This window comes from Litchfieldella xinjiangensis, assembly GCF_000759345.1.
Taxonomy (GTDB): domain Bacteria; phylum Pseudomonadota; class Gammaproteobacteria; order Pseudomonadales; family Halomonadaceae; genus Litchfieldella_A; species Litchfieldella_A xinjiangensis.
In genome coordinates, this window is record NZ_JPZL01000002.1 from 54,048 (window position 1) to 111,180 (window position 57,133).

The 57,133-nt window shown below is 62.5% G+C and carries 54 protein-coding genes and 1 tRNA gene (2 of these 55 only partly in view); 39 read left to right on the forward strand and 16 right to left on the reverse strand.

Annotated features, from left to right (window positions below; genetic code table 11):
• Window positions 1-656, forward strand: the 3' portion of a protein-coding gene (locus JH15_RS07810; protein ID WP_043529189.1) for a DUF3750 domain-containing protein. The gene continues 100 nt to the left of window position 1, outside the view; only the last 656 of its 756 coding nucleotides appear in the window; its start codon lies off the left edge, out of view; it ends in the stop codon at window positions 654-656.
• 376 nt (window positions 657-1,032) lie between these two features.
• Here JH15_RS07810 and JH15_RS07815 read toward each other — a convergent pair.
• Window positions 1,033-1,109: transfer RNA gene (locus JH15_RS07815), tRNA-Met, on the reverse strand.
• 178 nt (window positions 1,110-1,287) lie between these two features.
• Between JH15_RS07815 and phbB the strand changes: the two genes are divergently transcribed.
• A complete protein-coding gene (phbB, locus tag JH15_RS07820; RefSeq protein ID WP_043529191.1) occupies window positions 1,288-2,034 on the forward strand; it encodes an acetoacetyl-CoA reductase in 747 nt (248 codons plus the stop codon).
• 58 nt (window positions 2,035-2,092) lie between these two features.
• Here phbB and JH15_RS07825 read toward each other — a convergent pair whose 3' ends face one another.
• Window positions 2,093-4,870 (reverse strand): DUF349 domain-containing protein, encoded by a 2,778-nt coding sequence (locus JH15_RS07825; RefSeq protein ID WP_043529193.1) that lies wholly within the window; start codon window positions 4,868-4,870, stop codon window positions 2,093-2,095.
• A 268-nt stretch (window positions 4,871-5,138) separates the two neighbouring features.
• On the opposite strand from JH15_RS07825, the gene minC reads away from it, so the two are divergent.
• The 4 genes from minC (at window position 5,139) to sbcB (ending at window position 8,528) form a co-directional block, all read left to right on the forward strand.
• The gene (gene minC / locus JH15_RS07830; protein ID WP_043529195.1) at window positions 5,139-5,873 is read left to right on the forward strand and encodes a septum site-determining protein MinC; all 735 of its coding nucleotides are present in this window, start codon (window positions 5,139-5,141) and stop codon (window positions 5,871-5,873) included.
• A 42-nt stretch (window positions 5,874-5,915) separates the two neighbouring features.
• Entirely contained in the window at window positions 5,916-6,734 is an 819-nt protein-coding gene (minD, locus tag JH15_RS07835; protein WP_043529197.1) for a septum site-determining protein MinD, read from the forward strand.
• A complete protein-coding gene (gene minE / locus JH15_RS07840; protein ID WP_043529199.1) occupies window positions 6,731-6,982 on the forward strand; it encodes a cell division topological specificity factor MinE in 252 nt (83 codons plus the stop codon). The genes minD and minE overlap by 4 nt, the downstream gene beginning before the upstream one ends.
• Window positions 6,983-7,067: 85 nt before the next feature.
• Entirely contained in the window at window positions 7,068-8,528 is a 1,461-nt protein-coding gene (sbcB, locus tag JH15_RS07845; protein ID WP_043529201.1) for an exodeoxyribonuclease I, read from the forward strand.
• 98 nt (window positions 8,529-8,626) lie between these two features.
• On the opposite strand, the gene JH15_RS07850 is transcribed toward sbcB, so the two are convergent.
• Together JH15_RS07850 and JH15_RS07855 are read right to left on the reverse strand one after the other, a co-directional pair.
• A complete protein-coding gene (locus tag JH15_RS07850) occupies window positions 8,627-11,512 on the reverse strand; it encodes an insulinase family protein (RefSeq protein WP_043529204.1) in 2,886 nt (961 codons plus the stop codon).
• Window positions 11,512-12,195: an SOS response-associated peptidase gene (locus tag JH15_RS07855; protein WP_043529206.1), complete on the reverse strand. Its 684-nt coding sequence runs from the start codon at window positions 12,193-12,195 to the stop codon at window positions 11,512-11,514. Before JH15_RS07855 ends, JH15_RS07850 begins: the two co-directional genes overlap by 1 nt.
• A gap of 148 nt (window positions 12,196-12,343) precedes the next feature.
• Here JH15_RS07855 and JH15_RS07860 point away from each other — a divergent pair, with 148 nt between their 5' ends.
• On the forward strand, window positions 12,344-12,958 hold the full coding sequence (locus JH15_RS07860) for a TetR/AcrR family transcriptional regulator (RefSeq protein ID WP_043529208.1): 615 nt from the start codon (window positions 12,344-12,346) through the stop codon (window positions 12,956-12,958).
• A complete protein-coding gene (locus JH15_RS17755; RefSeq protein ID WP_081948947.1) occupies window positions 12,955-14,862 on the forward strand; it encodes an MFS transporter in 1,908 nt (635 codons plus the stop codon). The genes JH15_RS07860 and JH15_RS17755 overlap by 4 nt, the downstream gene beginning before the upstream one ends.
• 9 nt (window positions 14,863-14,871) lie before the next feature.
• Here the strand turns inward: JH15_RS17755 and JH15_RS07870 are convergent, their stop codons facing one another.
• Complete coding sequence (locus tag JH15_RS07870; RefSeq protein ID WP_043529210.1) at window positions 14,872-16,155, reverse strand: HlyC/CorC family transporter; 1,284 nt, start codon at window positions 16,153-16,155, stop codon at window positions 14,872-14,874.
• 100 nt (window positions 16,156-16,255) lie between these two features.
• Window positions 16,256-17,056, reverse strand: coding sequence for a cytochrome C assembly family protein (locus tag JH15_RS07875; protein WP_043530525.1), 801 nt, complete (start codon window positions 17,054-17,056; stop codon window positions 16,256-16,258).
• Window positions 17,057-17,344: 288 nt separating this feature from the next.
• On the opposite strand from JH15_RS07875, the gene ffh reads away from it, so the two are divergent.
• From ffh to JH15_RS07930, 11 genes are all read left to right on the forward strand, one after another.
• Window positions 17,345-18,748, forward strand: a complete 1,404-nt coding sequence (gene ffh, locus JH15_RS07880) for a signal recognition particle protein (protein WP_043529212.1) — start codon at window positions 17,345-17,347, stop codon at window positions 18,746-18,748.
• Between the two features lie 241 nt (window positions 18,749-18,989).
• Complete coding sequence (gene rpsP, locus JH15_RS07885) at window positions 18,990-19,238, forward strand: 30S ribosomal protein S16 (protein ID WP_043529213.1); 249 nt, start codon at window positions 18,990-18,992, stop codon at window positions 19,236-19,238.
• A 46-nt stretch (window positions 19,239-19,284) separates the two neighbouring features.
• A complete protein-coding gene (rimM, locus tag JH15_RS07890; protein WP_043529215.1) occupies window positions 19,285-19,836 on the forward strand; it encodes a ribosome maturation factor RimM in 552 nt (183 codons plus the stop codon).
• A gap of 67 nt (window positions 19,837-19,903) precedes the next feature.
• Window positions 19,904-20,689: a tRNA (guanosine(37)-N1)-methyltransferase TrmD gene (gene trmD / locus JH15_RS07895; protein ID WP_043529217.1), complete on the forward strand. Its 786-nt coding sequence runs from the start codon at window positions 19,904-19,906 to the stop codon at window positions 20,687-20,689.
• Window positions 20,690-20,799: 110 nt separating this feature from the next.
• Entirely contained in the window at window positions 20,800-21,156 is a 357-nt protein-coding gene (rplS, locus tag JH15_RS07900) for a 50S ribosomal protein L19 (RefSeq protein WP_043529218.1), read from the forward strand.
• Between the two features lie 96 nt (window positions 21,157-21,252).
• Window positions 21,253-22,152: a site-specific tyrosine recombinase XerD gene (gene xerD / locus JH15_RS07905; RefSeq protein WP_043529219.1), complete on the forward strand. Its 900-nt coding sequence runs from the start codon at window positions 21,253-21,255 to the stop codon at window positions 22,150-22,152.
• 3 nt (window positions 22,153-22,155) lie between these two features.
• Window positions 22,156-22,905 carry a DsbC family protein gene (locus JH15_RS07910; protein WP_052383973.1) on the forward strand — a complete coding sequence of 250 codons (750 nt, stop codon included), beginning with the start codon at window positions 22,156-22,158 and terminating at the stop codon, window positions 22,903-22,905.
• Window positions 22,906-22,993: 88 nt separating this feature from the next.
• Window positions 22,994-24,310: a homoserine dehydrogenase gene (locus tag JH15_RS07915; RefSeq protein WP_043529221.1), complete on the forward strand. Its 1,317-nt coding sequence runs from the start codon at window positions 22,994-22,996 to the stop codon at window positions 24,308-24,310.
• Between the two features lie 169 nt (window positions 24,311-24,479).
• Window positions 24,480-25,868, forward strand: a complete 1,389-nt coding sequence (thrC, locus tag JH15_RS07920; RefSeq protein ID WP_043529223.1) for a threonine synthase — start codon at window positions 24,480-24,482, stop codon at window positions 25,866-25,868.
• A 2-nt stretch (window positions 25,869-25,870) separates the two neighbouring features.
• The gene (locus JH15_RS07925) at window positions 25,871-27,682 is read left to right on the forward strand and encodes a single-stranded-DNA-specific exonuclease RecJ (RefSeq protein ID WP_052383974.1); all 1,812 of its coding nucleotides are present in this window, start codon (window positions 25,871-25,873) and stop codon (window positions 27,680-27,682) included.
• Window positions 27,683-27,699: 17 nt separating this feature from the next.
• Window positions 27,700-28,311, forward strand: coding sequence for a YitT family protein (locus tag JH15_RS07930; protein ID WP_043529224.1), 612 nt, complete (start codon window positions 27,700-27,702; stop codon window positions 28,309-28,311).
• A gap of 15 nt (window positions 28,312-28,326) precedes the next feature.
• Here JH15_RS07930 and JH15_RS07935 read toward each other — a convergent pair whose 3' ends face one another.
• The 3 genes from JH15_RS07935 to JH15_RS07945 form a co-directional block, all read right to left on the reverse strand.
• Window positions 28,327-28,746 (reverse strand): VOC family protein, encoded by a 420-nt coding sequence (locus JH15_RS07935; RefSeq protein ID WP_043529227.1) that lies wholly within the window; start codon window positions 28,744-28,746, stop codon window positions 28,327-28,329.
• A gap of 138 nt (window positions 28,747-28,884) precedes the next feature.
• Window positions 28,885-31,473 (reverse strand): heavy metal translocating P-type ATPase, encoded by a 2,589-nt coding sequence (locus tag JH15_RS07940; RefSeq protein WP_052384080.1) that lies wholly within the window; start codon window positions 31,471-31,473, stop codon window positions 28,885-28,887.
• A gap of 281 nt (window positions 31,474-31,754) precedes the next feature.
• Window positions 31,755-32,195 carry a MerR family transcriptional regulator gene (locus JH15_RS07945; RefSeq protein ID WP_043529229.1) on the reverse strand — a complete coding sequence of 147 codons (441 nt, stop codon included), beginning with the start codon at window positions 32,193-32,195 and terminating at the stop codon, window positions 31,755-31,757.
• Between the two features lie 302 nt (window positions 32,196-32,497).
• On the opposite strand from JH15_RS07945, the gene JH15_RS07950 reads away from it, so the two are divergent.
• The 8 genes from JH15_RS07950 (at window position 32,498) to rimI (ending at window position 40,341) form a co-directional block, all read left to right on the forward strand.
• Window positions 32,498-33,844: an OmpP1/FadL family transporter gene (locus JH15_RS07950; RefSeq protein ID WP_043529231.1), complete on the forward strand. Its 1,347-nt coding sequence runs from the start codon at window positions 32,498-32,500 to the stop codon at window positions 33,842-33,844.
• Window positions 33,845-34,046: 202 nt separating this feature from the next.
• Window positions 34,047-35,145, forward strand: a protein-coding gene (gene prfB / locus JH15_RS07955) for a peptide chain release factor 2 (RefSeq protein WP_156105281.1) whose coding sequence is annotated in 2 segments (ribosomal slippage) — window positions 34,047-34,121 and window positions 34,123-35,145 — 1,098 coding nt in all. Because the reading frame shifts where the segments join, the coding sequence is not laid out codon by codon here.
• A gap of 53 nt (window positions 35,146-35,198) precedes the next feature.
• Window positions 35,199-36,713: a lysine--tRNA ligase gene (gene lysS / locus JH15_RS07960; RefSeq protein WP_043529233.1), complete on the forward strand. Its 1,515-nt coding sequence runs from the start codon at window positions 35,199-35,201 to the stop codon at window positions 36,711-36,713.
• Between the two features lie 81 nt (window positions 36,714-36,794).
• Window positions 36,795-37,181, forward strand: a complete 387-nt coding sequence (locus JH15_RS07965; protein ID WP_043529235.1) for a hypothetical protein — start codon at window positions 36,795-36,797, stop codon at window positions 37,179-37,181.
• 95 nt (window positions 37,182-37,276) lie between these two features.
• Window positions 37,277-38,698 carry an MFS transporter gene (locus tag JH15_RS07970; protein WP_197053292.1) on the forward strand — a complete coding sequence of 474 codons (1,422 nt, stop codon included), beginning with the start codon at window positions 37,277-37,279 and terminating at the stop codon, window positions 38,696-38,698.
• A 59-nt stretch (window positions 38,699-38,757) separates the two neighbouring features.
• The gene (locus JH15_RS07975) at window positions 38,758-39,069 is read left to right on the forward strand and encodes a BolA family protein (RefSeq protein ID WP_043530538.1); all 312 of its coding nucleotides are present in this window, start codon (window positions 38,758-38,760) and stop codon (window positions 39,067-39,069) included.
• Window positions 39,066-39,890 carry a hypothetical protein gene (locus tag JH15_RS07980; protein WP_043529237.1) on the forward strand — a complete coding sequence of 275 codons (825 nt, stop codon included), beginning with the start codon at window positions 39,066-39,068 and terminating at the stop codon, window positions 39,888-39,890. Before JH15_RS07975 ends, JH15_RS07980 begins: the two co-directional genes overlap by 4 nt.
• On the forward strand, window positions 39,883-40,341 hold the full coding sequence (rimI, locus tag JH15_RS07985; RefSeq protein ID WP_043529239.1) for a ribosomal protein S18-alanine N-acetyltransferase: 459 nt from the start codon (window positions 39,883-39,885) through the stop codon (window positions 40,339-40,341). Before JH15_RS07980 ends, rimI begins: the two co-directional genes overlap by 8 nt.
• 67 nt (window positions 40,342-40,408) lie before the next feature.
• Here rimI and JH15_RS07990 read toward each other — a convergent pair whose 3' ends face one another.
• Together JH15_RS07990 and rsmD are read right to left on the reverse strand one after the other, a co-directional pair.
• A complete protein-coding gene (locus JH15_RS07990) occupies window positions 40,409-40,615 on the reverse strand; it encodes a cell division protein ZapB (protein ID WP_043529241.1) in 207 nt (68 codons plus the stop codon).
• A 101-nt stretch (window positions 40,616-40,716) separates the two neighbouring features.
• The gene (rsmD, locus tag JH15_RS07995) at window positions 40,717-41,361 is read right to left on the reverse strand and encodes a 16S rRNA (guanine(966)-N(2))-methyltransferase RsmD (protein ID WP_043529243.1); all 645 of its coding nucleotides are present in this window, start codon (window positions 41,359-41,361) and stop codon (window positions 40,717-40,719) included.
• Between the two features lie 90 nt (window positions 41,362-41,451).
• Between rsmD and ftsY the strand changes: the two genes are divergently transcribed.
• The 4 genes from ftsY to rpoH all read left to right on the forward strand — a co-directional run bounded on the left by ftsY (window position 41,452) and on the right by rpoH (window position 45,571).
• Window positions 41,452-42,906, forward strand: a complete 1,455-nt coding sequence (ftsY, locus tag JH15_RS08000; protein ID WP_043529245.1) for a signal recognition particle-docking protein FtsY — start codon at window positions 41,452-41,454, stop codon at window positions 42,904-42,906.
• A gap of 19 nt (window positions 42,907-42,925) precedes the next feature.
• On the forward strand, window positions 42,926-43,594 hold the full coding sequence (gene ftsE, locus JH15_RS08005) for a cell division ATP-binding protein FtsE (protein ID WP_043529247.1): 669 nt from the start codon (window positions 42,926-42,928) through the stop codon (window positions 43,592-43,594).
• The gene (ftsX, locus tag JH15_RS08010) at window positions 43,591-44,568 is read left to right on the forward strand and encodes a permease-like cell division protein FtsX (protein WP_043529248.1); all 978 of its coding nucleotides are present in this window, start codon (window positions 43,591-43,593) and stop codon (window positions 44,566-44,568) included. Before ftsE ends, ftsX begins: the two co-directional genes overlap by 4 nt.
• A 136-nt stretch (window positions 44,569-44,704) precedes the next feature.
• Entirely contained in the window at window positions 44,705-45,571 is an 867-nt protein-coding gene (rpoH, locus tag JH15_RS08015) for an RNA polymerase sigma factor RpoH (protein ID WP_043529250.1), read from the forward strand.
• A gap of 77 nt (window positions 45,572-45,648) precedes the next feature.
• Here rpoH and slmA read toward each other — a convergent pair whose 3' ends face one another.
• The 5 genes from slmA to coaBC form a co-directional block, all read right to left on the reverse strand.
• Window positions 45,649-46,266 (reverse strand): nucleoid occlusion factor SlmA, encoded by a 618-nt coding sequence (slmA, locus tag JH15_RS08020; protein WP_043529253.1) that lies wholly within the window; start codon window positions 46,264-46,266, stop codon window positions 45,649-45,651.
• A 92-nt stretch (window positions 46,267-46,358) separates the two neighbouring features.
• Window positions 46,359-47,273: an acetylglutamate kinase gene (argB, locus tag JH15_RS08025; RefSeq protein ID WP_043529254.1), complete on the reverse strand. Its 915-nt coding sequence runs from the start codon at window positions 47,271-47,273 to the stop codon at window positions 46,359-46,361.
• Window positions 47,274-47,331: 58 nt separating this feature from the next.
• A complete protein-coding gene (locus tag JH15_RS08030; RefSeq protein WP_043529256.1) occupies window positions 47,332-48,723 on the reverse strand; it encodes a phosphomannomutase/phosphoglucomutase in 1,392 nt (463 codons plus the stop codon).
• 134 nt (window positions 48,724-48,857) lie between these two features.
• The gene (gene dut / locus JH15_RS08035) at window positions 48,858-49,358 is read right to left on the reverse strand and encodes a dUTP diphosphatase (protein ID WP_231566403.1); all 501 of its coding nucleotides are present in this window, start codon (window positions 49,356-49,358) and stop codon (window positions 48,858-48,860) included.
• Window positions 49,355-50,638 carry a bifunctional phosphopantothenoylcysteine decarboxylase/phosphopantothenate--cysteine ligase CoaBC gene (gene coaBC / locus JH15_RS08040; RefSeq protein WP_043529258.1) on the reverse strand — a complete coding sequence of 428 codons (1,284 nt, stop codon included), beginning with the start codon at window positions 50,636-50,638 and terminating at the stop codon, window positions 49,355-49,357. The genes dut and coaBC overlap by 4 nt, the downstream gene beginning before the upstream one ends.
• A gap of 127 nt (window positions 50,639-50,765) precedes the next feature.
• Between coaBC and radC the strand changes: the two genes are divergently transcribed.
• The 8 genes from radC to trpS form a co-directional block, all read left to right on the forward strand.
• Window positions 50,766-51,440, forward strand: a complete 675-nt coding sequence (radC, locus tag JH15_RS08045; protein WP_043529260.1) for a RadC family protein — start codon at window positions 50,766-50,768, stop codon at window positions 51,438-51,440.
• 320 nt (window positions 51,441-51,760) lie between these two features.
• Window positions 51,761-51,997, forward strand: coding sequence for a 50S ribosomal protein L28 (gene rpmB, locus JH15_RS08050; RefSeq protein ID WP_043529261.1), 237 nt, complete (start codon window positions 51,761-51,763; stop codon window positions 51,995-51,997).
• A gap of 45 nt (window positions 51,998-52,042) precedes the next feature.
• Window positions 52,043-52,198 (forward strand): 50S ribosomal protein L33, encoded by a 156-nt coding sequence (rpmG, locus tag JH15_RS08055; protein ID WP_021819788.1) that lies wholly within the window; start codon window positions 52,043-52,045, stop codon window positions 52,196-52,198.
• Window positions 52,199-52,302: 104 nt separating this feature from the next.
• Complete coding sequence (gene mutM / locus JH15_RS08060) at window positions 52,303-53,130, forward strand: bifunctional DNA-formamidopyrimidine glycosylase/DNA-(apurinic or apyrimidinic site) lyase (RefSeq protein WP_043529264.1); 828 nt, start codon at window positions 52,303-52,305, stop codon at window positions 53,128-53,130.
• A gap of 75 nt (window positions 53,131-53,205) precedes the next feature.
• The gene (locus JH15_RS08065; RefSeq protein ID WP_043530540.1) at window positions 53,206-54,396 is read left to right on the forward strand and encodes a class I SAM-dependent rRNA methyltransferase; all 1,191 of its coding nucleotides are present in this window, start codon (window positions 53,206-53,208) and stop codon (window positions 54,394-54,396) included.
• Between the two features lie 35 nt (window positions 54,397-54,431).
• Window positions 54,432-54,869, forward strand: a complete 438-nt coding sequence (locus tag JH15_RS08070; protein WP_043529266.1) for an acyl-CoA thioesterase — start codon at window positions 54,432-54,434, stop codon at window positions 54,867-54,869.
• 153 nt (window positions 54,870-55,022) lie between these two features.
• Window positions 55,023-56,138 carry an alanine dehydrogenase gene (gene ald / locus JH15_RS08075; RefSeq protein ID WP_043529268.1) on the forward strand — a complete coding sequence of 372 codons (1,116 nt, stop codon included), beginning with the start codon at window positions 55,023-55,025 and terminating at the stop codon, window positions 56,136-56,138.
• A gap of 78 nt (window positions 56,139-56,216) precedes the next feature.
• On the forward strand, window positions 56,217-57,133 hold the 5' portion of the coding sequence (gene trpS, locus JH15_RS08080) for a tryptophan--tRNA ligase (RefSeq protein WP_043529270.1). Its footprint extends 97 nt past the window's final position; only the first 917 of its 1,014 coding nucleotides appear in the window; the start codon lies at window positions 56,217-56,219; its stop codon lies beyond the right edge, outside the window.

A 57,133-nucleotide genomic window follows, 5' to 3' on the forward strand; every position in this document is an offset into this window, starting at 1 on the left:
AAAGCCAGTGGCATTCGGCCTCACGCACATCAATCGGTCTGGCAGCACCCGCACTGGATACGCCCGAAGCGGTGGTTCAGGTCTATGCCGCCCGCGCATTCAACTGGCGTGGTGCGTTCGGGGTGCATACATGGATCGCCGTCAAGCAGCCCCAGGCCACACGATATCGCACCTATCAGGTACTGAGCTGGCGCCGACCGACGGTCGTGGTTCGTGACGACATGCCCGATCGGGCATGGTTCGGCAATGCGCCACAGATGCTGGCCGACTACCGGGGAGAGACAGCCGAGCGCATGATCCCGCGCATCGAAGCGGCGGTAGCGGCGTACCCTGAGTCGGCCCGCTATCGCGTGTGGCCGGGCCCCAATAGCAACTCCTTCGTGGCCTGGGTGATACGCGAGGTGCCGGGGCTTGACGTTGCGCTGCCGAATACCGCCATAGGCAAGGATTACCTATTCGATGAGATGCTGGCGCCCGTTCCAAGTGGCAGTGGTTACCAGATCGGGCTGGGTGGTTTGTTCGGGGTGCTGTTGGCTTGGGAAGAGGGCGTCGAAATCAATCTTCTGGGCCTGAGCCTTGGAATCGACCTCCAGCGTCCCGCCCTCAAGCTGCCCGGCATCGGGCGGCTTGGTATGGCACCAGTCGTGGTGGAGTGAGGAAGCAAAAAGGCCACCTCCTTTAGCCCCGGGAGTGGCTAACCCGAGCGGAGACGCCGCAAAAGAAAAGGCGTCTTCCTCTCGGAAAGCGCCTTCTCAATATTGGGTAGCGGGGACCGCCGACGTTGAAACGAGAGGGAACCGATGACCTTCGGGTTATGGTCCTAAGTGGCTCTAACCTGAGCAGTGACTGCACAAAAGAAAAGGCGCCTTCCTTTCGGAAAGCGCCTTCTCAATGTTGGGTAGCGGGGACCGCCGACATTGAAACGAGAGGGAACCGATGACCTTCGGATTATGGTCCTAAGTGGCTCTAACCTGAGCAGTGACTGCGCAAAAGAAAAGGCGCCTTCCTTTCGGAAAGCGCCTTCTCAATGTTTGGTAGCGGGGACCGGATTTGAACCGATGACCTTCGGGTTATGAGCCCGACGAGCTACCAGACTGCTCCACCCCGCATCAACGTGAGGCGTATTCTACGGATTTTTTGCTCTGCGTCAAGCCATTTACAAGGTTCGTCCAGTTGATACAAAGCAACCATACTATGCTAGGAGTGGCACCGTGGGGTGCCGATCGCCAACTCGCGGCCGGCCAAGGGGCTGGTCGATGTGTATGAATGAATCAGGGAGATAACAACATGGCCAATACAGCACCCGTAGCGTGGGTAACCGGCGGGACAGGGGGCATCGGTTCAGCGATCTGTCGGGCGCTGGCCGTGGAGGGCTATCTGGTGGTGGCGGGATACCGCAATCCGGACAAGGCTAAATCATGGCTCGAGCAACAGCGCAGTGATGGATACGAGAATATCGTGCTGTCGGGGGTCGATCTGACCGACTACGCCGATTGCGAGAAGGGGGTCACCGAAATTCGCGACCAGTACGGGCCGATCAGTGTGCTGGTCAACTGTGCTGGTATTACACGCGATGGCACGCTCAAGAAGATGAGCCCCGAGCAGTGGTCCGAGGTGATCGATACCAACCTCAACAGTGTATTCAATACCTGCCGTAGCGTGATTACCGACATGCTCGAGGCGGGGTACGGCCGTATCGTCAACATTTCCTCGATCAATGGCCGCAAGGGCCAGTTCGGGCAGGTCAACTATTCGGCTGCCAAGGCGGGGATGCATGGCCTGACGATGGCGCTGGCCCAGGAAACGGCAACCAAGGGGATTACCGTGAATACCCTGTCGCCGGGCTACATCGCGACCGACATGATCATGAGCATTCCCGAGAAGGTGCGGGAATCCATCCGCGAGATGATTCCTATCAAGCGCTTTGGCACGCCCGAGGAAATTGCGCGCGCCGTGGTATTCCTCGCCGACGAGGAATCGGGGTTCATCACCGGGGCCAACCTCGACATCAATGGCGGCCAGTTCATGGGTTGAGAAAAACTGCCACACCGTATCAATGCTGGAAAGGCGCGAGGTCGAACCTCGCGCCTTTTTAATGGCCTGGCGCTTGCAACAGCCGAGTCAGCAGCGGGTCCAGTTCGACGGCTTCTCGCTCCCACAGCGGCTGGCTCACCGGGCCGGTAGCGAAAATTTCCCTCAGCACCTCGTGCAACTCCTCGCTCCGGGACAGCTCACGCCCGACCCGCTCGTTGAGTCGCTCGACCTGGATGGCCAGGCGCAGGGGGTCGTCACGTGGGCTGACCTGGCTACCGGCCAGTAGCGCAAGATAGACCCGCAAGCGCACCAGGCTCTCCTCGACCTGGGTGGGCTCGGATGGGTGTCGCCTTGCCGCGTTACGCCGCTGATGCGCCTCGTGCATGTCTCCCGTCACGCTGGCGTCTGCGGTGACATCCTCGGCGGGTTCACCATTGAGCATGGCCTCGTCAGCCGCCAAGTGGGCATCGAGGAGCGGCTGAAACGCTTTCCATCGCATGACCTCTTCGCTGACTGCCAGGCGATTGAGCTGCTCACGTCGGGCACGAACGATGCCATGCCAACGGCGACGCATCCCATCGCTGCGTCGACCCGGTGGCAAGGGCTCCATCGCCTCCGCTTCGGCCACGGCCTGCTCGAGTCGGGTGTGCTCGTGACTGGCCTCGGGCTGCCAGGCATCGAGCTGATCGATCAGGGCCTGCATGTCGTCCAGGCGCGATTTGGCACGCTGGGCGCGATTATCTCGCTCGGCTTCACGGTTGGCGAAGATGGCATCGCAGACCCCGCGGAATTCCCGCCAAAGGACCTGCTCCTCGCCCTTCGGGGCGCGACCCAGCGTCCGCCATTGTTGCTGCAGTCGCTTGGCCTGTTCGGCGACCTGGCTAGCGGATTGGGGGCTTTCCTGCAGTGCACGTGCCTCCTCGATCAGGTCGCGCTTGGCATTGGCAATCTCTTGAGCACGGCGGTCGATCAAGGCCTGCAAACCATTGCGTATGCGGCCGAAACGATGGCCAATGGCTTCGGCGTGATCGCGCGGTACCGGCGAATGCCGGCGCCATTGCTCGCGGGCACGATCGCGAATATCGCGCAAGGCATCAGGATCGGATGACGGATCGGGTTGATCGAGCAGGGCCTCGAGCTGCTCGCATAGCGCCTGGCGTGCCTCGAGGTTGCGCTCGCGCTGTTGATTACGTGCCTCGTGCCAGGCGGCCAGTCGCTCATGCAGTCGATCGGATGCGGCACGAAAACGGGCTGAGAGATCGCGGTCAGCGGCGGCATCGCCCAGCGATTTCCACTCCTTGACCAGTTGACGGTGCCGCCGGTCGAGCTCGGCGTCATTCAACGTCTCGTCGTCGGCCAGCTCGGTGATTGCCTGGCAGAGCTGGTCGCGCTTCGGCCCGGCGACGAAACCGCGCCAGTCACGTAATTCCGCCAATTGTGCCCCGAGGCGCTTGAGCGCAGCACGGTGCGGCTTGAGTTGGGCCTCGGATAGCTGGTCGGCGCGATGGCGCAGGCTCTGGTGCAACCGGCTGGCACTCTTGAAGGCGCCACGCTGCACCAACGTCTCCAGTTCCTCCAGATCGGTGACGAAGGCCTCCATGCGTACCGATAGGTCGGCGGTCTCGGCACTCTCTTGATGTGCCAGGTAATGTCTTGCCTCTGCGACCAAGCCTGGCGGGGGAAGATCCTCGGGCCAGTCGCAGCGGGCCAGCGCATCGCGCAGCGGTTCCCGGTTGTCTTTGTCGAGTGCGGCCCGCAGGGCCTCGGCCTGCTGTGTATAGCGCTCCCAGGCACGACCGACCCGCTCATAGGACTCCAGCGCGTGATCGTAGCGTCGGCGCAATGCCTCATCGGGGGTATGCGCATCCGAGAGGAGTTGCCAACGGCTTGCCAACAGGCATTTCTGGGCGTGCAGGCTATCAATGTCCTGACTGCCGAGGCGCTCGCTTTTCTGAAGGCCCTCAAGGGACTCTTCCAGCGAGGCGATCAGGGATAGGCGTGCCTGGTAGTCATCCTCGCGCTGACGGTCGGCAGCCGCATGGACGTGCTGCTGAGCTTCATGATCGGACAAGGTCTTGCGACACAGCAGGCAGGCTTCCTGATAGCGACGCTCCTGCTCGGCGCTGGGATGGTCGCCCAATCCCTCCCACTCGCGTTGTAAATGCCGGTAACGTCCGGCATAAAGCGGCTCCCAGGCATGACGCCCATGGGCCTCCAGCGATGTGAGAATCCGCTCACGCGCTTCCTGGGCCTCGGCTCGCTGAGCCGCGTCGGTACGCAGCTGATTGAGTCGCTCGCGGGCCAGGCGCGCCACATGCTTGTCGCGACGGGCCTCGCGCGCAAGTCGTGCCAGTCCCGCTTCGCTCTGGATGCGTTCGGCGGCAGCGTGGCGAACTGCAGCAATGCCATTGTCGCAGGCTTGACGTATCAGCGATTCCTCGTCGTTGATACGGCCCAGGGCCGCCAGGCGAAGCTCCTGGTTGTCGCCTTCCAGGGCCACGGCTTCGAGCAGGTCAGGGGTCTCCAGTCGTTCCACCAGCGCGAGACGATCCGCCAATGGGCGCGGGCTGTCTCGCCCTACCAGCAGATAAAGCAGCCGCTGCTGCAATTGGGGGGACGTCTGCCCCTGGGCATGCAGGGCCATCAGCTCTGCGGGATCCTGATAATGAGAAAGCGCCTGGCGGCGTACCTCCGGATCCGGGTCGATGGCAAGCCGCTCGAGCGCGTGACGATCGGCATCGCGCGAGGTATCCAGGCGGGAGACGGCCTGCGCACGAATGCGTGGGTCCGGATGTCGCCAGCGGGGGGCGAACAGGCGTTGAAACCATCCTGACATGAACGATCCTGACATGAAGGCGCGCTTCCTTGTTGCGGGCTAACCACGACCCACGAGGGTCGTCTGCTCCGGCGCCACGATTGGTGAATGAGGCGAATGAGGATAGAACGATACCAAAGCATGCAAGGCATTGCCGGGAAAGTCTCGACCATGCATGGTAGATATTGGTGTCTGGCACTGACAGAAAACGATGCTGGGCTTATCATCAGTTGCAGTCATGTGTCGCGTCGCTTAGCTTTACTCCCATTACCCGACGTGGAGATCGGCAATGAGTCTTAACGTGGACAGGGCCAGTATGGCGTTTTCCTTCAAGGGCGGCATGCTGCCCATGACGGTAATGGAACTGACCAGTGCCGATCCCGAGCGGATACGCGAGCAACTGGCCGGCAAGTTGAGCCAGGCGCCCGCCTTCTTTCAGCATACGCCGGTGGTGCTGAGTGTCGAGAAGCTCGACGAGCCCCACCTGGCGTTGGAGCGCATCTGCGCCGTCTGCCGTGCCCACAAGCTGCTGCCGGTCGCGGTGCGCGGTGGCAGCGATCCCGTCAAGCAATCGGCCTGGGCGCTCGGTCTTGGGTGGTTCCCGCCCCAGGAGATCAAGCCGCGTGTTCTCGAGAGCGTCGGTAACGAGGCGCCGGTCGAGCGTGTGGCGGACGAGGCGCCGCCGGCCGCGATCAAGGGAGGGCGTATCCATCGTGGCACGGTGCGCTCTGGACAGCAGGTCAGTGCGCCTGAAGGCGACCTGGTGGTGGTCGGCTCCGTCAATGCAGGCGCCGAGGTGCTGGCCGCCGGCAGCGTACATGTGTACGGGGCTCTGCGTGGCCGTGCCCTGGCGGGGATTCATGGCGATCATGACGCCGGCATCTTCTGTCGAGAACTGCATGCCGAATTACTGTCGGTGGCCGGCAACTACAAGCGTCTCGAGGATATCGATCCGCAGCTGCTGGGCCGTTCGGTCGAGGTTCAGCTCAGCGACGACCAGCTGACCATTGTGTCGCTGACCTAGTAGAGACTCGGTCATCTTCTCACAAGAAACAGGAAGCATATCTTGGCCAAGATCATTGTAGTGACCTCCGGAAAAGGCGGGGTCGGAAAAACGACCAGTGCAGCAGCTATCGCCACCGGGCTGGCGCTGCGGGGCAAGAAAACGGTGGTCATCGATTTCGATGTGGGACTGCGTAACCTGGACTTGATCATGGGTTGCGAGCGTCGTGTGGTCTATGACCTCGTCAACGTGATCCAGGGGGAGGCTGGCTTGAACCAGGCTCTGATCCGTGACAAGCGGGTCGATAACCTGCATATCCTCCCTGCATCGCAAACCCGGGACAAGGACGCCTTGACCCAGGAAGGGGTCGAGAAGATTCTCGAGACCCTGACCAAGGACTTCGATTACATCGTCTGCGACTCGCCGGCGGGGATCGAACGGGGTGCGCAGCTGGCGATGTACTACGCCGATGAGGCGGTCGTCGTGACCAATCCCGAAGTCTCTTCGGTGCGGGACTCCGACCGCATCCTCGGTTTGCTGGCCTCCAAGACGCGCCGTGCCGAGAATGGCCAGGAGCCGGTCAAGGAGCATTTGTTGATTACACGCTACAACCCGGCGCGGGTCGACCATGGCGACATGCTCAATCTCGACGATATTCAGGAAATCCTGGCCATCGATCTGCTGGGGCTGATTCCGGAGTCCGAGGCCGTGTTGCGTGCCTCGAACCAGGGCATCCCGGTCACGCATGACAATGACAGCGATGCCGGCCAGGCCTATACCGATACCGTGTCACGCCTGCTCGGGGAAAAAGTCCCGTTGCGTTTCCACGAAACCCAGAAGAAAGGGTTGCTAAGCCGCATGTTCGGAGGAGGTCGCCGTTGAAACTGCTTGAATTTCTCAAGGGCGAGCGCAAGAAGACGGCATCCGTCGCCAAGGAGCGGTTGCAAATCATCGTGGCTCACCAGCGCGGTCAGCGTGACCAGCCGGACTACATGCCGATGCTGGAGCGTGAGCTGCTCGAGGTGATCCGCCGCTATGTCAAGGTTGAGCAGGACGCGATCAATATCAGCCTCGATCGAGACGATGACTGTTCTGTGCTCGAACTCAATGTCACGCTGCCACGCTCCTGAGCGGTCGTGGTTGCGGCTGATGAGGTGTGTCGGACTGTGCTAGGCTAGCGCCTCCTGGCAATCCCTGCCCGTTGGAGATGACGCCATGGCGCAGTCCACCGCCGCTCCCCAAAGCTTTCTCTGGCACGATTACGAGACTTTCGGTGCCGACCCCCGGCGAGATCGTCCGTCGCAGTTCGCTGCCATTCGTACCGATGCCGATTTCAACGAGATCGGTGAGCCGGTCACGCTCTACTGTCGGCCCGCCGACGATTATCTCCCGCACCCCCAGGCCTGCCTGATTACCGGTATCACGCCACAACAGGCGCGGCGCCGAGGTGTTCCCGAAGCGGAATTCGCCGATCGGATCAACGCGCTGATGAGTGAGCCGGGTACATGTTCACTGGGTTACAACACGCTGCGCTTTGACGACGAGATCAGCCGTCACCTGTTCTATCGAAACTTTCTCGACCCCTATGCGCGAGAGTGGCAGAACGGCAATTCCCGTTGGGACCTGATCGATGCCGTGCGTGCCTTCCATGCCTTGCGTCCGGAAGGGATCGAGTGGCCGCGCCGGGAGGACGGCGCGCCGAGCTTCAAGCTCGAGCACCTCACGGCGGCCAACGGTATCGAGCACACGGGGGCTCACGATGCGCTGGCCGACGTGCGGGCCACTATCGCTCTGGCACGCCTGCTGCGTTCGCGTAACGCCAAGCTGTTCGACTTCCTGTTGCGTCTGCGCAGCAAGCGGGAGGTGGCACAGCTGCTCGACATCCCGGCTCGTAAACCCATGTTGCATGTTTCTCGCCGTTATCCTGCCAGCCGTGGCTGCTCCGCGCTGGTCGTGCCGCTGGCCGAGCACCCGAGCAATCCCAATGGGGTCATCGTCTACGATCTTTCCGAAGACCCTGCGCCATTGTTCACGCTATCGGCCGAGGCGATTCGCGAACGTGTTTTCGTTGGGGCCGATGAACTGGCCGAGGGCGAGACGCGCATTCCGCTCAAGGTGATTCATATCAACAAGAGCCCCGTCGTACTGCCGTTGTCGGTCGTGACCGAGGGGGTGGCGTCGCGCATCGGTCTTGACCGGGCCGCCTGCGAACGGCACTGGAAGGCTTTGTGCGCCAATCCGGATGCTGCCCGAAAGGCGGCGCAGGTGTTTGCACAGGCACCTGCCGACGGGACCCAGGATCCGGACCTGATGCTTTACTCTGGCGGTTTCTTCTCACCGGCCGATCGCAAGGAAATGCAGCGTGTTCGCAGCACCGATCCCTGGGACCTGGTGGGCATGAGCTTTGCCTTTCAGGACCCGCGCCTCGAGGAGATGCTGTTTCGCTTTCGCGCAAGAAGCTATCCCGACACGCTGGAAGGTGAGGAGTTGGCTCAGTGGGAAAGTTACCGCTGGCAGCGGATGAACGATGCGTCCCTAGGTGGGTTGACGCTGGCCGTGTTCGCCAGGGAAATCGAGCGGCTGAATCAGGTGAGCCTGAGTGACAGGGATCGCCAGATACTCGAAGAACTGGTCATGCATGTCGAGGCAATGATGCCCCCCCAGGCCTTCGGCTAACCAGCGTCGGGCCGATCTTCGGGGCAGGGACGGAGAGATCGTACGCAATGAACCCACGGCCGAGAGGCCGTGGGTTCATTGCGTTTGCAGCTTGTCGACTACTGCGATTGCCGCTCTTGCGCATGAGAGGGTTGCTCTTCCGGGAGGGGCGCGAGTCCGGCGGTCAGGGCAAGCACGTCGCTGGCAGTGTCACCTGGGTCGAAGGTGATATCGAGCGATTCGCCGCGGCGCAGATGGTGCCAGGCGTCACGGACGTCTTCCACGCGGACTTGCCTGACGTGTTCGGCAAGCCGTTCGCGGCGATCGAAGTCGGTCTCGCCATGCGCCAGCTCCCGCCACAACCGGTTGGTCTTGCCGCTGAGTGAGGTGTCGCGTTGCAGGAGGCGATCCGCGACGGCTTGCCGATGCGGCGCCAGCGCAGCGTCGTCGAGCGCGTCGAGAGACGTCTCGAAGCGCTCCAGAAAGGCATCGATATGCGTCTGGATCTCCTCGCTGGGCGTCTCGGGGGATTGCACAAGCAATAGCAACCCTGGGGCATCCAGGAGCGGGGCATAGCCGGCATTGACCACGTAGCCCAGCTGTTGTTCGGTACGCAGCCGGACGTAGAACGGCGTCTCGATCAGCTGGCCGAGCAGTGCCAGGCGCGCCTGGCTTTCCAGCGAGCGGTCAGGCCCCTGCAGGTAGCGCAGCACCAGCGACTCCTCGCGCGACGTATTGGGGTGGAGCGCCGGCAGGTCTTGTGAGACGGCCAGTGGCTTGAGCTCCGGGATCCGCTCGGCATCCAGGTTGGGCGTCAGTGCTTCGGCAACGCCGGCGCCTGCCTGCTGAGCCTGCCCCGCCTCCAGGTTGCCCACGGCCATGGCTTCGAGGTGCAGATCGCTCAGGAAGCGTTGGCGATAGTCGCGCAGATCGTCGATACCGAGTTGGCGCACGGCCTCGAGCAGGGTCGATGCGGGCCACTGGGGACGAATCAATGCATTCCCTAGCGTACGCTGTGCCGATTGATGGAGTGCGGCCTGGGGCGCATTGCGCCATTCGCGTTCCAGGCGATAGCGCACCCGGTCGAATGTCTGCGCGTCGATCGTGCCTTCTTTCAACCGGGTCAGTACCGTATTCATGACCCGCTCCTGACGATCCCGCCAGCCCGAGAACGACAAGGTGATGCCCCGCGCGTGGGCATAGGCGTCGCTTCGCTGCCCCGCCAGCCGTGCCGGATAGAGTTCCGCGTTCAGGCTGTCGTTCAGCCAGCCGGCCAGCAGGTGCGAAAGCGCGGCGTCGCGTGCCTGTTTGGCGGCTTCGGGATGCTGAAGGCTGAAACGCCACTCCACCTTGGGTGTGCTGAAACTGCTATCGGCCTGGTGCCAGAGGGCAAAGGTCGTTTCGTCGATCAACTGGCGAGGGGCGTCGTCCTGCACGTCGAGAAGCGTGAGATCCTCGGCAATGTAAGGATTCGGCTCGGGCAGAGCGAAGCCGGTAAGGGGCTCGGTCTCGCGCCATTGCGGTGAGGTATCCAGCCGATAGGCGGCTTGGAACCAGGGTGAGACGGCGTCGCCTTCGACCTCGGGGCCACTGTACAGGCGTATCAGGCTGTCGGGACGCAGGGCCGAAAGATAACGCTCGATCTGGTCGCGCTCGAAGCCATCCATGCGATAAGGGGCATAGTTGACATCCTCGACCGGATAATAAGCCAGGTTCATGGCCAGTCGCATGGCACTTTGCTGGGGGGCGCCGTGCTGCTGGAAGCGAAACTCCTGCTCGGCAAGCCTGGCTTGCTCGTCGTAACGCCATTCAGCCAGGCCTTGTTCGCTGTCGAGAGTCCCGATGGCCCGGAACAGGCTGGCTTGGACCTCTTCGAGCCGGGATGCACCGTCCGGTGTCAGGCTGATATCGATGCTGAACAGCGCCTCGTTGCCATCGCCACGGGTGACACCTGCCGATAGGCCATCGGCCAGTCCAGCTTCTCTCAGTACCGATAGCAGGCTGCCTTCCCCCTCATGGCCCAGCAGGTTGGCCAGATAGCTCGCAGGCTTGTGGCGATAATGCTGGATCGGGTCATCGACGGGGAACATGAATCGTACCTGGCGGCTATCGCGGATCGACTGGACACTAATGTCGGTCGGCAATGTCTCGCGCTCAACCAGGGGCGTCTCCACTTGTGGGCGGGTCAGGCCGCGATCTTCGATATCCACGAAATGCTCGCGAACCAGTGTCTCCAATTCATCCAGCGATTGCGGTGCGACGATGGCCAGATGCATGACATTGGCATCGTAGTGTGTCTCGTAGAATTCGATCACCCGCTCACGCAGGCTGGGTTCGCCTTCGCCGCGATCAGCCAGTGTTTCTCGGCTGCCCACTGAAAAGCCGGTGGTCGGGTTATCGCTGTTGAGCGCCTGGTCCAAGACATCATTGATGCGGCGTCCATCATCGCGCAGTCGCGATTGGTATTCGGAATGGACTACGTTGCGCTCGCTTTCCAACTGGTCGGCATTGAATAGCGGCGACACGAAGAACCGGCTGAAGCGGTCCAGGGCGCCCGGCAAGGCCTCAGGTTCGATATCGAAGAAGTAGTTGGTGTCCTGTTGCGCCGTGAAGGCGTTGTGAGCACCGCCGTGCTGATTGATATAGCTCTGGTAGGCGTCTGGCTCGGGGTAAGGCTCGGTCCCGAGAAACAGCATGTGTTCGAGGAAGTGGGCCAGGCCGGCCAGATCCTCAGGATTGCTGGCGCTTCCCACGCCGACGTTCATCGAGGCGGCCGCCTTGTCGGCGTCGGGATCGCTGACCAATAGGGTGGTCAGGCCGTTTTCGAGAGTGAGTATTCTGTAGTCCCGATCGTCATGGGGACTGACTTGCGGTGTTTCCACGCGGGCTATCTCCGGGTCATCGGCAGCATCGCTGGCGGTCGCCGGGCTCGTAAGCCAGGGCGAGATGCCCAGCGTCAATCCGCCCAGCAGTGCCGGAAGGTGAAAGGATAATCGAGTGCGCATCATGTCTCCTGTGGGTTCCAGCGAAGCATGGGTCCGGTGGGATGCCCACAGGCCCAGTCCTGGTGCGACGGATCATTTACCCGTCTTGATACCGGAAAAGCGCCTAACAGTTCCAGCGGTGCCTGAACCAGAAGCCGATTGGCCTGGCTCGATGGTGTGGCGGGGTCGAGCCAGGCGTCGGCGTCTTCGGGTGGCACGACGACCGGCAGCCGGTCTGTAAGGGGCGTCATGAGCGGGTTCGCGGTGACGGTGATCAGCGCGGTCGAGTCGTTATGATCGGTCAGGGTGGTGTGATAGCGACACCAGAGACCCGCCAGCAGCAAAGGGCCTCGGTCGGCACGCGTGATTAAAAACGGCTGCTTGAATCGCGGCTGCGGCTTCCAGACATAGATCCCGCTGGCGGGGATCAGGCAGCGGCGTGCCGAAAAGGCGTCGCGAAACATGGGGCGCTCGTCGAGGCTTTCTGCTCGGGCGCAGTGCGGTGCGTGGTCGAGCACCTTGAGCCAGGGCGGGGTCAGCCCCCAGAAGGCCTCGGTCAATTCGGCCTGGCCCCCGGTACGGCGTATGATCGAAAGCGGACGGCGCGGTGCCTGGTTGGGGCTGGTCTGCAAGGCATCGGCACCGGCCAGCCCGGGCAGGATCCGGGCCAGATCGAGGGGGGCGATATGTAGACGACCAGCCATGATGGCTCCTAAAAATACGAACTACTGGAGAAACAAGCGCGTGCAGGGTCGAGGTCGTCATGACTGCTTGGGCTTGCGTTTGCCCGGCCAGGCGATATGCTGGACGGAAACACTGTTCGAGCCGTGTTTCATCAACGAGAGGTTGCCAATGGCACGTCCCAGACAGCACGCCCCCGAGGCGCTGCATGCCCAGGTCATGACGGCATGTGACGCCTGGCTACAGGATAATCCTGTACATACGCTGTCACTCAGGGCGCTGGCGAGAGAAGTCGGCTGCGCGCCCAGTACCCTGCTGAAACTCTACGGCAGCTTCGGCAATCTGCTTCAGCACGTCAATATCCAGACCTTGTCCCGGTTACGCAGCGTCGTCGAGGATCTCGCTCCAGCGCCACCGGAGTCCCGTCTCAAGTCGCTAGCTGACGCTTACTGGGTATTCGCCTCGCGCGATCCGTATCGTTGGCAACTGCTGTTCGATTATCCGTTGGCGCAGGAAGGTGAGCTCGACCAGCGTCAGAATGACATGATCGAAGCCCTGTTCATACGGGTAGAGGCGACACTGAAGGAGTACCAGCCCGCGTTGAGCGATCTGGCGGCCCGGCGCATGGCTCGTACCTTATGGGGTAGCGTGCATGGCTTGGTTCAGCTCGGACTCAATGAACGCCTTGGGTATTGGCAGGGCCAGCCACTCGAAGTGAGTGAGCTGATCGACCAACTGCTTTCGACGATATTGGCCGGCCTCAGGCACGAGCCGAGGATTATGTGAGTTCCTGCCTGCTACTGAGCCGTCGTTTTACCCCGCTGCTATTCACCCAGATACTGGCTGTCTTCAATGCTGCCCAACTGGCGGTATCCCTGTGCCTGCTTGGCTGGGATAAAACGGCTTCGCCTCACTGGCAAGTGGAGACCCTGCCTTGGCCGGTATTGATCGGGCTTGCCTTGGTGGTCTTCGCCGTTTCCTCCTGGAGCGGCCTGCTCGGTGATCGCCTCGACATGCGACGTCCGATTCGCCGTGCCAAGCTGGTCGAACTGCTGGCGATGTTGGTGGCGGTGCCGGCGCTCATGTCCGAGAGTGTCGTCGGGCTCGCTGCAGCCTTGTCATTCGCCGCCGCTGGCCTGGCGATATTGGGACCCGTGAGGGCAGCTATCCTGCCTCGTCATCTGGCGCCGACGGAATGGTTGCATGGCAATGCCTGGCTGCTGACAGGCACGTTTCTGGCGTTGCCGGGGGGCGCGGCGAGTGCGGCAGTGCTGTGGCAGCTTCCTGGGGCCTGGCGCATTCTTGGCCTGTGTCTCGCCCTGGTAGGTATCGCTTTAGCCGGCCTGGTTACCAGCTTCAAGGTACCGTCCGCTGCGCCAAGGCATCGTCTGGTCGAGAAATGGCACCCTTGGCGTAGCAGCCGCGATGCGTGGCGTCACGTGCTTCGCGAGAAGCATCTCCGCCCCGCCATGCTGGGGCTGATGCTGTTCTGGTTCTTCATGCTGTGCGTGATATCGCTCCTGCCTGCCTTGGCAAGCAACCTGGTGGGCCCACAGTCGGGCACGCTCTATCTACTCTTCACAGGCGGCATGGTGGGTGTCGCTGTGGGCGCCCTGTTATGCGCGGTTCTTTCGGCAGGGCGTCTGGAGACCGGGCTGGTCACGCTCGGCGTGCTCGTTGCCGGCTTGGGCTGCCTCTTCCTGGCCAGCCTGGAGGCACCCGCAACGAGTGACGTGCCGGCGCCTGGATCGGCCCGTTACTGGCTTCATGTCGTATGGGTGGGCTGTGGCCTAATGATCACCGGGATGGGTGCAGCCCTGTTTGCCGTGCCGCTCTATACCTTGTTGCAGACGGTATCGCGGGAAGAATGGCGGGCTCGGACATTGGGCGCCACGCAAATGGTGTGTGCCGTCTCGATCCCGCTGTGGGGCGGATACCTTGCGCTGGTGCCACTCGATGTGCAGGCGGGGGCTCGCTGGGGCCTGTTGGGGCTGGGTGTGCTCGCGTTGCTGCTGGGTGTCGGCCTGCTGGTGCGACGGCCACGGCCCGTGCTGAGACTCCTGGTCTTCGCCCTGGTACATGTCATCTACCGGATGCGTTTCCAAGGGCGACACCATATTCCGGTGCGCGGCGCGGCGCTGGTGGTCTGCAATCACGTCAGCTTCATGGATGCGCTGGTGCTGGGTGGCGCCAGTCCTCGTCCGCTTCGCTTTCTCATGGATCAGCCGATCTACGAATCACCTTGGCTCAATTGGTGGTTCCGTATCGTCGGGGCGATCCCGGTGGACTCCGATCGTCGCGACCCGGGCAACGTTCGACGCGCACTCAACGAGGTCAGCCATGCGCTACGTCAGGGAGAGGTCGTGATGCTGTTTCCGGAAGGGCGGCTTACACCTGATGGCGAAATTCAGCGCTTTCGTCGCGGCCTGGACATGATTCTTGCACGCGACCCGGTGCCGGTCGTGCCGGCGGGGCTGGCGGGGCTATGGGGTTCCTGGACATCGCATTGTGGTGGGCGGGCGCTGACCAAGCCGCCGCGGCGCTTTCGGGCGCGGGTGGCCCTGGTCTTCGGCGAGCCACTGGCGCCACGCGATGCTCGTTCGGGGCTGATCGAACACCGCGTTCGCGACCTCAAGGCCGAGGCGGATGACTGGCTGAGCCAGGGCAAGCCGCGTATCCGTTCAGGCTGACCCAACGGATCAGTGTCGGCGGGATCCTCGCCTGACCGGCTGCCAACAGCGAGCCGAGGTGATGAGCTTGTCGCGCACCTGCAGGATTTCCATGCGCACATTACCTATCTGCAGGCAGGCCGGGCCATCGGGAAATGACTCGAGATGCTCGAGGATCAGCCCGTTGAGTGTCTTGGGACCATCCGTTGGCAATTGCCACCCGAGCGACTTGTTGATCTCGCGGATGTTGGCCGTCGCCTCGATCACGTAGCTCTCGTCATCCTGGCGATGAATCTCCTGGTGCATGCCCGCCACGTCGGTGGTGAATTCACCGACGATCTCTTCGAGGATGTCCTCGAGCGTCACCAGCCCCTCCACATCGCCATATTCGTCGACGACGATCCCGATACGACGTTTCTGCTGCTGGAAATTGAGCAACTGGGTGTGCAAGGGCGTCGATTCGGGGATGAAGTAGGGTTCGCGGGCCTCCTGAACGATCGCTGCCTTGGTGACCTCGGGCTTGGACAGAAAGCGTGCCGCATTGCGCAGGTGCAACATGCCGATGATGTTGTTGATATCGCCCTTGTAGACCGGCACCCGTGTGTGCTGGCTGGTACGGATCTGGGTCAGGATGCTCTCGAGGTCATTCTCGAGGTCGATACCCACCACTTCATGGCGCGGCACCATGATGTCGTTCACGGTGACGTTCTCGAGATCGAGAATCGACAACAGCATGGCCTGGTGACGATGCGGGATCAGGGTGCCAGCTTCGTGTACCACGGTGCGCAGCTCGTCGCGGGTCAGGTTGTCACCGTTGCCATCGATGCTCTGGACACCGATCAGCCGCAGCAGCCCGTTCGAGATGGCGTTGACCAGCCACACCAGTGGATAAAGCACTTTAAGCAGCGGTTCGAGTACCAGCGACGCGGGATAGGCGATACGCTCAGGCTTCAGGGCGGCGTAGGTCTTGGGGCTCACCTCGGCAAAGATCAGCAGTACGATGGTGAGAACCAGCGGAGCGACGGCGGGCCCGCTGACCTCGCCGAAGAAGTGAATGGCCAGCACGGTGGCGATAGCTGCCGCCAGGTTGTTGACCAAGTTGTTGCCGATCAGAATCACGCCGATCAATCGATCGGGGCGGGCCAATAGGCGCATGACTCGCTTGGCGGGACGCTCACCGCTATTGGCCCGGTGGCTCAGGCGGTAGCGATTGATCGACATCATGCCGGTCTCGGAGCTGGAGAAGAACGCGGACAGGCAGATCAATAAGAACAGCAGGCCGAACAGCAGTCCCAGCGGGAAGTCGTCGCTCAAGATCGATGGACCCTCAATGACATGTCAGGCTCGTTTGTAGGGATTCCCCTGGTGAGTGTCAAGCGGAGGGGGACGTAGGGCCATGCGGCGATAGTCGTGGTCAACTGCGGTTGAAGACGATCTCCAGCGCGAACTTGCTACCGAAATAGGCCAGCACCAGGACCAGGCAGCCGCCCAGGGTCCAGCGCACGGCGCGCAGGCCGCGCCAGCCCAGCCAGTGATGGCCAGCCAGCAGCGTCGAGAAGATTATCCAGGCAACCAGCGACAGGATGGTCTTATGGGCAAGATGCTGCGCGAATAGGTTATCGAGGAACACGAAGCCACTGACAATCGCGAGGGTCAGGAGCAGCATGCCTGCCCAGATCAGTTCGAACAGCACGCGTTCCATGGTGAATAGCGGGGGGAGCGCCTGTACCACGCCGCGAGTATGGTGATGTCTCAGCGCCTGGTTCTGGATGGCCAGCAGCACGGCCTGTATTGCGGCGATCGCGAATAACGAAAACGCCAAGGCCGAGCTGAGCACATGCAGCGCAATGCCGGGGGAGAGGTTCGCGTCGCGCGCCGGATTGGGCAACCCCGAGGCCAGCAGAAGTGCCACCGCCGCAAGCGGGAAGATGCCCACGGCGACGTTGAGCACAGGCTTGATGGTGCTGACCAGTAGCAGCAACCCTACCATGACCGCACTGGCCAGGACGGCGCTGGCCGAGATGCCGAGCTCGAGTCCGCCGCCTTCCTGCAGGTTGGCGGCGATGGCCAGGGCATGGCAGGCCAGGGCCAGCAGGCCGACGCCGCGTACTAGTAACGGCCGCTGCGGAACGCGACGAAAGAGCACCAGGCCCTGCCAGGAGGCAGCGCCGAGATAAAACACGATTGCCAGTAGGGCGAAGGGAAGCGCCTGCATGTGGTAGCTGTCCAGGCCGCTGGCGAAGAAGCGCGTCAGCCTCTGCGCTTCTCGGGCGGCGCAATGATAATGGGAAACCTGATCAGGCCCCACTATACCGAATCCCCCGGTCGACGCCCAGTCGCGCTATTCGAGGTTGGCACGTAGGCCAACCTGACGGAGTGGCTGACGATGAAGCGGCCATGTCGAGACGCAAGAAGGCTCTCCATGGAGAGTGCTGAAGGGAAAGCGTATAATCCCCCATCAAAGTCAAGGCACCCGCGCCGGATAGGCGCATCGGAGAGGCCCATGTTCGAGAGTTTGACGGAGCGTCTGTCGCGGACGCTCAAGTCCATCAGCGGTCAGGCCAAGCTGACCGATGACAACATCAAGGATACCCTGCGCGAAGTACGCCGGGCATTGCTGGAGGCCGACGTGGCATTGCCCGTGGTCAAGGCCTTCATCGACCGCGTGCGGGAGCGGGCAGTCGGCCAGGAGGTGTCGAAAAGCCTCTCGCCGGGTCAGCAGTTCGTCAAGATCGTCCAGCAGGAACTCGAGGCGATCATGGGCGAGGCCAATGAGGGACTGAACCTCAAGGGCACCCCGTCGGTCGTGCTGATGGCAGGTCTGCAAGGGGCGGGTAAGACGACCTCGGTCGCCAAGCTGGCCCGCTATCTGCGCGAGCGCGAAAAGAAGAAAGTGCTGGTGGTATCCACCGATATCTATCGCCCGGCGGCCATCGATCAGCTCGAGACCCTGGCCAGGGAAGTGGAGGTCGACTTCTTCCCGTCGACCAGCGACCAGAAACCGGTCGACATCGCCCAGGCAGCACTCAAGCACGCCAAAATCCAGTTTCATGACGTGGTGCTGGTAGATACGGCCGGTCGCCTGCATGTCGATACCGACATGATGGACGAGATCCAGGCGCTTCATAAGGTCATTGCGCCGCAAGAGACGCTGTTCGTCGTCGATGCCATGACCGGCCAGGATGCGGCCAATACCGCCAAGGCCTTCCATGAAGCATTGCCGCTCACCGGTGTGATCCTGACCAAGGCCGATGGTGATGCCCGCGGCGGGGCTGCCCTGTCGGTTCGCCATATTACCGGCAAGCCGATCAAGTTCATGGGCGTGGGCGAAAAGGTCGATGCCCTGGAGCCTTTCCATCCCGACCGTGTGGCGTCCCGCATCCTTGGCATGGGCGATGTGCTCTCGTTGATCGAGGAAGCCGAGCGCACCGTCGACAAGGGCAAGGCCGAAAAGCTGGCCAAGAAGGTCAAGAAGGGCGAGGGGTTCGATCTCGAGGACTTCCGTGACCAGCTTCAGCAGCTCAAGAAGATGGGCGGAATGAGCGGATTGATGTCCAAGTTGCCGGGCATGGGCCAGATGGCCGAGATGGCGCAGGGGCCGGGGCCGGAGAAGGAGCTCGGCAAGCTCGAGGCATTGATCAACTCCATGACGCCCAAGGAGCGCCATAAGCCCGAAATCATCAACGGCTCACGTAAGCGTCGCATCGCCGCGGGAGCGGGACTGCAGGTGCCTGACCTGAATCGCCTGCTCAAGCAGCATAAGCAGATGCAGAAGATGATGAAGAAGGCCGGCAAGAAAGGCGGCATGCAAAAAATGATGCGTGGCATGTCCGGAATGATGGGCGGTGGCGGCGGCCCGGGTGGCCCGGGTGGCATGGGCGGCCCCGGAGGCATGCCTTGGCGCTGATCGGCGCGCCACGGAAAAAGGTTTCCAAGCGGCATCGATTTCCGTAGAATGCTGCGTCTTCGTGGCAGGACCGCACGCCGCGCCGTGACATCAGGCTGTCGGACGGCGTCAATGCTTGCCGAAAGGCACGCCGCCGAGGCCACGTTCCTCTCCCGGCTTGGGGGAGGGCGACAAGGAAAGACCCGGCTCGAGGTCGGGGCTATCGATATTTCAGACATTCAACCGAAGGACAGTTAACGCCATGGTTACCATTCGTCTGGCACGTGGTGGCGCCAAGAAGCGTCCCTTCTACCACCTGGCCGTCAGCGACTCTCGCAAATCTCGCGATGGTCGTTTCATCGAGCGTGTGGGCTTCTTCAACCCGGTCGCCCGTGGTCAGGAAGAGCGCCTGCGCGTCGATCTGGATCGCGTCGCTCATTGGCAGAGCCAGGGTGCGCAGGTCTCTGCACGCGTCAGCCAGCTGCTCAAGGAAGCCCGCAAGCAGGCCTGAGCCTGCTGCGGTATTGTAGAACCCCGCCACGATAGGCTGAGATCGCATGGCTGGCGACACGCCGACACAGGGCAATGAGGACGCCGAGTACGTAGTGCTGGGCAAGCTGACCAGCCCTTATGGGGTCAAGGGTTGGCTGCGCATCTATTCGTACACCAGTCCTATGGAAGGCATCCTCGAATATCCCCAGTGGCGAATCCGTCAGGCGGATCAGTTGAGAACGCTGAGGCTTGACCAGGGCCGCCGTCAAGGCAAGGGGTTGGTCGCGAGCCTGGTGGGGGTCGATAGCCGCGAGCAGGCCGAGGCGCTTGCCGGGGCCGAGATTCTGCTCCCCAAGCAGGTGCTGCCGGAGCTGGAGCCAGGCGATTATTACTGGCACCAACTGGAGGGGCTGCGGGTTACCACTCGCGAAGGCGTTCCCCTCGGGCGCGTGAACTATCTGTTCGAGACTGGTGCCAACGACGTGATGGTGGTCAAGGGGGATGACGAGGCTGTGGATACGCGTGAGCGACTGCTGCCTTTCCTCCCCGATCAGGTGATCGTCGATGTCGATCTCGAGCGTGGCGAGATGACGGTGAACTGGGATCCTGAATTCTAGAGCGATCCCAGGCGCGTCGAAACAGGCTCGACCCGAACAGGCTTGAGCCGAACAGGATACTGCTGTCGTGTGGATTGGTGTCGTTTCACTGTTTCCCGAAATGTTCGACGCGATCACCCAGCATGGTGTGACCGGACGTGCAGTACAGCAAGGGCTCCTTGATCTCGAATTCTGGAACCCTCGGGAATATGCCACCGACAGGCATCGTACCGTGGACGATCGGCCCTACGGGGGCGGTCCCGGGATGTTGATGAAGGTTGCCACCCTGCGCGGCGCGATTGCGGATGCCCGCAAGCGTGCCGAGGTGGCAACGGGGCGTCCCGCCAAAGTGATCTATTTGTCGCCACAGGGGCGACCTCTGGATCAGCGGGGCGTGCAGGAGCTGGCGGCTGGCGGGCCCCTCGTGGTGGTCGCCGGTCGCTATGAAGGCATCGATGAGCGTGTCGTGGAGAGCGATGTCGATGAGGAGTGGTCGATCGGCGATTACGTGCTGAGCGGTGGCGAACTGCCGGCGATGGTGCTGATCGATGCGGCCGCTCGGCTGGTGCCGGGTGTGCTCGGGCATCAGGACTCGGCAGTCGAGGACTCCTTCAACGACGGCTTGCTTGACTGCCCCCACTACACGCGGCCCGAAGTGATCGAGGGCAAGGCGGTGCCTGAGGTCCTGTTGAGCGGCAATCATGCGGCGATCAGGCGCTGGCGCCTGAAGCAGTCTCTGGGGCGCACGTGGTTGAAGCGTCCCGACCTGCTGGAAGGCAGGGCCCTGGACCGTGAGCAGCAATCGCTGCTGGACGAGTTCATCGCAGAATACGCCACACAGGCGGAGGTGCAGGACAGCAAAACCTCGGATTGAGGGTCCTGCGTCACACACGAGTCGACTCCCGCGCCATCCCATCAGGGCCGCGTCGGGATCACAGCCAGCGGCCACGGTCGTTGGATGGGCAAAACATTGAGGAGCTAGCAATGAGTAGCAAGAGCAAAGTGATCCAGGCGATCGAAGCCGAGCAGATGGCCAAGGAAATCCCGGGCTTCGCCCCCGGTGACACCATCGTGGTACAGGTCAAGGTTCGTGAAGGCAACCGTGAGCGTCTCCAGGCCTTCGAAGGTGTGGTGATCGGCAAGCGCAACCGCGGCCTGAACTCCGCCTTCACCGTGCGCAAGGTTTCCCATGGTGTGGGCGTCGAGCGTACCTTCCAGACATACAGCCCGCTGGTCGACTCCATCGAGGTCAAGCGTCGCGGCGACGTGCGTCAGGCCAAGCTGTACTACCTGCGCGAGCGCAGCGGCAAGTCTGCTCGTATCAAGGAAAAGCTGGCCTAAGCAGGCCGCTGTGGTGCGGGGCGTTGTTCCTCGCTCCCGAGACCCCGTCACCGCTTGCGCGGGGCGGGGTCTCGTTGCTTTAGGGCGCGAATCCCAATGACACTCATTGATTCTCAACCGCTGATCGATGCCTTCCTCGATGCCTTGTGGTTGGAGCAGGGCGCCAGCGAAAATACGCTGGCCGCGTATCGCCGCGATCTCCTGGCCTGGCAGGATCGCCTCGCTGCCCAGGACGAGGGCTTGCTGACACCAGGGCTGGATGCACTGCCCGACTGGCTGGATCAGCGCCGCGCGGCGGGCTATCAACTGCGCTCAAATGCAAGACTGCTATCGAGCCTGAGGCGGTTCTATCGTTGGGCATTGGTCGAGGGCAAGCTCCAGCATGATCCGCTGGCTGAGGTACGGCTGCCTCGGGTGCAGCCTCGCCTTCCGGATACGCTCGATGAGGATGAGGTCCTTCGGCTGCTGGAAGCGCCCGACGTAGCGACCCCGCTGGGGCTGCGCGATCGCGCCATGCTCGAGGTGTTATACGCCAGCGGGCTACGCGTTTCGGAACTGGTCGGGCTCACGCTGGCATCGATCAACCTGCGCCAGGGTGTGGTGCGGGTGATCGGCAAGGGCGACAAGGAGCGGCTGGTGCCGATAGGCGAGGAAGCGATAACCTGGCTGGAACGCTACCTGCGAAGCGGACGCGCGGCACTGATGCAGGACGTGACGCGGGCGCCAGTATTTCCGGGGCGCGGTGATGGGTTCATGACTCGTCAGACCTTCTGGCACCGAGTCAAGGCGCATGCCTTGACGGCCGGTATCGACAAGCCATTATCGCCGCATACCCTGCGCCATGCCTTTGCCACGCATTTATTGAATCATGGCGCCAACTTGCGTGTCGTACAGCTACTGCTGGGGCATAGCGACCTATCGACCACGCAGATTTATACGCATGTCGCCCAGGCACGCCTGGAGGCATTGCATGCTGCCCATCATCCTCGAGGTTGATCTATGAAGTGTGTATTGAAGCCGGCCCTGATGGCCATGACGACGACACTGCTCGCCGCTGTGGCGTGTTTAACGCCGGTATGGGCCGATACGCCCGAGGCACTGACAGAGCGGCTCTCCGTCAACGGTAAGCCGATGCCCGTTTCTGAGGTGCGAGAGACGCCCCTCGAGGGCTTCTACGAAGTGCGTCTGGAAAATGGCGAGACCTTTTATAGTGACGCCGAAGGCACGCATTTTCTGGTAGGCGATCTGTACCGCAACGGTGACGATGGGCTGGTCAACTTGACCGAGCAGCGCCGCGACGCCGAGCGGGATGAGCGCCTGGATGCCATTCCCGAGAGTGAGCGGGTCGTGTTTCGTGGCACAGGGGAGACCCGCGCCGTGGTCCGCGTATTTACCGATACCACCTGCCCCTATTGCCAGCGGCTGCATGAGGAGGTACCCAAGCTCAACGAGATGGGCGTCGAAGTGCATTACCTGGCCTTCCCGCGGGCAGGTGTCGACTCCGAAGGGGGGCGTACGTTACGTCAGATCTGGTGTGCGGAGAACCCCGCCGAGGCCATGAATGCCGCCAAGCGCGAGGAAACGATTTCGGGTACCGCAGATTGCGACAATCCGGTCGAGGCGCAGTATCATCTCGGCATGGAGCTTGGCGTTCAGGGCACCCCGGCCATTATCATGCCCGATGGCCGAATGGTGCCGGGCTATGTGCCCGCTGAACGCCTGGTCGAGATGCTCGGCCTGAACGATTGAACGCTGGCACGACAGAAGTCGCCAGGGAGTGGCCGCGATCGCCACATGCCTGAGTCGACCACACGACACGAGCAAGGGGATTACGACGTTGAAACCGGTGAGAGTAGGAATCTGTGGGCTGGGTACCGTGGGCAGCGGCACCTTCAATGTTCTCACGCGCAATGCCGATGAGATTGCGCGACGCGCGGGTCGGCCGATCGTCATCGAGCAGATCGCGATGCGCCGTGACAACGAGGATTGCGATACCACCGGCGTCAAATGCACCTACGATATCTTCGAGGTTGCCAAGAATCCCGATGTAGATGTGTTGGTTGAGTTGATCGGCGGGTATGACGTGGCCCGTGAGCTGGTTCTCATGGCCATCGATCACGGCAAGCATGTGGTGACGGCCAACAAGGCCTTGATCGCGGTACATGGCAACGAGATTTTCCAGGCGGCCCACGAGAAGGGCGTCATTGTCGCCTTCGAGGCCGCCGTGGCGGGCGGCATCCCGGTCATCAAGTCGCTGCGCGAAGGGCTGGGAGCCAATCGTATCGAGTGGCTGGCCGGTATCATCAACGGGACCGGCAACTACATTCTTACGCACATGCGTGACGAGGGAAGGGCATTCGAGGACGTCCTCGCCGAAGCGCAGGCGCTGGGCTATGCCGAATCGGACCCGACCTTCGACGTGGAAGGTATCGATGCCGCCCACAAGCTGACCATTCTGGCCTCCATTGCCTATGGCGTGCCGTTGCAGTTCGAGAAGGCCTACACCGAAGGTATTTCGCGGATTACCTCCGAGGATGTCGAGCAGGCCGATAACCTGGGTTACATCATCAAGCACCTGGGCATCTCCAAGCGTACCGATGCCGGGTACGAGCTGCGCGTGCACCCCACGCTGATCCCCAAGGAACGCCTGCTGGCCAACGTTCATGGTGTAAAGAATGCGATTGCCGTGATGGGTGATGCCGTCGGCCCGACGCTCTACTACGGCGCGGGTGCCGGCTCCGAGCCCACCGCCTCCGCAGTGGTCGCCGATTTGCTCGACGTGGCTCGCGACATCACCACCGATCACCACTATCGCGTACCCTACCTGGCCTTCAGCGGCATTCACGATGGCGATGGCAGCCTGCCGATCCTACCCATGGAGGATATCGTCACCGCCTACTACCTGCGCTTGCTGGCTGTGGATCGCCCGGGGGTACTGGCGCGCGTGGCGACCATCCTCTCCGAGCAGGGGATCTCGATCGAGGCGATCATCCAGAAGGAAGCCACCGAAGGCGAGCTGGTACCGATCATCCTGCTCACCCATCGCACCCGCGAAAAGAATATGAATGAGGTCATTCGCCAGCTCGAATCGCTGTCCGACATCGCCGGACCGGTGACGCGGATTCGGGTCGAGTCTCTCGATGAAGGTGAATGACCACTGACAGGTGCGTGCTGAAAGGTTTCAGGTCCAGACATAAGCGAAGCGTCTTTTTCAGGGATGAAAAAGCCGAGCGCCCAGGGATGGGTTCATAGCGTCTTCGCAACGTCTGGACCTGAATGACGGTGGCCCGGGATGTCTTTGAGCTGGATGACAGGAATATCAAATGCGCTATATCAGTACCCGTGGGCAGGCGCCCGCACTGAGTTTCGAAGAAGTCGTGCTGACCGGTATGGCCAGCGACGGCGGCCTCTACGTGCCGGAGACGATTCCACAACTTTCGCGTGACGATCTCGAGGCCATGGCGGGCCTGTCCTATGCCGAAATCGCGTTTCGCGTGATGAAGCCCTTCGTCGCCGGCGAGATCGACGACGAGACCTTCCGGGGCCTGGTGCGCGATGCCTACGCCACCTTCAGTCACGATGCCGTGGTGCCGCTCAACCAGCTCGACGCCAACCATTTCCTGCTCGAGTTGTTCCATGGCCCGACGCTGGCGTTCAAGGACGTCGCTCTGCAACTGCTCGGCCGTATCCTCGATCATTTCCTGGCCAAGCGCGGTGAGCGTGCCGTGATCATGGGCGCCACGTCGGGTGACACCGGGTCGGCGGCGATCGAGGGCTGCCGCCATTGCGACAATCTCGACATCTTCATCCTGCACCCGCACAACCGCGTGTCCGAGGTGCAGCGGCGCCAGATGACCACGGTACTGGCCAATAACGTCTTCAACATCGCCATCGAAGGCAACTTCGACGATGCCCAGGCAATGGTCAAGGCGAGCTTTGCCGACCAGGCTTTCCTCAACGGTACGCGCCTGGTGGCCGTAAACTCGATCAACTGGGCGCGTATCATGGCTCAGGTCGTCTACTACGTGGCCTCCGCCGTGGCACTCGGGGCGCCAAGCCGCGAGGTGAGCTTCTGCGTCCCTTCGGCCAACTTCGGTAACGTTTTTGCCGGCTACGTGGCGTATCGCATGGGGCTGCCGGTAAAGCAGTTCATCATTGCCACCAACGCCAACGACATTCTGCATCGTACCCTGGCCGACAACGACTTCTCCAAGCAGGAACTGCTTGCGACGCTCGCGCCCTCCATGGACATCGTGGTGTCGTCGAACTTCGAGCGGCTGCTGTTCGAAGCCTATGAGCGTGACGGCGACGCCGTGCGCGACCTGCTCGAGCGTTTCCAGCACGAGCCCACGGCGCTGGCCGAGGCTCCGCTGTCGCGCCTGAGAGAGAAATTCTCGAGCCACAGCGTCGACGACGATACGATCCTCGAAGTGATACGCGAAGCGCACCATCGCACCAAGGAGCTGCTCGATCCGCATACCGCGACCGGCTATCGCGCGGCCGAGCAGGCGCGTGCCGATACCGCGACCCCGATGATCACCCTGGCCACTGCCCATCCGGCCAAGTTCGCCGAGGCGGTCGTCAAGGCGGGCTTCTCCGGGGTACCGCTGCCGGCGCATATGGACGACTTGCTCGAGCGCGAGGAGCGTTATGAGGTGCTACCGGCCGAACTGACCGAGGTCCAGCGATTCGTGGCGGAGCATCGCCGCTAACCATGGCTGTACTTGAAATGACCGCACCGAACTCGGCTGCCGAGCGTCTGCGCCCGCGTATCCTGCCGCGCCCTCGTGACGAAGCGCTATTCGCCCGTGCGCGAGCCGAGGGGCTGACCGAGCTCCAGGCGCGGATCCTGGCCGGACGTCTGGCCGGATACGAGGGTGAGCTTGCGCCGCTGGTTTCACCCAGCCTGGGCTGTCTCGAACATCCCGAGCGGCTTGCCGATGCCCGGCGCGGGGCCGAGCGCATCGCCCAGGCGGTGGCAGAAGGTGAGCATATCGGCATTCTCACCGACTACGATGTCGACGGTATCACCTCGCACGTGGTGATCCTGCGCACCTTGAGCGAGCTATTCGGCGTGCCCGGTCATAAGCTGCACAGCTTGATCGGCCATCGCATCAACGATGGCTATGGCATCAGCCTGCCGTTGGTGGAACGGGCGCTCAAGCTCTCGCCGCGCCCCAGTCTGGTCATCACCGCGGACTGCGGTTCCTCCGATGAACCGCGTATCGCCCGGCTCAAGGCGGCGGGAATCGACGTGGTGGTCACCGATCATCACGCGTTGCCGCTCGAGGGGCCGCCGGCATCGGCTTACGCCTGCATCAATCCCACACGAGACGACTGTTCTTATCCCGATCGCACCATCGCCGGCTGCATGGTGGCCTGGCTGATGATGTCGCTGGCCCGTAGCGTACTGATTGAATGGGGCGCGATTCCCGCGGCCACGCCCAAACTGTCAGCGTGGCTTTCCTACGTGGCGTTGGGCACCGTGGCCGATTGCGTCTCCCTGGGCGGCAGTGCGGCCAATCGCGCCGTGGTGACCCACGGTCTCAAGCTGATCAATCGCATGGATGCCGCCTGCTGGCGAGCCATGGCGGAGCGTCTGGGTGCGGATAGCGTGCCGTTCGATGCCGAGACCCTGGCATTCCAGATGGGCCCTCGTATCAATGCGCGGTCGCGCCTCGATGACCCTTATGCAGCGCTGCATTACATGCTTGCCGCCGACGATGGCATGGCCCGGCAACATCTCGATGTGCTCGATCAAGATAACCAGTCGCGCAAGGCCATCGAGGCCGACATGACCGAAGAGGCACGCCGCCTGGCCATGCCGCAGCTGGACAAGGGGGTGCCGGCCCTGGTGGTGTTCCTCGAGGATGGGCATGCCGGTGTGCAGGGCATCGTGGCGTCGCGCCTGGTCCAGGCCTTTGGCCGCCCGACGCTGGTGCTCACCCGGGCCGCGGCGCCCGGCATGTTGACCGGGTCGGGGCGCTCCATCGAAGGGCTGCACTTACGCGAGGCACTGCAACGTGCCCATGATCTTGCACCCGAGGCGCTGCCGCGGTTCGGTGGCCACCGCGGGGCGGCGGGCATCGGCCTGCCCGAAACTCAGCTCGACACCTTTCTTGCAGCGTTCCAGCAGGCCGTGGGCGAGCAGCTGGGTACCCGCGAGCTGTTCCCCTGCGTCTTTACCGATGGTGCGCTCGAGACGCAACAGTTGGCCCTCGCCACCCTGGATGAACTGGAGCGTCTGGCTCCTTACGGTCGTGAATTCGATGCACCGCTCTTCGAGGGCACGTTCCTGGTCGAGCAGCTGCGGGCCGTCGGTGCCGACGGTAACCACCTGATGCTGGGGCTCTCGCAAGGCGGTGTCAGCGTCAGGGCGATCTGGTTTCGTGCCTTGAGCCCTGGCGAGGTGCCGGGTTTTGGGCTGGGTGCGAAGCTTCACTGCGCCTTCAAGCTATCGCGCAATCGCTGGAAGGGGCGCGAGTCGCTGCAGCTCATGATCGAGCATGCCGAGGCGCTTACCTAGCTACTATCAGGACACGTATGTACGAACCCCAGGGCGATCCCCATCGATTGCATGAAGACCTGCTAGCCATCCTGCTCGGCACACTTTTCGTGTCGCTGGGGGTGAGCTTTTACACTCAGGCCACACTGCTGACCGGCAGTACCGCAGGGGTAGCCCTGTTGCTGCAGTATGCGACGGGCTGGCGTTTCGGCATCTGGTTCTTTCTGATCAACCTGCCGTTTTATTACCTGGCGATACGCCGTATGGGATGGCCGTTTACGTTGCGTACCTTTCTCGCCATCGGCCTGGTATCGCTGTTTTCCGAACTCACCGGCCGTTGGATCCACATCGACTATCTAGCGCCTTTCTACGCCGCCTTGATGGGAGGAAGCCTGGTCGGCATCGGCATGCTGGTACTGTTCCGCCATCGCACCAGCCTGGGAGGGATCAATATTCTGGTGCTTTTCCTGCAGGAGCGTTACGGCTGGCGAGCCGGCTATGTGCAACTGGGAATCGATGGCCTGATCCTGCTGACCGCATTGGCAATGCTGCCTCTGGATCGCGTGGCGCTGTCGGTACTGGGCGCTCTGGCACTGAACATGATCATCGCCATGAACCACAAGCCCGGACGCTACATTGGGGTCAGCTGATCCAGCCTGGAAGGCCTAGTAGTTAGGCCATACGCCCGGCGTCGCCAGTTCGAGCAAATGGCCATCCGGGTCCCGGAAATAGAGGCTTTCACCCCCTTTCGGCCAATGCGTACGACCTTCGATGGCAATACCATGGTCGTCGAGCTGTGATTCCCACGCTGCCAGTTCCCGGATGGCGATGGCAAAGGCCATGTGCACCCGCCCTTGGCCGTCATGCGGCGGGATGGTGCCCATGCCCTTGGGAAGATGCACCGTTTCAAGGGTCTCGCCACGCAGGAACAGCAGCAGTACCGAGCCGGCGCCCACATCGTAGGCTGTGAAGCGATGATCGGCAGTAAAGGCCGTCAAGCCCATCACGCCCTCGAAGAAGACTCGCGCCCGGTCCATGTCCTCGACGTAAAGCGCGGTTTCCAGCACGCCGTTGAGCTTGGGCATTGTACTTGCTCCTGTCGGGGTGTCCTTCAAGCCTAGCAGGTGGTTATCCATCTCAGTCTCGCCTCCAGCGGGGCGCACCCCAGAACCACCACACGATAGCCGCGATCAGGCCGAGGCCGGCCACATTGACGATCCAGGTCATGATGATGCCTCCTTATGAGTGACGTGTGCCGCCGAGCCATTCGGGCTTGGTGAGGCTTGCCCGCTTGCCGAGGTTTTCATCAAGCGCAGGCGATTGGCGTTGCTGACCACGGTGACCGACGAGGCGGCCATGGCGGCGCCGGCGATCATCGGAGACAGCAGCGTACCGGTAAAGGGGTACAACACCCCTGCAGCGATCGGAATACACAGGGCGTTATAGCCGAAGGCGCCCCACAGGTTCTGCTTGATGTTGCGCAGGGTAGCGCGGCTGATCTCGATGGCATCGGCGATGCCATGCAACGATCCGCGCATCAGCGTGATGCCGGCACTTTCGATGGCCACATCGGTCCCTTGGCCAATCGCGAAGCCAACATTGGCGCGGGCCAGGGCGGGAGCATCGTTGATGCCGTCACCCACCATGCCGACCACTTCACCCGCTTGCTGCAACCGCTCGATCTCGGCGTGCTTGTCCTCGGGGAGAAGCCCCGCCCGGAAGTCGTCGATACCCACCTCGGCGGCGATCGCGGCGGCGGTATGAACGTTGTCGCCAGTGAGCATGATGACCTTGAGCCCATCCGCCTGCAGCCGCTTCACGGCGGCTACGCTATCGCTACGAAGGGGATCGCTGATACCGAATACGGCGGCGAGCCGGTCGCCCACGCCCAGGTAGACCACGGTGCGCGCCCGGTTTTCCAGTCGCTCGGCGAGCTCACGACCGGGCGCCAGGTCGATGCCTGCCTCTTCCATCATGCGGGCATTGCCCAGGCGCAGGACTTGGCCCTGGGCGTCGCGGGCCAGTACGCCGCGCCCGGTCATGCTTTCGAAATCGTATACCTCGGTCGCGTGACCGCCGGCGGCGTCGGCATGATTTAGCAGGGCGGTCGCCAGCGGATGTTCCGAGCCTCGCTCCAGCCCCGCAACCAGCCCCAATACATGGACTTCATTGGCCTCGAACAGCTCGACCTCCGTCACTCGCGGCTTGCCTTCGGTTAGGGTGCCGGTCTTGTCCACGACCAGCGTGGTCAAGCGGCTGGCTGTCTGCAGCGCTTCCCCATTGCGAACCAGTACGCCGTGCTCGGCCGCCTTTCCGACCCCGATCATGGTCGAGATCGGTGTGGCCAGCCCCAGCGCACAGGGGCAGGCGATGATCAGTACGGTCGTCGCCGTGACCAGCATATGAACGATGCGCGGCTCGGCGCCGAAATTGAACCAGACCAGCGCCGTGAGCACGGCGATGATCATTACGCTGGGCACGAAGATACTCGAGACCTTGTCGGCCAGTTCGCCGATGGGTGGGCGAGAATCCTGGGCACGCGCCACCTGTTCGGTGATCTGCCCCAGGCGTGTGTCGGCCCCGACCCGCGTTGCCCGGTAGACCAGCCCACCCTTGCCGTTGACGGTGCCGGCATTCACTTCATCGCCGCTGTGCTTGGCCACGGGCAGCGGTTCGCCGGTCAGCATCGACTCGTCGATATGACTCGTCCCCTCGATGACGTCGCCGTCTACCGGCAGCCGCTCGCCGGGACGCACCCGGATGCGGTCGCCACGGCGCACCTGGTCGAGAGCGACCTCGAATTCGCCTTCGTCACGGATCACCCGGGCCGTCCGACTCTGCAGATCGAGCAGGCGCTTGAGTGCGGCACTGGTGCGTCCCCGTGCCTTGAGTTCCAGCGCCTGGCCAAGCAGGATCAGGCCGACGATCATGGTCGAGGCTTCGAAATAGATGCCTCGCGCTGCCTCGGGCAGCGAGGGGGCGAACAGCACGACGATCATGGAGTAGAGCCAGGCGGTGCCGGTGCCCATGGCCACGAGTGTGTCCATGTTGGCCTGATGATGTCGAAAGAGTTTCCAGGCATTGACGAAGAAATGCCGCCCGGGGCCTGCCAGCACCCCCAGGGTCAGCAGCCCGATCACTGCCCAATAGAGGCGCCCGCTCCCCATCGGGTGGGGATGAAAGAAAAACATGCTGGCCATCAGCGGTACGGCGAGGGCCAAGGAGATCACACTGCCACGCAGGCGTTGACGATAGGACTCGGCCTCGCGCCGGGTCCGGGCCTCTTCCGCCTGGCGTAGATCGACGATCGGTTCGGCGCCGTAGCCGACACCTTCCACTGCCGCGATCAGATCCGCCTGCTTGGCGTCGCCGTGCACCTGGGCGGTCTGCGTGCCGAAGTTGACGCTGGCGTGGGTGACGCCGGGTACGTGGTTCAACGCATCCTGCACGGTACGCACGCAACTGGCGCAGGTCATGCCAGTGATCGCCAGGCGTTGGTCGGCACCGCTCTCGGTCGCCGGCTTGGCGGGCTCGGCTTCCTCTGTTGCAGCGTTTTCGGGCGAAGCGTCGCTGTCGGTTGGCGTAGCAGCCAGCGCCGCCGATGGCTCGGCTGACTCGGTCCCCGTTTTCTCAGCGAAAGCGTCGTCACTTGGCGGGTAGCCTGCGTCGCGTAGCACTGCATCCAGCGAATCACTGTCTAGCGTAGTAACCACGGTCAGGCGTTTCTCGGCCGGCTCTCCAAGGACCTCTGCCTCGGGGTCCTGGGCCAGAATGGCCTTGCGCATGGTGTTCACGCAGCCTTGGCAATTCATGCCGGGCACCTGGCGCTCAATAGGGTGGCGCGTCTGTGGGGCATCGTCGGGCTGCGAGGCATCTTGTGCATCATCGGAACGTTGCGGTGGATAGCCGGCCTCGTGCAGAAGGCGGTCGACCTCCTCCGGGGCGAGTACCGTGGTGACATCGAGACGCTTCTCGTCGGGAACGCCGATTACCTCGGCGTCGGGGTCGCGCGCCTCAATGGCACGGCGCATCTTGCTCACACAGCCTTGGCAACTCATGCCAGGGACGTGGCGCTGAACGAGGGTGGCAGAAGTCATGAGCGCTCCTGAGCGGCGCAACACGCCGAGGTGTCCTGTGGGAAGCTTTCGATCAGGCGGCAGATGCTATGGCCGTTGGGTGTGCCATCCGGCATGTCGGCCCAGCTCTCCAGTGCCTGCTCCATACGGGCCGCCAAGGCTTCGAGTTCGCAGATACGCTCACGTACCTGAGGTAGGCGCTGTGCCAACAAGTCACGCACCAGAGGGCAAGGGGAGTCGCCCTGATCGGCATGCTGCAGAATGTCGGCGATCTCACGCAGACTGAACCCCAATGTGCGGGCACGTTGAATGAATCGCAGCCGTCCGAGATCGGCCGTGTCATAGAGCTGATAGCCGTTATCCGGATCGCGGCGCGGCGACAGCAGGCCTTCGCGGGTGTAATGGCGCACTGTCTCGCCCGTGACACCGGCGGCCTTGGCTAATTGATTGACTTTCATGATGGGCACCTCGGCGAATCTAGCCAGTGGGCTCGAATGACCTCAGTGTAAAACCTAGGTGTTACCCAAGGGTCAAGGGAGGGCACGTCACGATGCCCTGATCTGGGCGCGATTCGCTAAACCGCTGAAAGTTCAATGGATGCGGTAGATGCCATACCAAAGTATTAGCGGTTTATGGATTAAAACGAACGTTTGGCCTTGATCCACGCTTCGCTTTAGGTCAAAAAGGGAGGGCACACCCTTGCCCGGACGGGCAAGACCGTAACCACTTCCAGCCCTGCCTGGAAAAGGACGTTCACGCCATGTACAAGAACAAGCTTTCCTGGGCGGTCGCGATTGCCGCAGCCACCCTCGCCAGCCAGGCCAGCGCCGGCGGCTATCAAGTCAACGAACAGAGCGTCAGCGGCCAGGGCTATGGCCACGCCGGGCGCAGCTCCAATGTCAATGACGCCACCATCGTCTTCGGCAACCCCGCGGGGATGTCCTTCCTCGATCGTGCCCAGGTAACGGTGGGGGGTACGTATCTTAATGTCAGTACAGATATTGACGATGCCAGTGCAACTCGCAATGGCGCCCCCCTAGAGGGTACGTCAGAAGGTGACATTGTTCCGGGTACGCTCATTCCTTTCGCTTTCTATGCTCAGCCGGTCAATGACAAGTTGGCCTTTGGCTTTGGCGTCTATGCGCCGTTCGGCTCCAACACCGATTACGAAAATGGCTTTATTGGCCGTAATTTGGGCAATTATACCGAATTGAAGGTGATGAGTGCTCAGCCGACGGTGTCCTATCGCTTCAATGAGCAGTGGTCGGTGGGTGCAGGTATTACTTATAACCGTGTGGAAGGAGAGCTTCATCGACAGGTTCCCACACCTACATTCGGCATCATAGGCGTTGGTCCAGGTGGTAGCCCAATCATTGGGCCCAATGGAACCCAAGAGCTTGATGCGCGTGTCGAAGGTGACGACGATAATTGGGGATATAACGTCGGCGTGATATACCAACCTGTGCCGGAAACCACCCTTGGCCTGACCTATCGCTCAAAGGTCAGCTATACCTTGGAGGGTGATTATCATGCGCGTGATGCTAATGGTGATATTTACATCAACCCGCTCACTGGAGAGTCGCAGGAAAGTGATGCTCAGCTTGATCTGACCACACCAGAGACCATCAATTTCTCCGTTACTCAGCAGATGAGTGATAGTTTGAAGTTGATGTTTGGCGCTTCTTGGACTCGCTGGAGCCGCTTCGATCAGATCCGTGTAACTGATCCGAGAGATACTGGTGGTGAGCCGATTACCTATGAACAACAGGCATACTCGAATGCCTGGGCTTTTGCCGCTGGCGGCGAATACCAACTCAATCCGCAGTGGGTCTTGCGCGCTGGCGTGACCATTGATAATACGCCTACTAGTGACGAGTTCCGTAGTGCTCGCATACCCTCCGATGATCGGCGCATCTTCTCCCTTGGCGCTGGCTGGACACCGGTTGATAATCTGACAGTGGACCTTGCCTACTCTTATTTGACGGAGCGTAGCACACAGGTGGATCAGGAACGGCAGGATGCGAGTGGCTTTATCACTTCAACCTATACAGCCGATTATAAAAATGAAGCCCACGGCTTCGGCGCGCAGTTGACCTACCGCTTCTAACGCCATCCGGCAATCGGTATTCGCGGTACCTGTACAGGACCCGGCTTCGGCCGGGTCCTTTCGTTTCATCGTTGCCGTATCGTTCGCGGCGAGGGTGGATGGCCGCTGTGGGGGGATTTCGCTACAATGATGGCCTTTGCCCGGCCGCACGGTGCGTTTGCCGTGGCGGCCGTTTCATCCGCAGCATTCAGGCAGACCATCCATGCAAGAGATCAACCCGATCAACAACCTCATCAAGGACCTGTCCCAGCGGACAGACGTCCTGAGGGGGTATCTTTGACTATGCCGAAAAGAAGGATCGGCTAGAGGAAGTCACCCGCGAGCTGGAGAACCCGGCGATCTGGAACGACCCCGATTACGCTCAGAAGCTGGGCAAGGAGCGGGCCTCGCTCGAAGCCGTGGTCGCGACGATCGATGAGCTCGACCAAGGGTTGGGCGATAGCCGTGACCTGCTGGAGCTGGCGGTGATGGAAGAGGACGAAGATACCGTCGCCGAGGTTCAGCGCGAGCTGGCGGGGCTTGAGCAGAGCCTCGAAAAGCTCGAATTCCGCCGCATGTTTGCCGGCGAGATGGACGAGAACAACGCCTATCTCGACATCCAGGCCGGTTCGGGCGGCACCGAAGCCCAGGACTGGGCCAACATACTGTTGCGCATGTACCTGCGCTGGGCCGAGCACCACGGCTTCAAGGCCGAAATCGTCGAGGTCTCCGCCGGCGAGGTAGCCGGTATCAAGTCGGCGACCATCCACGTCCAGGGTGACTACGCCTTTGGCTGGTTGCGTACCGAGACCGGCGTGCATCGCCTGGTACGCAAGAGCCCGTTCGATTCCGGCGGTCGTCGCCACACCTCGTTTGCCTCGGTCTTCCTGTCGCCGGAAGTCGATGACAACTTCGAGGTCGAGATCAACCCGGCCGACCTGCGCACCGACACCTATCGCTCGAGCGGGGCGGGCGGCCAGCACGTCAACACCACCGATTCGGCCGTGCGGATCACCCACGAGCCGACCGGTATCGTCGTCGCCTGCCAGAGCCAGCGCAGCCAGCATGCCAACCGCGACTTCGCCATGAAGCAGTTGAAGGCGAGGCTCTGGGAGCATGAGATGCAAAAGCGCAACGCAGCCAAGCAGGAGGCCGAGGATTCCAAGGCCGACATTGGCTGGGGTAGCCAAATTCGCTCCTACGTGCTCGATGACCAGCGCATCAAGGACCTTCGGACCGGCGTGCAGACCAGCAACTGCGAGAAGGTTCTCGATGGCGACCTGGATCAGTTTATCGAGGCCAGCCTCAAGCAAGGGCTTTGATCCGGCGCTACCCGCTGCAAGTTACGACGACCCATCATTTCATAGGCAGAGCAATGGCGAACCAGGATTCTACCCAGCACGACGAAAACCACCTGATCGCGGAGCGACGCGGCAAGCTGGCGGCACGTCGTGAGCGAGCCGCCGAAGCCGGCGACAGCGCCTTTCCCAACGATTTTCGTCGTGACGCCCTGGCCGTCGAGCTGATCGATGCCCTGGGCGACAAGGACAAGGCGGAGCTCGAAACGCTCGACCACCAGGCGGCCGTCGCGGGGCGCATCATGCGCAAGCGGGGTCCGTTCATCGTCATCCAGGACGTGTCCGGACAGATCCAGCTCTACGTCGACAAGAAAGGCCTGCCCGAGCTCGTGCTCGAGGACATCAAGGATTGGGACATCGGCGACATCGTTGCGGCACGCGGTCCGGTGCACAAGTCCGGCAAGGGCGATCTCTACGTGATGATGACCGAGTCCAAGCTGCTGACCAAGAGCCTGCGCCCGCTGCCCGACAAGTTCCATGGCTTGACCGATCTCGAGGCGCGCTATCGCCAGCGCTACGTCGACCTGATCATGAATCCTGAATCGCGCCGTGTGTTCGAGGTGCGTGCCGGCGTGATCGGCGCGATACGGCGCTTTTTCGAGGCCCGCGGTTTCATGGAAGTCGAAACGCCTATGCTGCAGCAGATTCCCGGCGGCGCCGCGGCCAGGCCGTTCATCACGCATCATAATGCGCTGGATCTCGACATGTACCTGCGCATCGCCCCCGAGCTCTATCTCAAGCGTCTGGTCGTGGGCGGCTTCGAGCGGGTGTTCGAGATCAACCGCAACTTCCGCAACGAGGGGCTGTCGACGCGTCACAATCCCGAATTCACCATGCTCGAATTCTACTGGGCCTATGCCGATTATCAGGATCTGCTCGACCTGACCGAGACGATGATTCGTAGCGTGGCGCAGGAGGTACTGGGCACCAGCGTCTTGAATTACCAGGGCACTGAATATGACCTGGGCCAGGCGTTCACCCGTCTGACATTGCGCCAGGCGATTCTTGAGCATGGCGAAGGGATCAACGAAGGCGATATCGATACCCTGGAAGGCGCGCAGACAACCTGCAAGCGCCTGGGAATCGCCGTCAAAGAGAGCTGGGGCCTCGGCAAGCTGCAGACCGAGATCTTCGAGGCGGTCGCCGAGCACCGCCTCGACCAGCCGACCTTCATCACCGAGTATCCCGCCGAAGTCAGCCCGCTGGCGCGTCGCAACGACGAGAACCCCTTCGTCACTGACCGCTTCGAGTTCTTTGTCGGGGGTCGCGAGATCGCCAATGGCTTCTCGGAGCTCAACGATGCCGAGGATCAGGCCGAGCGTTTCCGCGCCCAGGTCGCCGAGAAGGACGCCGGTGATCTCGAGGCGATGTACTACGATGCCGACTACGTGCGTGCCCTGGAGTACGGCTTGCCCCCCACGGCGGGCGAAGGCATCGGTATCGACCGTCTGGTGATGCTGTTTACCGATAGCCCATCGATCCGCGATGTCCTGTTGTTCCCCGCGATGCGGCCCGTGACGGAGTCGCCCTGAGGGCGATTCCTTCGGGAAGTATTGGTAAGCGGTGAGGCTAGCACCCATAATGATCTGCGTTTCGACGTCGAGGAGAGACCGATGAAGCTGCTCAACCGCTCCGCCCTGAGCGTCAAGCCGACCCAGGCCTTTCTGGACTGGATCAACTCCCTGGAGCCGACGATCGGCGACGACGACCTGACGCTCGACGATGTCGATCATGAGAATACCGTCTACCTGATCCCCGAGATGGACACCCCGGAGGCGCTCCAGGCCTTTGTGCGTGAGCGCTACGTCGAGATTCTCGAAAGCGAATTGCGCGCCTGGGAAGAAGACGAGCGCCAATGGCCCAAGACGCTGGACTGGGCGCTATTCCAGCGCTTCGTACAGGTCGAGCACAGCTATCTGGCTGTCGACCTGGATGACGAGGCACCACTGGAGATCGCCGAGCTCGACGATTCGCTCATGATGGAAGCCGATCAGGACTGAAACTGAGACCAGCCGGGCCCGGCCCGGCGCGTCTTCGGTAACCGGCTGCGGCCGGTTTTTTTATCGCACGTTGTCATAGCACGGACAGGAACCCCATGATTCGACTGTTCGAGACCCGGCCCGGTGACGATGGCCTCCCCGGTCGCGAACGACGGCTCGCCGTGGTCGCGATGGTGCTTGGCACCTTGTTGTCGGTTATCGATACCACAATGATCAATATCGCCCTGCCGTCGATCGCCCGGGATCTCGAGGTGCCCGCGTCGCGGGCGGTGTGGGTGCTGAGCATCTTCCAGATCGTCTGCGCAGCCACCCTGTTGCTGTTTGCCTCGCTGAGTGAGCTGCTCAGCCGGCGACGACTCTACATGGCCGGGCTGGCCGTGTTCACCCTGGCCTCGCTGGGGGCGTCGCTGGCGCGCTCGCTCGAGGTCCTGCTTCTCTTTCGAGGGCTGCAGGGGCTGGGTGCCGCTGCCACCCTGTCGATCGGGCCGTCGCTGTACCGGATGATCTTTCCTACACGCCTGCTGGGTGCTGCCATGGGAATCAGCGGCATGGTCGTGGCAGCGGGATATGCCTCGGGCCCGACCCTGGGCGGGGTGGTGCTTTCCATGGTCGAATGGCCGTGGCTATTCGCCATGAACGTGCCGCTCGGGGTGCTGGCGCTGACCATGGCATGGCGAGCGCTGCCGACTGAGCCACGCCGCCAGGGTGGCTTCGACATGCTCGGGGCGGTCTATTCAGCCCTGATGCTGGCGGGGCTGTTCCTGGCACTGGATACCCTGGGCCATGGGGGGGCCGGCTGGGAAATTGCCGGCTTGCTGATGGCCAGCCTCGGGGCCTTGTGGCTGTTCCTGCGTCGCCAGCGCAGAGCGAGTCATCCCCTGTTGCCATTGACCCTGTTCGACGAGCCGCGCTTTCGTCTGGCGATCATGGTATCCGGCCTGGCCTTCATCGGTCAGGGCCTGGCCTTCGTGGCGCTATCGTTCCTGTACCAGCAGGAGCGAGGCATGACGCCCCTGGAAACCGCCTGGCTGTTTACACCTTGGCCGTTAACGATCATGTTTGCCGCCCCGTTGGCTGGACGCCTGGCCGATCGGATGAATCCCACCGCGTTATCCACCCTCGGGCTCGTGCTGTTGCTGTGCGGGCTGGTGTCGCTGGCATTGCTCGATCCCCAGGCGAGTCTCGCCGATAGCCTGTGGCGCACGGCCTTGTGCGGGTTGGGCTTTGGTCTGTTTCAGGCGCCCAATAATCGCGAAATGATGAGTAGTGTGCCCAAGGCGCGCAGTGCCAATGCCTCGGGCATGATGAGCACCACTCGCACCATGGGCCAGTCGCTGGGTGTGGCACTGGTCGGCATGGTATTGGCGGCGGGGCTAGATTCGGTTCAGGGCACCCTGTGGATCGGCGCCGCGGCCTTGGCGCTGGCCGTGCTGGTGAGTATGAGGCGCATCCCGCTGACGGCGGCCGCGCCGAACGGCGACACAGACGCCGTACAGACATCGCAGCAGGCGAAGTGAGTGGTTACAATGAGAAGGGTCATCCGACACGGAGCGCACCCATGAATGAGACAATTGCCATGAGTATCCAGGCGAGTATCGAAGACAAGCTCCAGGCGCTCGAGCCGGACTTTCTGCAAGTCGAGAACGAGAGCCACAGGCACAGTGTACCGGCCAATTCCGAGACGCACTTCAAGGTGACCCTGGTCTCGTCCCGTTTTCAGGGGCTGATGCCGGTGAAGCGGCACCAGCAGATCTACGCGGTGCTGGCCGAAGAGCTGTCCGGGCCAGTGCACGCCCTGGCACTGCACCTTTATACGCCGCAAGAGTGGCAATCGCGCGGCGGAAACCGCCCGGATTCACCCAACTGCCGGGGCGGTAGCCAGGCGTGACCACCGAACCGCAGCGCCTCCAGTACCTTGAAGCGATGGGCCTGACGGCTTGGACGGGGCGCTATCGCCTGCCCAATGCCCGCCCAACGCCCGAGTGCGAGTGGGTGCTGCCCGAGGAGCCGCCCGCCAAGTCACCCAATGAGCGGCTGCATCACCTGCTGGAAGCGATACCCGAGAGCCCGGCGGCGGCGCCGTCTACCCCGAGCGCGCCCCCGTCGCGTCCGCATGGGCGGGCGCGGGCGCTGCTCGGCGACTCGCCGACCGAAGTCCCCAAGCAACCAGACACACCCGAACGGCACGTCGCTAGCGAGCCCACAAGCGAGGCGGCCGCTGCAGAGGGTACGACACCCCAGCAGCCGTTGCGCTTTACCTTGCAAATCGCTGCTCTCGATCGGCGCTGGCTGGTATGGACCCCCGAGGAGGCACCGCCTTCGGGAATGTCACGCCAGTTGTTGAGCAATATCCTGGCAGCCGCCGGCATCGAACCGGCTCATGCGATCGAATTCCAGACGTTTCGCTGGCCGATGATGGAAGGGCTACCCGTGGAGTCGCCGCTCGACGAAGCGCGTGAGGGGCTTCGTGCCTTCCTGGCCGGACGTGAGGGATGGCATCCCGAACGACTGCTGTTATTTGGCGAGGACGAGACGCTGGCGGACGTGCTGGCAATCGAGGACGAATACGCCACACTACTCGGCCTTCCCGTCTGGCGGGGGCCCTCGTTCGATGCGCTGGCCTCCCGCGCCGAAGCCAAGCGCGCCATACTTCCGCTGCTCAAGTCGTGGCAAACATCCTGGCGCCAAGGGCGCACGTCCCATGACTGAGCCCAGCCTGCAGCGTCTGGCGCCGCTCCATCTGGAGGAGGTGCATGCCATTGAGCAGGCTGGCCAGGAGTTTCCCTGGTCGCGAGCTCACTTGGCGGAAGCACTGAACGATCCTCAGGTGGCGGTCTGGGGGGCGTACGAGGAGGACGAACTGCTGGGATTCGCCATTCTCGCCCGGCAGCCTTTCGATGCCGAGCTGCAGGCGGTTACCGTGGCTCCCGAGGCGCGTCGTCGAGGTATCGCCAAGGCCTTGATGAACGCGTTGCTCAACCAGGCAAGGGCGTGGGGTAGCGAGCGTTGGCTGCTCGAGGTCAGGGTCGGCAATCGGGCGGCGATTACGCTCTATCGTCGCTTTGGATTTAGCGAGGACAGTCGTCGCCAAGGATACTATCCGGCAGCGTCGGCGCATTTGCCACGGGAAGACGCCTTGCTCATGTCGCGTCCCGTATAGGCCCGCCTGCCCTAACGCCAAACGCGCCACGCGGGCGCGCTTGGCAAGTCTGAATGGGTATCGAAATTCAGGAGACGGTGGAATCGGTGTCGCTGGATTCCAGCTCCTGGAACTTGCCCAGCAGCGCATTGAGGCGCTGTTCCCACTCGTCGTGTTCCCGCTTCAAGCGAGCGTTCTCCTCGCGCAACTCCTCGGCTTCCATCTTCAGCATTTCGATGGCTTCGACGGCGTTGGTGACCTTCTGCTCGAGTTGATTGAAGAGTTCGATGCTCATCCTGTTCTCCTGGTATCTTGCGGCTGCTATGCGGCATCGGGTCGATGCTGGCATGCATATCCGGGGCTCGTCAGGCCGCAGCGTACGCCGCCTCTCGCGGCTCAGCAACCGTCGCTGGGTGGCGACGCCGTTCGCCGGTAGAGGCGTCCCGTACTGTCACCGGCCCTCACCTCGCGGTGTCGCTCCCAACTGGCGGGCACGTCGGGCTCGAGTTCATGTTCCGTCTCCACATAGATATACGCTACAGCGGCAAGCCAGCCGCGGTTTTCCAGTGCGTGGCATGACACGGCGGCCAGGTCCTGCCGAAACGGGGGGTCGAGGAAGACGAGATCGTAGGGTGAAGCAGGTCCTTCGAGGAAGGCAGCGGCATCGGCCGCCACGACCTCGCCCCGGGCGTCAAGCGTGTTCAGGTTATCCTTCAGGGCCCTGGACACGGCCGGGTTTTTCTCGACGAAGCAGGCCGCCCGCGCGCCCCGCGAGAGGGCTTCCAGGCCGAGGGCGCCGGTGCCGGCATAAAGGTCCAGCACGCTAGCGCCAGGACACGCCTGGGCCAGCCAGTTGAACAGCGTCTCTCGCACGCGATCCGGTGTGGGGCGCAGGCCCGGGCTGTCGAGTATAGGCAGCAGGCGACGGCGATATTCACCGCCGATGATGCGCAGCTTGCCGCTGCCCTTGTGTCCGGCAGCAGGGGGAGCGACATTCTTGGGGTTCCCGCGGCGGGGGCGGGAGGAGGATCGACGGTTCATGGCGAGCAATTGTAGCGCCCGTGTTATCCACAGTCATGGTTCGCGATGGTAGGATGATCCGATTCTTCAGCGGCGAGTACAGATCAACCCATGTTCGGATTTTTCAAGCGCAAGAAGAAGCAGGACGAGACCCAGGCCGAGCGCACTCAGGACGAGGCGCTGTCGAATGATGAGCTAGCCGAAGAAGCGCGCTCAGACGACCCGGCCGAGGCGCCGGTTCACGAGCACGATCCTGAGCGTGACGAAGTCGTCGAGATCGAACCTCGGGAGCCCGAGCGTGAGGCGGCTCGTCAGGTACTCGACGGCGACATCGATCCTCGTGATGGCGAGACGGGCCTCGAGGAAACGCCAGTCGAGACCCCGCGTAGCGATCTGGCCGAGGATGCCGTGGCCAAGCAGGCTGCAGAGGCCACCCATGCGCCTGAGCCGCAACCTCATCCCGAGCCCTCCCGTCCTGAGCCCGGTTCCCCACTCGAGAAAACGCCCGAGGCGGAGGAGGGGGCCTCAACGACATCCGAGGAGCCCCACCAGCCCGATCAAACGGCTTCACCGATAGCGGATACCGCCCCCGAAAAGCCGGCAGCACCCGAAAAGCCAGCCGCAACCGAAAAGAAGGGCTGGTTCGCCCGCATTCGCGCCGGGCTTGGCAAGACCCGCGCCAACCTGACCGGCGGGCTCGCCGACCTGTTCCTTGGCAAGAAGCAGATCGACGACGAGCTGCTCGAGGATCTCGAGACCCAGTTGTTGATGGCCGACGTGGGTATCGATGCGACCACCGAGATCATCGAGCGGTTGACCGACCGCGTCTCGCGCAAGGAACTCAACGAGCCGCAGGCACTTTACCGTGCACTGCAGGAGGAACTCACGGCCCTGCTCGCGCCGGTCGCCCAGCCCCTCGAGCTGCCGCCCAAGGGCCAGGGGCCCTTCGTGATTCTCATGGTGGGGGTCAATGGGGTCGGCAAGACCACCACCATCGGCAAGTTGACCAAGCACTTCCAGGCCGAAGGGCGCAGTGTGATGCTGGCGGCCGGTGACACCTTCCGGGCCGCGGCCGTCGAACAGCTCAAGGTATGGGGCGAGCGCAATCATGTCCCCGTGATCGCCCAGCATACCGGGGCGGACAGCGCCTCGGTGATCTTCGATGCCCTGTCCGCCGCCAAGGCACGTAATGTCGATATCCTGATTGCCGATACTGCGGGTCGCCTGCACAACAAAGGCCCGCTCATGGAGGAGCTCAAGAAGGTCCGCCGGGTGATGGGCAAGATCGATGACACGGCGCCACACGAGGTGATGCTGGTACTGGATGCCGGCACCGGCCAGAACGCGCTGTCCCAGGCCAGCACCTTCAACGAGGCCGTCCCGGTGACCGGCATTACCCTGACCAAGCTCGACGGTACCGCCAAAGGCGGCATCATCTTTGCCCTGGCCAAGCAATTGGGCACGCCGATCCGCTATATCGGGGTGGGTGAAAGCCTCGATGACCTGCGTCCCTTCGCGGCACAGGATTTCGTCGAAGCGCTGTTCAGCGCCGAGGAACGGCCGTGAGGCAGGAAATCGCCCGTTCATGATCGCCTTCGAACACGTCGGCAAGCGTTACGGGGGCCGGTTCGAGGCCCTCGCCAATATCGACTTCCATGTCGGGCGCGGTGAGATGGTCTTCCTTACCGGCCACTCCGGGGCGGGCAAGAGTTCGTTGCTACGTCTGGTGATGCGTCTGGAACGCCCGTCCCGCGGCCGTGTGCTGGTGGCCGGGCACGATATCGGCCGCCTGCATGCCAGCCAGGTTCCTTATTACCGGCGCCAGATCGGCGTGGTCTTCCAGGACCACCAGTTGCTGTTCGACCGGTCGATCTACGCCAACGTCGCGTTGCCCCTGGAGATCCAGGGCGTCGAGCCTCGAGAGGCGGCCCGTCGCGTACGTGCGGCCCTCGACAAGGTCGGGCTGTTGCATCGCGAGAGGGCACTGCCGATCGAACTGTCCGGCGGTGAGCAGCAGCGCGTGGGCATTGCCCGGGCGGTGGTCAACAAACCGGCACTGCTACTGGCCGATGAGCCGACCGGCAACCTCGACCCGCAACTTTCCGCCGATATCATGCAGCTTTTCGAAGATTTCAACCGAATCGGTACCACCGTAATGATTGCCAGCCACGACCTGGCCTTGATCGCTCGTTTGCGTCATCGCGTGCTTCGGCTTCGAGAAGGTCGGCTGGTGGCCGACGAGGGGGCCGAATGAACCCCAGGCCGTCACCCTCTCCCCGTCGAGGCGCCCGCGCGCAACGTACCCGGCCCCGCAGCCGAGTGCGAGCCTGGGCACGCCACCATCGGGCCATGTGCCTGGATAGCGCGGGTCGGCTGATTCGTCACCCCCTGGGCAGTATGCTGACCATGCTGGCCATCGCCATCGCGCTGGTGTTGCCGGCAGCGCTATGGCTGACCCTCGACAGCGCCCGCCTGATCGATACCGAGCTCGAGCAGAGCGCGACCTTGACGGTGTACCTGGAGACGCAGATCGACGATGCCCAGGCCCAGCGTGTCGAACAGGCGCTCGCGGCGCATGATGGGGTGGCCGGAACGCGCCTGATCACGGCGGCTGAGGGTATGGCGGAGTTCCAGCAGGCGTTGGGACTCGACGATGCATTGAGCCGCCTCGAGACCAACCCCCTGCCGGCGAGCGTGGTGATCACGCCGGTGAATCCCGCCCCCGACGCCGTACGTGACCTGGCCGAGGCTTTCGGGAGCATCCAGGGCGTGGCGGATGTTCGCCTTGATCTGGCGTGGCTCGAACGCCTTCGGCGTCTGGCCGAGCTGGGCCATCACCTGGCCATCGCCTTGGGAGCGCTATTCGGTCTGGGTGTATTGTTGATCGTCGGCAATACCGTACGCCTGGCCGTAGAGAGTCGGCGACAGGAGATCGAAGTGGTCACGCTGATCGGAGCCACCCATGCGTTCGTACGGCGGCCGTTTCTTTACAGCGGCGCCTGGTACGGTCTGGGCGGTGGATTGCTGGCCTGGGCCCTGCTGAGCCTCGGCGGGCAGTGGCTGGCAATGCCGGTCGCGGCACTTGCAGAAAGCTATGGTGCACATTACCAGCTGCCTCGCCTGGATGCTTCGGGCTCGGCAGTACTACTCTTTTGCAGTACACTATTGGGCCTGCTGGGCGCATGGATCGCCGTCGGCCGTCACTTGGCCCAGATGCGAGCGCACTGAGCAACGTGCAGGACATGGCGTCCCGCAAGGCGGTTTTCAACGTCATCGCCGGGAACCTTCGGCCGATATTGCGTTCCTAGTAGAGGTCGATATCATTAGGCACCTAACTAGACATCTTGACGTGGAGACATAGGCAATGAGCACCCGTCTTCAGCCAGTCGGTCAGCTTTCACCGGGCCATGACCTGAATGGTTACATTCAGGCCGTCAATGGCATACCCGTGCTGACGGCCGAGGAGGAGCGCGAACTGGCGTTTCGCCTGCACGAGCAGAGCGATCTCGAGGCCGCGCGTCGTCTGGTCATGTCGCATCTGCGTTTCGTGGTGCATATCGCACGTAGTTATTCCGGTTATGGCCTGCCGCAGGCGGACCTGATCCAGGAAGGCAACGTGGGCTTGATGAAGGCCGTCAAGCGGTTCGACCCCACCCAGGGCGTGCGCCTGGTGTCGTTCGCGGTGCACTGGATCAAGGCCGAAATTCATGAGTACGTTTTGCGGAACTGGCGGATCGTCAAGATCGCCACGACCAAGGCGCAGCGCAAGCTGTTCTTCAATCTGCGCAGTGCCAAGAAGCGCCTGGCCTGGCTGAACAATGACGAAGTCGAGGCCATTGCCAAGGATCTCGACGTCAAGCCCGAGATCGTGCGTGACATGGAAGGGCGTCTCTCTGCCTACGATGCGGGCTTCGATGCGTCTCCTAGCGATGACGATGAGTCCAGTTATCAGGCACCCGTGCATTTCCTCGAGGACGTTCGTTACGACCCGGCCGTGCAGCTCGAGGATAGCGACTGGGAGGAGGACTCCTCACGGCGGTTGCAAGTGGCGCTGGAGTCTCTGGATGATCGTTCCCGGGATATCCTGCAACGGCGTTGGCTCAATGAGCCCAAGGCCACCCTGCATGAGTTGGCGGACGTTTATGGTGTGTCTGCCGAGCGTATTCGTCAGCTCGAGAAGAACGCCATGAACAAGATCAAGGCGCAGCTTGGCGACACCTTGGCGGCGTAATCCGAAAGCCTCGCTAATATGATTTTACAAAAAACCCCGGCCAAGGCCGGGGTTTTTTGTGGGTGAGCCGGGTAGCGCTAGGCACGGGCGATATGCGGCACGTCCATGAGTAACTGGTTGGCCAGCACAGGCCACTGCGCTTCCCAGTGTTCAGTAGGGCGTCGACGAAAATCGCTTCTGACGTATTGGGTAATACAGCCTTCAGCATAGGTCAGTAGCAGGTTGGCCGCGCTGGCGGCCGGTAGTGTCGTGCGACGACCTTCGCGTATTTCCGCTTCGCGCAGGATCTGCTTGAGCTGGGTTTCCAGCCGTTCGAACAACTGATTCATGCGCTGGCGCAAACGCGACGTTTCGCCCGTCAGCACATCGCCACCCAGTAGCCGCGAGAGCCCCGGGTTCTTTTCGGCGAACCCCAGCAGCAGCATCATGATCTGCTGGCAGCGGGGCAGCGCGTCCGGGGTATCGTCGAGGATGCGCCGGATGCGCTCGAACAGCGTCGCTTCGATGAACTCGATCAGCCCTTCGAACATGCGTGCCTTGCTGGGAAAATGGCGATAGAGGGCCGCCTCCGAGACCCCGACCTGGCGGGCCAGGGAGGCAATGGTGATGCGCTTGCCGCTATCTTCTTCGAGCATGAGTGCCAGCGACTGAAGAATCTGGTCGCGGCGACTCTGCTTATCTGGTTCCTGCGTCATGGTTTTCTTCTAATGATTCGTTGTTAGTCTCATCCTACTGTCAGGTTAACGGCGGAGCAACGCTTCGCTTGAGCCTCGCTTGCTGCTCGAGTTTAGTCCATGCCAGTCCGGCCCGAGGGGGTGATTTGCGTGCCTACCCCAGCATTGGTGAAGATCTCCAGCAACGAGGCGTGGGGAACGCGGCCATCGATGATATGGGCACTCTCCACGCCGCCCTTGACGGCATCCAGGGCGCAGCGAATCTTGGGGAGCATGCCGCCATAAATGGTTCCGTCCGCGATCAGCGCATCGACCTGCTGGGTCGACAGGCCGGTCATGACCTCGCCCTCGGCATTCATTAACCCGGCAACATTAGTCAGTAGCATCAGCTTTTCGGCGCTCAGCGCTTCGGCGATCTTGCCGGCGACCAAGTCGGCATTGATGTTGTAGCTGTTGCCCTTGTCATCCACCCCGATGGGGGCGATTACCGGAATGAAATCACGTTCGGCGAGCATTTCGATCAGATCGGTGGAGACGTGCTCGACTTCACCGACATGGCCGATGTCGATGATCTCCGGCGCGGTCATTTCCGGCGTCTTGTGCTCGACCTTGAGTTTGCGTGCACGAATTTGAGCACCGTCCTTGCCGGTCAGGCCGATGGCCTGGCCGCCACACTGGTTGATCAGGTTGACGATGCTCTTGTTGACCAGGCCACCGAGTACCATTTCCACGACATCCATGGTTTCGGCGTCGGTGACGCGCATGCCATTGACGAAGCGCGACTCGATCTTGAGCTTGGCCAACAACTCACCGATTTGCGGGCCGCCGCCATGCACGACGACCGGATTGATGCCGACTTCCTTGAGCAGCACCATGTCGCGGGCGAAGGAGTCGATCAGCGTATCCTCGGTCATGGCGTTGCCGCCGTATTTGACGACGATCGTCTTGCCGGAAAAGCGCTGGATATAGGGGAGGGCTTCGGAAAGGACTTCGACCACCTGGCGGGGGTCGCGGGTGTGTTCGGTCATTGAACTCTCTCGTCGTGCCCGCGACGCCAGGTAGGCGTCGCGGGCCGCTCATCTTGGATCAGTAGGGCAGTTCGATATTCGGCTCGACCTGCTTCAGGGCGGCGCCGAAGCTGTCCTGAATGCGCTTCAGGGCGGCCTCGCTCTTGCCTTCGAAGCGCAGCACCAGTACCGGGGTGGTATTGGAGGCGCGGCACAGGCCCCAGCCATCGGGATAGTCGACACGGATACCATCGAGGGTCGTCTTGACGCCATCCTCGCCGAAATCGCCGTCCCGGGCCAGGCGCTCGACGATATCGAACTTGTTCTCGTCGGTGACCTCGATATTGAGTTCGGGGGTGCCGATATCCTGGGGGAAACGGTCGAAGAAGGCATCGGCGTCGAGACCCTGCTTGGCGAGAATCTCGAGCAGGCGAGCGGCACCGTAGATGCCGTCGTCGAAGCCGTACCAGCGCTCCTTGAAGAAGATGTGCCCGCTCATTTCGCCGGCCAGCAGGGCGCCGGTTTCCTTCATGCGTCCCTTGATCAGCGAGTGGCCGGTACGCCACATTTCGGGCGTGCCGCCGGCGTTCTCGATCACCTGCGCCAGGTTGCTGGTGCACTTGACGTCGAAGATCACCCGGGCGCCCGGGTTGCGCTCGAGCATATCCTCGGCGAAGGCCATCATCAGCCTGTCGGGATAGATCAGTTCGCCCTTGGGCGTGATCACGCCGAGGCGATCACCATCACCGTCGAAAGCCAGCCCGACATCGGCACCGGTCTCCTTTACGGTGCGGATCAGGTCCTTGAGGTTCTCAGGCTTGCCGGGGTCGGGATGGTGGTTGGGGAAATTGCCATCGATCTCGGCGAACAGCGGGATGGTCTCGGCACCCAGGCGCTCGACCAGCTTGGGACCGAGCTCACCGGCGACGCCATTGCCGCAATCGACCACGGCCTTGATCGGACGCGCCAACGAGATATCGCCGACGATGCGATCCAGGTAGGCATCCCGCACGTCTTCCTGGCGAACGCTACCCTGGCCTTCGGTGAAGTCGCCTTTCTCGATGCGCGTATGCAGCGCGGTGATCGCTTCGCCGGATAGCGTCTCGCCGCCGAGCACGATCTTGAAGCCATTGTAGTCGGGCGGGTTATGGCTGCCGGTGATCACGACTCCAGAGGTGGTGTCCTGCAGGGTGTTGGTGGCGTAGTACAGCACCGGGGTCGGCACCATGCCGATATCGATCACGTCGCGGCCGCTGGCGGTAAGGCCACGGATCATGGCCTCCTGCAGGCGAGGCCCTGACAGCCGGCCATCGCGGGCGACGATCACGCTCGATTCGCCACGTGCGGCGGCCTCGCTGCCGATGGCGCGGCCGATGAGCTCGACGGCGTCTTCGGTGAGGGTGTCATCGACGATGCCGCGAATGTCATAAGCGCGGAAGATCGATGCGGGTACGTTAGTTGTCTGGCTCATAATCTATCCCTAAGTCGTGGTTCCAGTTGGAAGCGCGCTGCACGCACGCGACGGCTCCTCAGCTTGGGGCTCGGCTGTTCCTCCATGACGGCGATTTGCCGTGGACCGCGCCGAGCCAGGACGGTGTGTTCTGTTCAGTGGCGGCCGGAGCTGCCGAAGCCACCGCTGCCGCGCAGGCTGGCGTCGAAATCCTCCACCACCTCGAGTTCGGCCTGTACCACCGGTACGAGCACGTACTGTGCCAGGCGTTCTCCCGGCTCGAGCACGAAGGCCCGTTGGCTGCGATTCCAGACCGAAATCATCAGCTCGCCCTGGTAGTCCGAATCGATCAGCCCCACCAGATTGCCGAGCACGATGCCATGCTTGTGACCCAGGCCCGAGCGGGGCAGGATCACGCCTGCCAGGCCGGGGTCGGCAATGTGTATGGCAAGCCCCGTATGCACCAGCTCGCTCTGGCCGGGTGCCAAGGTCAATGGCGCATCGAGAATCGCTCGCAGGTCCATGCCGGCACTGCCCGTGGTGGCATAGGTGGGCAGCGGGAAGTCATGCACCCGCTCGTCGAGAATCTTGACGGCAAGCCGGGGCTTGGCGGTGGGTGTCGTCTGGGTTTCCGGCATAGGCAGCGTATCGGTCATGAAGGTTCCTGTTCGGCGGCGATGATGCGCCGGTGCGCGTCGAGGCGCTCGAGAATCGTGTCGATTAGGGTAGCGGCCATGGCCTGCTTGGTCTGCTTTGGCAACTCACGGCATTCCGCCACGCCATCCGCTCCAGGCCACAGCACGAGGCCGGCATTGTCATTCGAGCCGAATCCCAGGCCTTCCTGGGCGACGTCGTTGGCGACGATCATGTCGAGACGTTTGCGAGACAGCTTGTCGCGGGCATGCGCTTCTAGGTCGCGGGTCTCGGCCGCGAAGCCGACGACCAGGGGCCAACTGCCGGCACGCTGCCGGACGACTTCGGCGATGATGTCCGGATTCTGAATCAGGTGCAGATGAAGGTCATCCTGCCCAGGCTGTTTCTTCAGCTTGTGCTCGGCAGGCGATGCCACGCGATAGTCGGCGACGGCGGCGCAGCCGATGAAGACATCGGCCTCGACGGCGTGGCGTGTCGCCGCCTCGAGCATGTCCTCGGCCGTGGTCACGTCGATACGCCTTACGCCGGCAGGTGGCGTCAAACTCACCGGGCCGCTTATTAGAATCACTTCGGCACCCAGGCGGGCCGCGGCCTCGGCCAGCGCATAGCCCATCTTGCCCGAGCTGTGGTTGGAGAGATAGCGCACCGGATCGATGGGCTCGCGGGTGGGGCCGGCGGTGATCACGAATCGCAGGCCGTTGGCCGGGCGGCGCGTACCATCCTGGCGCGCTGCGTGATCGGCGCCCTCGCTCAGGCGAGCGACGATCGCCTCGGGCTCGAGCATGCGGCCAGGGCCGATATCCCCGCAGGCCTGATCTCCCGCATCGGGGCCCAGCAGTGCCCAGCCGTCGGCCTCGAGCCGGGCGGCGTTGCGTCGGGTGGCCGGGTGGCGCCACATGGCCTGGTTCATGGCTGGCGCCATGGCACGCTCGGCATCGCTGGCCAGGCACAGGGTGGTGAGCAAATCATCGGCCATGCCGTTGGCCAGTCTTGCCATCAGGTCGGCGGTGCCCGGTGCGACGAGGATCAACTCCGCCCAGCGGGCCAGTTCGATATGGCCCATGCCGGCTTCCGCCTCGGGATCGAGCAGCGAGGTGCGCACCGCCTCGCCGGTGAGCGCCTGCAGCGTCAGCGGTGTGATGAACGCCTGGGCACCGTCGGTCATCACCACGCGCACCTCGGCACCGGCTTTCTTGAGAAGCCGTGCCAGGTGGGCGCTCTTGTAAGCGGCAATGCCGGCACTGATGCCGAGCAGGATACGTTTGCCGAGCAGTGTTGACATGTCAGCGTCCGAACGAAAAGCTAGATTACTAACCTTAACATCGGTGCCGGATTTTGCGTAGCTAGGGTCCGGCCGATCCCGCATGGACTCATGTCTCGCGGGAGTAAAAAAAAGGATGCAGGGACGCATGTCGATCCGAAACTGGCCCGAGGGTGAACGTCCCCGGGAGAAGCTGCTGGCGCTGGGTGCGGCGGGGTTGTCCGATGCCGAATTGTTGGCAATTTTTTTGCGGGTGGGAGTGAAAGGGCGTTCGGCGGTGGATCTGGCTCGCGATCTGCTTTCCGGATTCGGCGGCCTGCGCCAGCTGCTCGAGGCGGACAAGACCCGCTTCTGCGCCGAACACGGCCTGGGGGAAGCCAAGTTCGTGCAACTTCAAGCCGTGCTGGAGCTGTCACGGCGACATCTGGCCAGCCAGCTCGAGCGTGGCGGGGCGCTGACGTCACCTACCCTGGTGCGCGCCTACCTGGCCTCGCAGTTACGCCACCTGGCTCACGAGGAGTTCGCGGCGCTGTTTCTCGACACCCAGCATCGGGTGATCCGCTTTGAGTCCCTGTTTCGAGGAACGCTCGACAGTGCCTCGGTGTACCCGCGGGAGGTGGCCAAGCGGGCGCTGGAGCTGGGTGCCGGGGCCGTGATCTTTGCTCATAACCACCCCTCGGGGGTTGCTGAGCCGAGCGATGCCGACCGCCGCATCACCACCCGACTCACCGAGGCACTGGGGCTGTTCGAGATTCGTGTGCTCGATCACTTCGTGGTGGGCGACGGTGAGGTGACATCCTTCGCCGAGCGCGGCTGGATCTAGGTGGGGCACCGGCTGTGCTCGGTCATACGGCGTTGAATCTAGCTTCGCAATGCTCATTTAGCGGGCTAAACTCCGCTTGCTCAGCAAGATTCGCCTTGTCTGGCCTTCGCTCGCTCGGTTCTCTGGCTTTGCTTGCGCGGCTCTGCGCGGTGGGCGAAAAAAGTGCCGCGACGCTTGCCTGGGAGCGGCCTGTCTGATATAAAGTGCAGCCTTTGAATTCCCTTGGGTTAAATAGAAGGGCATGGAGGCGGTGGCCAGCCGTTCGCCCTACCCGGTTTGCCCGACAGGTTTAGACAACTCCCCAGCGGTTGGAGGCTCTCATGTCCAAAGTATGTCAGGTTACCGGCAAGCGCCCGGTGACTGGTAACAACGTTTCTCACTCCCAGCGTAAGACGCGTCGTCGTTTCTTGCCGAACCTGCACACCCACCGTTTCTGGGTGGAAGCCGAAAAGCGCTTCGTCAAGCTGCGTATCTCCTCCAAGGGTATGCGTATCATCGACAAGAAGGGCATCGATGCAGTGCTGAGCGACATTCGCAAGCGCGGCGAAGCCATCTAAGCGGTTAAGCGGTCATAGAGACCCGGTTTTTGGGAGAGTTGAGTCATGCGTGACAAGATCAGAATGGTGTCCAGTGCCGGTACCGGCCACTTCTACACCACCGACAAGAACAAGCGGAACACCCCGGACAAGCTTGAAATGAAGAAGTTCGATCCGGTCGTCCGCAAGCACGTGATGTACAAGGAAGCCAAGATCAAGTAAGGACACCCGTCCGCGCTTGGCATCCCCGCAGGCTCTGCCTGCCTCAGAAACCCGGCTCATGCCGGGTTTTTGCGTCTGTGTCCGTTGCCCGTACAGGAGCCTGCATGCCTGAACTTCCTGAAGTCGAGACCACCCGGCGAGGTATTGCCCCGCACATCGAGGGGCGCGAAATACGCGAAGTCATCGTGCGTCAGCGTCGCCTGCGTTGCCCCGTACCGGAAGGACTCGAAGATGCCTTGGTCGGTCGACACCTGGGCGCGGTGGGGCGACGTGCCAAGTATCTGTTGCTGCCAGTGGAGGGGGGCGACACGCCCGCCTCGCTGCTCTGGCATCTGGGAATGTCGGGTAGCCTGCGCATTGCCCAGGTGGGCGACTTGCCGCGCAAGCACGATCACGTCGATGTGGTGGTCGAGGGGGGCGCTATCCTGCGTTACCACGACCCTCGGCGTTTTGGTTTCGTCGATTGGCTTCAGGGTCACCCCGAGACGGATGCCCGACTGGCACGGCTGGGGCCTGAGCCGCTGTCGCCGGACTTTGATGGGAGACGGCTATATGCGATGTCACGAAATCGTCGCATTGCCGTGAAACCCTTTCTGATGGACAACGCCGTGGTGGTCGGGGTCGGCAACATCTACGCCAGCGAGGCGCTGTTCATGGCCGGTATCGACCCGCGCCGGGCAGCCGGCCGGATTTCGCTGGCACGCTACGAGCTGCTGGCCGCCGCGATTCGCGAGGTGCTGGCGGCTGCGATTACCCAGGGCGGCACCACCCTGCGCGACTTCGTCAGCGGTACCGGCGAGCCGGGCTATTTTTCCCAGCGGCTCAATGTCTACGGCCGTGACGGTGAACCCTGCCGACGTTGCGGTGCCGAGCTACGTCTGGCCACACTGGGGCAACGCGCCAGTGTATTCTGTGCCGAGTGCCAGACCTGAGGCATTTGGCCGCGCGATACGTGTGACGATTGCGCTAGAATGCCGCCCAATGATCACGACAACCGGGAGTCCCGCGTGACCGAACGCCTGCGCTTGAAGAAGAATGCCGATCGTCGCCTCAAGGCCGGCCACCTGTGGCTGTACTCCAATGAGATCGACACCGAGGCCACACCGCTCAAGACCTTCGAGCCGGGTGGCCAGGCGGTGATCGAAGCTGCCAACGGCAAGGCGATGGGCGTGGCCTACGTCAACCCGCATTCGCTGATCTGCGCCCGGGTCGTTTCCCGGGATCCCAACGTGAGGCTGGATCGCTCATTGCTGGTGCACCGCTTCAACCAGGCGTTGGGGCTGCGTGAACGTCTGTTCGCCAAACCCTTCTATCGCCTGGTCCACGGTGAAGGCGACCTGCTGCCCGGCTTGATCGTCGATCGCTTCGACGATGTCCTGGTGGTGCAGCTCAATACTCTGGGCATGGAGCACCTCGGCGAAGAGGTTGTCGCTGCCTTGGACAAGGTGTTGTCGCCGCGGGCCATCGTGTTCAAGAACGACTCGTCCGGGCGTCGCCAGGAGCAATTGGAATCCCAGGTGGAAGTGGTCAAGGGCGAACTGCCCGATGAGGTCCTGCTCGAGGAGAACGGGGTACGTTTCGCGGTACCGGTGCTCGCCGGCCAGAAAACCGGCTGGTTCTACGACCATCGCGTCAACCGTGCCTGGCTCAACGGCTTGGTCGCCGGCAAGCGGGTGCTGGATGTTTTCAGCTATATCGGCGGGTGGGGCGTTCAGGCTGCCGCCAATGGGGCAAGCGAGGTGCTGTGTCTCGACGCCTCCGGCGAAGCGCTGGAGCGCGTGGCCGAGAATGCCGCGCTCAACGGGGTTGCCGAGCAGGTGGCGATCGGCGAAGGGGATGCCTTCGATGCGTTGGCGGCGCTCAAGGCCGAGGGCGAACAGTTCGATGTGGTGATTCTCGATCCGCCGGCCTTCATCAAGAAGCGCAAGGACATTCCCAATGGCGAGCGTGCCTATGCGCGGCTCAACCGCGAAGCCATTCGCCTGCTGGGTCGTGACGGCCTGCTGATGTCGGCGTCCTGTTCCATGCATCTGGCCCCGGAGCGCTTGATCGAGTCCGTGCGGGGCGCGGTGCGTCATCAGGATCGCCATGGCCAGGTCATTTACCAGGGCCACCAGGGGCCCGATCATCCCGTGCATCCGGCGATTCCGGAGACGGCGTATCTTAAAGCACTTGGTGTGCGTGTCTTCCGGGACTGACGCCAACGCAATACCCGCAGCCAAGGAGGGCAGCGATGGTGTGGGACCTGCCTAGCCCCTACACGATCGAGATCCAGGTCGGGACATCGGCCATCGATGACTTCGATCACGTCAACAATCTCGAATACCTGCGTTGGATCGAGGCGATCAGTTGGCAGCATTCCGCTGAGCTGGGGCTCGATCTGGCGCGCTACCGGGAGCATGACCGAGCCATGGTCGTCCATCGGCATGAGCTCGACTACCTGCGTGCCGCCTTTCTCGGCGAGTCGCTCGAGTTGGCTACCTGGATCGTGGCTTGCGATGGCCGCCTCACCCTCACGCGACGCTTCCAGCTGCTGCGACCCGCCGATGGACAGACCCTACTGCGCGCCCGGACTCGCTTTGCCTGCATCGAGCTCTCCAGTGGCCGGGCACGCCGTATGCCAGCGGAATATGCGACCCGCTACGGCGATGCCATCGTTCGGGAACCCTGAAGCAAGGTCTCACGTTACTGCGTTATCTCCCCGAACCCCTCCCTGAAGTAATGCCGATTCGCATGAAATCTTCCCGTTTTTCGGGAGGCTGGTAACGGCTTTTCTCCCTTGTGCTGTAATGAGGCAATACCCTCGAGCCCTATGGAGGTAACCATGAAGATCGCCGTGCCCAAGGAGATCAAGAATCACGAATACCGGGTCGCACTGACACCCACCGGTGCTCGCGAGCTGTTCGATCGTGGCCATCAGGTCAAGCTCCAGACCGGTGCCGGTGAAGGTGCCGGGTTTCCCGACGCCGACTACGAGGCAGCCGGGGCGCGGATGGAAGCCGATGTCGATGCGCTCTGGTCATGGTCGGAACTGATACTCAAGGTCAAGGAGCCCCAGCCCGACGAGCTCGCTCGGTTGGATGAAGGCAAGACGCTCTTCACCTACCTGCACTTGGCAGCCGACGAAAATCTCACGCGCGGCCTGATGGAGAGCAAGGCGACCTGTATTGCCTACGAAACCATCACCAGTCCCCATGGCGGCTTGCCCCTGCTGGCGCCGATGAGCGCCGTGGCGGGACGCATGTCGGTGCAGGCGGGCGCCCATAGCCTGGAAAAGGCACAGGGCGGTGCTGGTGTGCTGCTGCCGGGTGTGCCGGGTGTACCGCCGGCGCGAGTGACCGTGATCGGGGGCGGCGTGGTCGGCGAGAATGCCGCACGCATGGCGCTGGGACTGGGGGCCGATGTGACGATCCTCGACACCTCGATTCCGCGTCTCGAGACCCTTGATCATCGCTATCAAGGGCGCATGAAGACGGCCTTTTCCAGCGCGGATACACTCGATGAGGCGGTGCGCGAATCCGACCTGATCATCGGTGCCGTGCTCGTGCCTGGCGCCGCCGCACCTAAACTCATCACCCGCCAGCAACTTGGTGACATGAAGCCCGGCAGCGTATTGGTCGATGTGGCCATCGACCAGGGCGGCTGTTTCGAGACCAGCCGTGCCACGACCCATGCCGAACCGACCTATGTGGTCGACGGTGTCGTACATTATTGCGTGGCCAATATGCCAGGCGCGGTGGCGCGTACCTCGACCCAGGCCCTGACCAACGCCACGTTGCCGTTCGTGATGGCCTTGGCCGACAAGGGCTGGAAGCAGGCGCTTTCCGACGATCCCCACTTCCGCCCTGGGCTCAACGTACATCAGGGTCAGGTGACGTATCCTGCCGTTGCCGAGGCGTTTGGCCTGGACAGTGCCGACCCTGCGACCCTCTTGAAATAACTTCTCGCTGTTCGCCTTGGGCGGGGCGGCACGCTAAACTGGCGCGATTCGCATCGACAGAATCGGGCCAGTTTCTTCATGACCAAGACACGCGTTCTCACCGGTATCACGACGACCGGTACTCCGCACCTCGGCAACTATGTCGGCGCCATCAAGCCGGCCATCGCTGCCAGCCAGGATCCAAGCGTTCAATCCTATTACTTCCTTGCCGACCTGCACGCACTGATCAAGTGCCAGGATCCGCGGCGAGTTCAGGAATCACGCCTGGAAATCGCCGCCACCTGGCTGGCGCTGGGATTGGATACCGACAATGCTATCTTCTATCGTCAGTCGGACATTACCGAAATCCCCGAGCTGACCTGGATGTTGTCGTGTGTCTGCGCCAAGGGGCTGATGAACCGTGCCCACGCCTACAAGGCCAGCGTGGCCGAGAACGAGGCGGTCGGGAATCAGGATCCCGACAAGGGCATTACCATGGGACTGTTCGGTTATCCGGTGCTGATGGCCGCTGACATCCTGATGTTCAATGCCCACAAGGTGCCGGTGGGGCGCGACCAGATCCAGCATATCGAGATGGCCCGCGACATGGCAGGGCGCTTCAATCACCTCTACAAGGGCGACTACTTCACGCTGCCCGAGGCAGTGGTCGACGAGAAGGTCGAGGTGCTCGGTGGGCTCGACGGGCGCAAGATGTCCAAGAGCTATAACAACACCATTCCTCTGTTCGTCTCCGAGAAGAAACTGCTCAAGCTGGTTCGCAAGATCAAGACCAATTCCCTGGAGCCCGGTGAACCCAAGGATCCGGATGGCTGCACGCTGTTCCAGATCTACGCCGCCTTCGCCACGCCGGAAGAGACCCAGGCAATGCGCCGCCAGTATGAAGAGGGGATCGGTTGGGGCGACGCCAAGAACCAGCTCTTCGACTACCTCAACGCCCACCTGCGCGAACCGCGCGAACGCTACCTGGCATTGATGGAAGATCCCGGGCATATCGA

Coding starts and splice junctions, on each gene's coding strand:
- phbB (WP_043529191.1), top strand. CDS start 1,288: ATGGCCAATACAGCACCCGTAGCGTGGGTAACCGGCGGGACAGGGGGC.
- JH15_RS07825 (WP_043529193.1), bottom strand. CDS start 4,870: ATGTCAGGATGGTTTCAACGCCTGTTCGCCCCCCGCTGGCGACATCCG.
- minC (WP_043529195.1), top strand. CDS start 5,139: ATGAGTCTTAACGTGGACAGGGCCAGTATGGCGTTTTCCTTCAAGGGC.
- sbcB (WP_043529201.1), top strand. CDS start 7,068: ATGGCGCAGTCCACCGCCGCTCCCCAAAGCTTTCTCTGGCACGATTAC.
- JH15_RS07850 (WP_043529204.1), bottom strand. CDS start 11,512: ATGCGCACTCGATTATCCTTTCACCTTCCGGCACTGCTGGGCGGATTG.
- JH15_RS07855 (WP_043529206.1), bottom strand. CDS start 12,195: ATGGCTGGTCGTCTACATATCGCCCCCCTCGATCTGGCCCGGATCCTG.
- JH15_RS07860 (WP_043529208.1), top strand. CDS start 12,344: ATGGCACGTCCCAGACAGCACGCCCCCGAGGCGCTGCATGCCCAGGTC.
- JH15_RS07875 (WP_043530525.1), bottom strand. CDS start 17,056: ATGCAGGCGCTTCCCTTCGCCCTACTGGCAATCGTGTTTTATCTCGGC.
- ffh (WP_043529212.1), top strand. CDS start 17,345: ATGTTCGAGAGTTTGACGGAGCGTCTGTCGCGGACGCTCAAGTCCATC.
- rpsP (WP_043529213.1), top strand. CDS start 18,990: ATGGTTACCATTCGTCTGGCACGTGGTGGCGCCAAGAAGCGTCCCTTC.
- rimM (WP_043529215.1), top strand. CDS start 19,285: ATGGCTGGCGACACGCCGACACAGGGCAATGAGGACGCCGAGTACGTA.
- rplS (WP_043529218.1), top strand. CDS start 20,800: ATGAGTAGCAAGAGCAAAGTGATCCAGGCGATCGAAGCCGAGCAGATG.
- xerD (WP_043529219.1), top strand. CDS start 21,253: ATGACACTCATTGATTCTCAACCGCTGATCGATGCCTTCCTCGATGCC.
- JH15_RS07910 (WP_052383973.1), top strand. CDS start 22,156: ATGAAGTGTGTATTGAAGCCGGCCCTGATGGCCATGACGACGACACTG.
- thrC (WP_043529223.1), top strand. CDS start 24,480: ATGCGCTATATCAGTACCCGTGGGCAGGCGCCCGCACTGAGTTTCGAA.
- JH15_RS07925 (WP_052383974.1), top strand. CDS start 25,871: ATGGCTGTACTTGAAATGACCGCACCGAACTCGGCTGCCGAGCGTCTG.
- JH15_RS07930 (WP_043529224.1), top strand. CDS start 27,700: ATGTACGAACCCCAGGGCGATCCCCATCGATTGCATGAAGACCTGCTA.
- JH15_RS07935 (WP_043529227.1), bottom strand. CDS start 28,746: ATGCCCAAGCTCAACGGCGTGCTGGAAACCGCGCTTTACGTCGAGGAC.
- JH15_RS07940 (WP_052384080.1), bottom strand. CDS start 31,473: ATGAATTGCCAAGGCTGCGTGAACACCATGCGCAAGGCCATTCTGGCC.
- JH15_RS07945 (WP_043529229.1), bottom strand. CDS start 32,195: ATGAAAGTCAATCAATTAGCCAAGGCCGCCGGTGTCACGGGCGAGACA.
- JH15_RS07950 (WP_043529231.1), top strand. CDS start 32,498: ATGTACAAGAACAAGCTTTCCTGGGCGGTCGCGATTGCCGCAGCCACC.
- lysS (WP_043529233.1), top strand. CDS start 35,199: ATGGCGAACCAGGATTCTACCCAGCACGACGAAAACCACCTGATCGCG.
- JH15_RS07965 (WP_043529235.1), top strand. CDS start 36,795: ATGAAGCTGCTCAACCGCTCCGCCCTGAGCGTCAAGCCGACCCAGGCC.
- JH15_RS07970 (WP_197053292.1), top strand. CDS start 37,277: ATGATTCGACTGTTCGAGACCCGGCCCGGTGACGATGGCCTCCCCGGT.
- JH15_RS07975 (WP_043530538.1), top strand. CDS start 38,758: ATGAGTATCCAGGCGAGTATCGAAGACAAGCTCCAGGCGCTCGAGCCG.
- rimI (WP_043529239.1), top strand. CDS start 39,883: ATGACTGAGCCCAGCCTGCAGCGTCTGGCGCCGCTCCATCTGGAGGAG.
- JH15_RS07990 (WP_043529241.1), bottom strand. CDS start 40,615: ATGAGCATCGAACTCTTCAATCAACTCGAGCAGAAGGTCACCAACGCC.
- rsmD (WP_043529243.1), bottom strand. CDS start 41,361: ATGAACCGTCGATCCTCCTCCCGCCCCCGCCGCGGGAACCCCAAGAAT.
- ftsY (WP_043529245.1), top strand. CDS start 41,452: ATGTTCGGATTTTTCAAGCGCAAGAAGAAGCAGGACGAGACCCAGGCC.
- ftsE (WP_043529247.1), top strand. CDS start 42,926: ATGATCGCCTTCGAACACGTCGGCAAGCGTTACGGGGGCCGGTTCGAG.
- ftsX (WP_043529248.1), top strand. CDS start 43,591: ATGAACCCCAGGCCGTCACCCTCTCCCCGTCGAGGCGCCCGCGCGCAA.
- rpoH (WP_043529250.1), top strand. CDS start 44,705: ATGAGCACCCGTCTTCAGCCAGTCGGTCAGCTTTCACCGGGCCATGAC.
- slmA (WP_043529253.1), bottom strand. CDS start 46,266: ATGACGCAGGAACCAGATAAGCAGAGTCGCCGCGACCAGATTCTTCAG.
- argB (WP_043529254.1), bottom strand. CDS start 47,273: ATGACCGAACACACCCGCGACCCCCGCCAGGTGGTCGAAGTCCTTTCC.
- JH15_RS08030 (WP_043529256.1), bottom strand. CDS start 48,723: ATGAGCCAGACAACTAACGTACCCGCATCGATCTTCCGCGCTTATGAC.
- dut (WP_231566403.1), bottom strand. CDS start 49,358: ATGACCGATACGCTGCCTATGCCGGAAACCCAGACGACACCCACCGCC.
- coaBC (WP_043529258.1), bottom strand. CDS start 50,638: ATGTCAACACTGCTCGGCAAACGTATCCTGCTCGGCATCAGTGCCGGC.
- radC (WP_043529260.1), top strand. CDS start 50,766: ATGTCGATCCGAAACTGGCCCGAGGGTGAACGTCCCCGGGAGAAGCTG.
- rpmB (WP_043529261.1), top strand. CDS start 51,761: ATGTCCAAAGTATGTCAGGTTACCGGCAAGCGCCCGGTGACTGGTAAC.
- rpmG (WP_021819788.1), top strand. CDS start 52,043: ATGCGTGACAAGATCAGAATGGTGTCCAGTGCCGGTACCGGCCACTTC.
- mutM (WP_043529264.1), top strand. CDS start 52,303: ATGCCTGAACTTCCTGAAGTCGAGACCACCCGGCGAGGTATTGCCCCG.
- JH15_RS08070 (WP_043529266.1), top strand. CDS start 54,432: ATGGTGTGGGACCTGCCTAGCCCCTACACGATCGAGATCCAGGTCGGG.
- ald (WP_043529268.1), top strand. CDS start 55,023: ATGAAGATCGCCGTGCCCAAGGAGATCAAGAATCACGAATACCGGGTC.